The sequence below is a fragment of the Isoptericola croceus genome (assembly GCF_029382255.1).
Taxonomy (GTDB): domain Bacteria; phylum Actinomycetota; class Actinomycetes; order Actinomycetales; family Cellulomonadaceae; genus Isoptericola; species Isoptericola croceus.
Genome location: NZ_JARLLG010000008.1, coordinates 111,124 through 168,794, shown reverse-complemented (window position 1 = coordinate 168,794; position 57,671 = coordinate 111,124). Strand labels below are relative to the sequence as shown.

General features: G+C 67.3%; 50 protein-coding genes and 2 pseudogenes (1 of these 52 running past the window's edge). 33 read left to right on the top strand and 19 right to left on the bottom strand.

The annotated features are described in order from the left end of the window. Positions 1-147 carry the 3' end of a 50S ribosomal protein L9 gene (gene rplI, locus PZC42_RS16635; RefSeq protein WP_277212715.1) on the top strand. 303 nt of this gene lie to the left of the window's left edge, so only the last 147 of its 450 coding nucleotides appear in the window; its start codon lies off the left edge, out of view; its stop codon occupies positions 145-147. Positions 148-354: 207 nt separating this feature from the next. Further along, positions 355-1,305, top strand: coding sequence for a hypothetical protein (locus PZC42_RS16630; RefSeq protein WP_277212714.1), 951 nt, complete (start codon positions 355-357; stop codon positions 1,303-1,305). An 89-nt stretch (positions 1,306-1,394) separates the two neighbouring features. Here the strand turns inward: PZC42_RS16630 and PZC42_RS16625 are convergent, their stop codons facing one another. After that, positions 1,395-2,708, bottom strand: a complete 1,314-nt coding sequence (locus PZC42_RS16625; RefSeq protein ID WP_306575375.1) for an MATE family efflux transporter — start codon at positions 2,706-2,708, stop codon at positions 1,395-1,397. 308 nt (positions 2,709-3,016) lie between these two features. Here PZC42_RS16625 and dnaB point away from each other — a divergent pair, with 308 nt between their 5' ends. The 10 genes and pseudogenes from dnaB (at position 3,017) to PZC42_RS16580 (ending at position 14,467) form a co-directional block, all read left to right on the top strand. Further along, positions 3,017-4,804 carry a replicative DNA helicase gene (dnaB, locus tag PZC42_RS16620; protein ID WP_277212713.1) on the top strand — a complete coding sequence of 596 codons (1,788 nt, stop codon included), beginning with the start codon at positions 3,017-3,019 and terminating at the stop codon, positions 4,802-4,804. Between the two features lie 425 nt (positions 4,805-5,229). Then, positions 5,230-6,288, top strand: a complete 1,059-nt coding sequence (locus PZC42_RS16615; protein ID WP_306575372.1) for a TnsA-like heteromeric transposase endonuclease subunit — start codon at positions 5,230-5,232, stop codon at positions 6,286-6,288. After that, entirely contained in the window at positions 6,285-8,495 is a 2,211-nt protein-coding gene (locus PZC42_RS16610; protein ID WP_277212711.1) for a Mu transposase C-terminal domain-containing protein, read from the top strand. Before PZC42_RS16615 ends, PZC42_RS16610 begins: the two co-directional genes overlap by 4 nt. Further along, a complete protein-coding gene (locus PZC42_RS16605; RefSeq protein ID WP_277212710.1) occupies positions 8,447-9,571 on the top strand; it encodes a TniB family NTP-binding protein in 1,125 nt (374 codons plus the stop codon). The genes PZC42_RS16610 and PZC42_RS16605 overlap by 49 nt, the downstream gene beginning before the upstream one ends. Then, positions 9,568-9,909, top strand: a pseudogene (locus tag PZC42_RS22695) (TniQ family protein); the annotation flags it as partial. The gene PZC42_RS16605 and the pseudogene PZC42_RS22695, both read left to right, overlap by 4 nt. A gap of 33 nt (positions 9,910-9,942) precedes the next feature. Then, positions 9,943-11,052 (top strand): hypothetical protein, encoded by a 1,110-nt coding sequence (locus PZC42_RS16600; RefSeq protein ID WP_277212709.1) that lies wholly within the window; start codon positions 9,943-9,945, stop codon positions 11,050-11,052. Continuing rightward, on the top strand, positions 11,052-12,716 hold the full coding sequence (locus tag PZC42_RS16595; protein WP_277212725.1) for a TniQ family protein: 1,665 nt from the start codon (positions 11,052-11,054) through the stop codon (positions 12,714-12,716). Before PZC42_RS16600 ends, PZC42_RS16595 begins: the two co-directional genes overlap by 1 nt. Continuing rightward, positions 12,605-13,588, top strand: coding sequence for a replication protein RepA (locus PZC42_RS16590; RefSeq protein WP_306575369.1), 984 nt, complete (start codon positions 12,605-12,607; stop codon positions 13,586-13,588). The genes PZC42_RS16595 and PZC42_RS16590 overlap by 112 nt, the downstream gene beginning before the upstream one ends. Further along, positions 13,585-14,091 carry an HAD domain-containing protein gene (locus PZC42_RS16585; RefSeq protein WP_277212707.1) on the top strand — a complete coding sequence of 169 codons (507 nt, stop codon included), beginning with the start codon at positions 13,585-13,587 and terminating at the stop codon, positions 14,089-14,091. Before PZC42_RS16590 ends, PZC42_RS16585 begins: the two co-directional genes overlap by 4 nt. Positions 14,092-14,344: 253 nt before the next feature. Next, positions 14,345-14,467, top strand: coding sequence for a hypothetical protein (locus PZC42_RS16580; RefSeq protein ID WP_277212706.1), 123 nt, complete (start codon positions 14,345-14,347; stop codon positions 14,465-14,467). Between the two features lie 197 nt (positions 14,468-14,664). Here PZC42_RS16580 and PZC42_RS16575 read toward each other — a convergent pair whose 3' ends face one another. Beyond that, on the bottom strand, positions 14,665-15,003 hold the full coding sequence (locus tag PZC42_RS16575; protein WP_277212705.1) for a helix-turn-helix transcriptional regulator: 339 nt from the start codon (positions 15,001-15,003) through the stop codon (positions 14,665-14,667). A gap of 3 nt (positions 15,004-15,006) precedes the next feature. Here PZC42_RS16575 and PZC42_RS16570 point away from each other — a divergent pair, with 3 nt between their 5' ends. Further along, positions 15,007-17,124: an SIR2 family protein gene (locus tag PZC42_RS16570; RefSeq protein WP_277212704.1), complete on the top strand. Its 2,118-nt coding sequence runs from the start codon at positions 15,007-15,009 to the stop codon at positions 17,122-17,124. A 115-nt stretch (positions 17,125-17,239) separates the two neighbouring features. On the opposite strand, the gene PZC42_RS16565 is transcribed toward PZC42_RS16570, so the two are convergent. After that, positions 17,240-19,447 carry a KAP family P-loop NTPase fold protein gene (locus PZC42_RS16565; RefSeq protein WP_277212703.1) on the bottom strand — a complete coding sequence of 736 codons (2,208 nt, stop codon included), beginning with the start codon at positions 19,445-19,447 and terminating at the stop codon, positions 17,240-17,242. 474 nt (positions 19,448-19,921) lie between these two features. On the opposite strand from PZC42_RS16565, the gene PZC42_RS16560 reads away from it, so the two are divergent. From PZC42_RS16560 to PZC42_RS16525, 8 genes are all read left to right on the top strand, one after another. Continuing rightward, a complete protein-coding gene (locus tag PZC42_RS16560) occupies positions 19,922-21,886 on the top strand; it encodes a DUF262 domain-containing protein (protein WP_277212702.1) in 1,965 nt (654 codons plus the stop codon). A 562-nt stretch (positions 21,887-22,448) separates the two neighbouring features. Further along, the gene (locus PZC42_RS16555; protein ID WP_277212701.1) at positions 22,449-22,850 is read left to right on the top strand and encodes an NUDIX domain-containing protein; all 402 of its coding nucleotides are present in this window, start codon (positions 22,449-22,451) and stop codon (positions 22,848-22,850) included. 798 nt (positions 22,851-23,648) lie between these two features. Beyond that, complete coding sequence (locus tag PZC42_RS16550; RefSeq protein WP_277212700.1) at positions 23,649-24,578, top strand: CPBP family intramembrane glutamic endopeptidase; 930 nt, start codon at positions 23,649-23,651, stop codon at positions 24,576-24,578. Positions 24,579-24,780: 202 nt separating this feature from the next. Further along, complete coding sequence (locus PZC42_RS16545) at positions 24,781-25,107, top strand: hypothetical protein (RefSeq protein WP_277212699.1); 327 nt, start codon at positions 24,781-24,783, stop codon at positions 25,105-25,107. A 453-nt stretch (positions 25,108-25,560) separates the two neighbouring features. After that, positions 25,561-26,112, top strand: a complete 552-nt coding sequence (locus PZC42_RS16540) for an RNA polymerase sigma factor (RefSeq protein ID WP_277212698.1) — start codon at positions 25,561-25,563, stop codon at positions 26,110-26,112. After that, a complete protein-coding gene (locus tag PZC42_RS16535; RefSeq protein ID WP_277212697.1) occupies positions 26,109-27,095 on the top strand; it encodes a CU044_5270 family protein in 987 nt (328 codons plus the stop codon). The genes PZC42_RS16540 and PZC42_RS16535 overlap by 4 nt, the downstream gene beginning before the upstream one ends. An 821-nt stretch (positions 27,096-27,916) precedes the next feature. After that, the gene (locus PZC42_RS16530) at positions 27,917-29,434 is read left to right on the top strand and encodes an ATP-binding protein (RefSeq protein ID WP_277212696.1); all 1,518 of its coding nucleotides are present in this window, start codon (positions 27,917-27,919) and stop codon (positions 29,432-29,434) included. Then, the gene (locus PZC42_RS16525; protein ID WP_277212695.1) at positions 29,431-30,315 is read left to right on the top strand and encodes an HNH endonuclease signature motif containing protein; all 885 of its coding nucleotides are present in this window, start codon (positions 29,431-29,433) and stop codon (positions 30,313-30,315) included. The genes PZC42_RS16530 and PZC42_RS16525 overlap by 4 nt, the downstream gene beginning before the upstream one ends. Here the strand turns inward: PZC42_RS16525 and PZC42_RS16520 are convergent. The 7 genes from PZC42_RS16520 to PZC42_RS16490 form a co-directional block, all read right to left on the bottom strand. Next, positions 30,283-30,654 carry a hypothetical protein gene (locus PZC42_RS16520; RefSeq protein WP_277212694.1) on the bottom strand — a complete coding sequence of 124 codons (372 nt, stop codon included), beginning with the start codon at positions 30,652-30,654 and terminating at the stop codon, positions 30,283-30,285. The genes PZC42_RS16525 and PZC42_RS16520 overlap by 33 nt on opposite strands. Positions 30,655-30,864: 210 nt before the next feature. Beyond that, positions 30,865-31,746, bottom strand: a complete 882-nt coding sequence (locus PZC42_RS16515) for a phosphotransferase family protein (RefSeq protein WP_277212693.1) — start codon at positions 31,744-31,746, stop codon at positions 30,865-30,867. 479 nt (positions 31,747-32,225) lie between these two features. Continuing rightward, positions 32,226-32,849, bottom strand: coding sequence for a hypothetical protein (locus tag PZC42_RS16510; RefSeq protein WP_277212692.1), 624 nt, complete (start codon positions 32,847-32,849; stop codon positions 32,226-32,228). Between the two features lie 176 nt (positions 32,850-33,025). Then, complete coding sequence (locus tag PZC42_RS16505) at positions 33,026-33,577, bottom strand: GNAT family N-acetyltransferase (RefSeq protein ID WP_277212691.1); 552 nt, start codon at positions 33,575-33,577, stop codon at positions 33,026-33,028. Positions 33,578-33,698: 121 nt separating this feature from the next. After that, entirely contained in the window at positions 33,699-34,301 is a 603-nt protein-coding gene (locus PZC42_RS16500) for a TetR/AcrR family transcriptional regulator (protein WP_277212724.1), read from the bottom strand. 596 nt (positions 34,302-34,897) lie between these two features. Continuing rightward, complete coding sequence (locus tag PZC42_RS16495) at positions 34,898-35,764, bottom strand: alpha/beta fold hydrolase (protein ID WP_277212690.1); 867 nt, start codon at positions 35,762-35,764, stop codon at positions 34,898-34,900. Between the two features lie 42 nt (positions 35,765-35,806). After that, positions 35,807-36,811, bottom strand: coding sequence for an NADP-dependent oxidoreductase (locus tag PZC42_RS16490; RefSeq protein WP_277212689.1), 1,005 nt, complete (start codon positions 36,809-36,811; stop codon positions 35,807-35,809). 448 nt (positions 36,812-37,259) lie between these two features. Here PZC42_RS16490 and PZC42_RS16485 point away from each other — a divergent pair, with 448 nt between their 5' ends. Beyond that, complete coding sequence (locus PZC42_RS16485) at positions 37,260-37,538, top strand: DMT family transporter (RefSeq protein WP_277212688.1); 279 nt, start codon at positions 37,260-37,262, stop codon at positions 37,536-37,538. Between the two features lie 148 nt (positions 37,539-37,686). On the opposite strand, the gene PZC42_RS16480 is transcribed toward PZC42_RS16485, so the two are convergent. After that, entirely contained in the window at positions 37,687-37,965 is a 279-nt protein-coding gene (locus PZC42_RS16480) for a hypothetical protein (protein ID WP_277212687.1), read from the bottom strand. A gap of 164 nt (positions 37,966-38,129) precedes the next feature. On the opposite strand from PZC42_RS16480, the gene PZC42_RS16475 reads away from it, so the two are divergent. Continuing rightward, entirely contained in the window at positions 38,130-38,531 is a 402-nt protein-coding gene (locus tag PZC42_RS16475) for an NUDIX domain-containing protein (RefSeq protein WP_277212686.1), read from the top strand. 405 nt (positions 38,532-38,936) lie between these two features. On the opposite strand, the gene PZC42_RS16470 is transcribed toward PZC42_RS16475, so the two are convergent. Next, positions 38,937-39,278, bottom strand: a complete 342-nt coding sequence (locus PZC42_RS16470; RefSeq protein ID WP_277212685.1) for a GNAT family N-acetyltransferase — start codon at positions 39,276-39,278, stop codon at positions 38,937-38,939. A 490-nt stretch (positions 39,279-39,768) separates the two neighbouring features. Continuing rightward, positions 39,769-39,975, bottom strand: a complete 207-nt coding sequence (locus PZC42_RS16465; protein ID WP_368860277.1) for a GNAT family N-acetyltransferase — start codon at positions 39,973-39,975, stop codon at positions 39,769-39,771. A gap of 188 nt (positions 39,976-40,163) precedes the next feature. Here PZC42_RS16465 and PZC42_RS16460 point away from each other — a divergent pair, with 188 nt between their 5' ends. Beyond that, positions 40,164-40,763 carry an HIT family protein gene (locus PZC42_RS16460; RefSeq protein WP_277212683.1) on the top strand — a complete coding sequence of 200 codons (600 nt, stop codon included), beginning with the start codon at positions 40,164-40,166 and terminating at the stop codon, positions 40,761-40,763. Positions 40,764-40,824: 61 nt separating this feature from the next. Here PZC42_RS16460 and PZC42_RS16455 read toward each other — a convergent pair whose 3' ends face one another. Next, positions 40,825-41,868, bottom strand: coding sequence for a S66 family peptidase (locus tag PZC42_RS16455; protein WP_277212682.1), 1,044 nt, complete (start codon positions 41,866-41,868; stop codon positions 40,825-40,827). A gap of 192 nt (positions 41,869-42,060) precedes the next feature. Between PZC42_RS16455 and PZC42_RS16450 the strand changes: the two genes are divergently transcribed. The 9 genes and pseudogenes from PZC42_RS16450 (at position 42,061) to PZC42_RS16405 (ending at position 53,540) form a co-directional block, all read left to right on the top strand. Further along, positions 42,061-43,896, top strand: a complete 1,836-nt coding sequence (locus PZC42_RS16450; protein ID WP_277212681.1) for a cellulase family glycosylhydrolase — start codon at positions 42,061-42,063, stop codon at positions 43,894-43,896. A 419-nt stretch (positions 43,897-44,315) separates the two neighbouring features. Further along, a complete protein-coding gene (locus PZC42_RS16440; RefSeq protein WP_277212680.1) occupies positions 44,316-45,338 on the top strand; it encodes a LacI family DNA-binding transcriptional regulator in 1,023 nt (340 codons plus the stop codon). A gap of 67 nt (positions 45,339-45,405) precedes the next feature. Continuing rightward, positions 45,406-47,079, top strand: a complete 1,674-nt coding sequence (locus PZC42_RS16435; RefSeq protein ID WP_277212679.1) for an ABC transporter substrate-binding protein — start codon at positions 45,406-45,408, stop codon at positions 47,077-47,079. A gap of 108 nt (positions 47,080-47,187) precedes the next feature. Next, positions 47,188-48,165 carry an ABC transporter permease gene (locus PZC42_RS16430; protein ID WP_277212678.1) on the top strand — a complete coding sequence of 326 codons (978 nt, stop codon included), beginning with the start codon at positions 47,188-47,190 and terminating at the stop codon, positions 48,163-48,165. Between the two features lie 20 nt (positions 48,166-48,185). Continuing rightward, positions 48,186-49,082 (top strand): annotated as a pseudogene (locus PZC42_RS16425) (ABC transporter permease); the annotation flags it as partial. Between the two features lie 117 nt (positions 49,083-49,199). Then, complete coding sequence (locus PZC42_RS16420) at positions 49,200-50,135, top strand: ABC transporter ATP-binding protein (RefSeq protein ID WP_277212723.1); 936 nt, start codon at positions 49,200-49,202, stop codon at positions 50,133-50,135. Then, positions 50,132-51,181, top strand: a complete 1,050-nt coding sequence (locus PZC42_RS16415; protein WP_277212677.1) for an ATP-binding cassette domain-containing protein — start codon at positions 50,132-50,134, stop codon at positions 51,179-51,181. The genes PZC42_RS16420 and PZC42_RS16415 overlap by 4 nt, the downstream gene beginning before the upstream one ends. Further along, positions 51,178-52,731: a glycoside hydrolase family 32 protein gene (locus PZC42_RS16410; RefSeq protein ID WP_277212676.1), complete on the top strand. Its 1,554-nt coding sequence runs from the start codon at positions 51,178-51,180 to the stop codon at positions 52,729-52,731. Before PZC42_RS16415 ends, PZC42_RS16410 begins: the two co-directional genes overlap by 4 nt. 83 nt (positions 52,732-52,814) lie before the next feature. Then, positions 52,815-53,540: a DUF4184 family protein gene (locus tag PZC42_RS16405; RefSeq protein ID WP_277212675.1), complete on the top strand. Its 726-nt coding sequence runs from the start codon at positions 52,815-52,817 to the stop codon at positions 53,538-53,540. 103 nt (positions 53,541-53,643) lie between these two features. Here PZC42_RS16405 and PZC42_RS16400 read toward each other — a convergent pair whose 3' ends face one another. The 5 genes from PZC42_RS16400 to PZC42_RS16380 all read right to left on the bottom strand — a co-directional run bounded on the left by PZC42_RS16400 (position 53,644) and on the right by PZC42_RS16380 (position 57,639). Then, positions 53,644-53,964: a cupin domain-containing protein gene (locus PZC42_RS16400; RefSeq protein WP_277212674.1), complete on the bottom strand. Its 321-nt coding sequence runs from the start codon at positions 53,962-53,964 to the stop codon at positions 53,644-53,646. Between the two features lie 46 nt (positions 53,965-54,010). Continuing rightward, on the bottom strand, positions 54,011-55,420 hold the full coding sequence (locus tag PZC42_RS16395; RefSeq protein ID WP_277212673.1) for a polysaccharide deacetylase family protein: 1,410 nt from the start codon (positions 55,418-55,420) through the stop codon (positions 54,011-54,013). A gap of 74 nt (positions 55,421-55,494) precedes the next feature. Continuing rightward, entirely contained in the window at positions 55,495-56,727 is a 1,233-nt protein-coding gene (locus tag PZC42_RS16390) for an alpha/beta fold hydrolase (protein WP_277212672.1), read from the bottom strand. Further along, a complete protein-coding gene (locus PZC42_RS16385; protein ID WP_277212671.1) occupies positions 56,724-57,311 on the bottom strand; it encodes a TetR/AcrR family transcriptional regulator in 588 nt (195 codons plus the stop codon). Before PZC42_RS16385 ends, PZC42_RS16390 begins: the two co-directional genes overlap by 4 nt. 100 nt (positions 57,312-57,411) lie before the next feature. Beyond that, complete coding sequence (locus PZC42_RS16380) at positions 57,412-57,639, bottom strand: hypothetical protein (protein WP_277212670.1); 228 nt, start codon at positions 57,637-57,639, stop codon at positions 57,412-57,414. Between the last annotated feature and the right edge of the window lie 32 nt (positions 57,640-57,671).

The window sequence follows — 57,671 nt, the reverse complement described above, 5'->3', positions numbered from 1 at the left end:
GCGGTGGCGTCTGCCGGTGGCCCGTCGGTCGACAAGCGCAAGATCGAGATCGGTCAGCCGATCAAGTCGACCGGTGTGCACACCGTGTCGATCCGTCTGCACCCTGAGGTGTCGGCGAAGATCGAGCTGGAGGTCGTCGCCGGCTGACGCCGGTTCGATCACCTGAAGGCCCTGGTCCCCTCGCTCTGCGAGCGGGACCAGGGCCTTCTGCATCGCGGTGCGTGCCGCTCCGGTCGGCAGTTCCAGCTCCGGTCGGTCGCTTGAGGTGCCGACCGGAGCTGGACATACCGATCGGACTGGTGGCCTGTGGATGGCGTCGGTGGGTGATGGCGGTGGCGCGGCATGCTGGCCTGCATGAGCGTTTCCGAGATCCTCGTCGCCCGCGACCACGACGCGGCACGGCTGCGGGCGGCGCGCCGTCAGGGAGAGATCGAACGGATCCGCCGCGGCGCATGCCGCGCAGTGCCCGACGGCGGCACACCGGACCGCTCGGGATGGTCGGCCGCGCGGGAGCTCGCCCTCGACCGGGCGCGTGCCGTGAGCGCCCAGCTGCGTACGGACCACTGGTGCAGCCATGCGACGGCGGCCGTGCTCCACGGTCTGCCGCTGTGGCGGCTGCCCACGGTCGTGCACCTGGCGCAGCACTACCGTGCGTCGTCACGCGCCGCGGTGGACGTCCGGCGGCACCTCCTCGAGGTTCCCGCTGAGCACCGCACCGAGCGGTTCGGGGTGCCGGTGACGTCGCTGGGACGGACCGTCGCGGACTGCGTGACGACGCTGCCGCCGCTCGAAGGGCTCGTCGTGGCCGATGCCGCCCTGGCTCGCGGCCTTGACGTGGAGGAGGCCTCCGCCATCGTCCGATGCCGGCGGCAAGGGCGCCGCCGAGGTCTTCTGGTGCTCGATCTCGCCGACGCAGGAGCGGAAAGCCCATGGGAGTCCTGGCTGCGCTACGTGGGGCACTGGGTGGGACTGCCCCGTCCGCAGACCCAGGTGCCGGTGACGTCCCGCCTCGGCCGTCACCGGGTGGATCTCGGCTGGCCCGACCATGAGGTCCTGGCCGAGTTCGACGGGCTGGTGAAGTACCGGACCGGCGCGTTCGGGGACGGCTATGACGCTGACGAGGCCAGTATCGCCGAGAAGCGCCGGGAAGAGGCGATCACGGAGCAGACCGGCATCCCGCTGCTCCGGGTGACGTCGAAGGACGCCGCTCACCCGGAGGCCGTGGCGAAGAGACTCCTGGCGCGCTTCCCTCCATCGGTTCGTCGCGCAGCACGCCGCAACCCGCTACTCACCCGGCCGCAGTGACGCCGTCCGGCTCCGGTCGGTCCGTTCGGCTCCGATCGGTCGCTCGAGGTGCCGATCGGAGCTGAACCTGCCGAGCGGAGGCCGCCGGGTCAGAGGCCGGTGACCATCCAGCGCTCGCCGCGGGCGCGCAGCCCGGTGGTCAGCGCCCGCGCCAGCATGAAGACTCCCGCGAAGGCCGCCCACAGCCACGCGAGCCCGACGGCGCCGTCGGGCGCCCACGCGCGGACCGCCAACGCGCAGGGCACGTACAGCACCAGCGTCAGCATGCCCGCCCAGGCGAGGTACCGGCCGTCTCCGGCGCCGATGAGCACGCCGTCGAGGACGAACACCCAGCCGGCCATCGGCATCAACGCCCCGCACACGACCAGTCCGAGGGTGATGGCCACGCGCACGTCCGGGTCGGAGGAGAACAACGGGGCGATCCACCAGCCGGAGGCCGCGAGCACGACGCCGATCACCGCCCCGGCGCCGACGCCCCACCGCAGGCAACGCCGCAGCACGGTGCGGACACGCTCGAGGTCCCCGGAGCCCAGCCCGTGCCCCACGAGCGCCTGCGCGGCGATGGCCAGCGCGTCGAGCGCGAACGCCGCGAGGCCCCACAGGCTGTTGATGACCTGGTGCCCGGCGAGGGCCACCGCGCCCAGGGAGGTCGCGGTCCACACGGTCAGCAGGATCGCGAGCCGCAACGACACGGTGCGGACGAGCAGGGGCGCACCGGCGACGGCGTTGGCCCAGATGCCCGCATGGTGCGGACGCAGGGAGGCGCCGCGCCGTCGGGCTCCGGCGACCACGACGGCGGCGAGCACGACCGCCATCAGCAGCTGCGCCGTCGTCGTCGCCAGGGCCGAGCCCGCGATGCCCATCCCCACGCCGTACACGAGCGTGACCGACCCGATCGCGTTGAGGACGGCACCGCCCGAGGCGACCCACAGGGGAGTGCGGGTGTCCTGCAGGCCGCGCAGCACGCCGGTCGTGGCGAGGACGAGCAGCATGCCCGGCAGGCCGGGCGCGGACCACCGCAGGTAGGTGACCGCGTGCGTGGCGACGGGGTCGGACGCGCCCATCGCGGAGACGGCCCACGGGGCGGCGAGGAAGAGCGCCGCGGCGAGGACGACACCGATCCCGAGGGCGAGCCACATGCCGTCGACGCCGGACTGGAGCGCCGCGCGGTCGGCCCCGGCGCCGAGCCGGCGCGCCACGGCGGCAGTGGTCGCGTAGGCGAGGAACACGCACAGGCCGACCAGGGTGATCAGCAGGGTCGAGGCGAGCGCCAGCCCGGCGAGCTGGGCGGTGCCGAGGTGCCCGACGACGGCGCTGTCGACGAGCACGAACAGCGGCTCCGCGACGAGCGCCCCGAGGGCCGGCAGCGCGAGAGCGAGGATCTCGCGGTCGATGCGGCGCAACTCACCACACCTTTCTTTTCTCCACAGCCTGGGAACAACATCTGCCCAGGTCAGCGTGCCTGTCCAGAGTTGTACACAGGAGATGTCCCCAGTTGTGCACGCGGTTGTCCACCGGCGGTGCACAGGTCTGGGCAGTCTTCCACAACCCTGTCCACAGCTGTGTCCACAGTGCCTTTTGCGCGTGGTCGCGGGCGCGCCTAGCGTCGTCCCGGGTGTCAGAGGTGGACTGTAGAACAGGAGCCTGAGGACTGGTCGATCTGCCCGGGTCGGGGTCGTGGTACCGGTGGGAGCCGGGGGAGGTGGGGATCATGTCGATCGACGAGCTGGAGGCGAACTACTCGTCGTCTCGTGGCGGCTTCGACCGTACCCCGCCGCAGGACGTCGACGCCGAGATGAGCGTGCTGGGCGGCATGCTGCTGTCCAAGGACGCGATCGCCGACGTCGTCGAGCAGATCCGCGGCCTCGACTTCTACCGGCCCGCGCACGAGGCGATCTACGACGCGATCATCGACCTCTACGGACGCGGGGAGCCCGCCGACGCGATCACCGTGGTCGCCGAGCTGACCAAGCGTGGCGAGATCGGGCGGATCGGCGGCGCCTCCTACATCCACGACCTCATGGCCGGCGTGCCCACCGCGGCCAACGCCGGCTACTACGCGCGCATCGTGCAGGAGCGGGCCGTGCTCCGACGGCTCGTCGAGGCCGGGACCAAGATCGTCCAGCTCGGGTACGCGACCGACGGCGGCGACGTCGATGCTGTCGTCAACAACGCCCAGGCCGAGATCTACGCCGTCACCGAGCGCAAGACGTCCGAGGACTACGCGCCGCTCGCCGACATCATCGGCGGCGCGATGGACGAGATCGAGGCCGCGGGGAACCGTGGCGAGGGCATGGTCGGGGTGCCCACCGGGTTCGCCGACCTCGACCGGCTGACCAACGGTCTGCACCCCGGGCAGATGATCGTGGTCGCGGCGCGGCCGGCCATGGGCAAGGCGCTCGCCCTCGACACTCCGCTGGCGACGCCGTCCGGCTGGACAACGATGGGCGACGTCGCTGTCGGGGACGAGCTCATCGCCGCGGACGGCACACCGACGCGCGTGGTCCGGGCGACCGAGGTCATGACCGGTCGGCCCTGCTACGAGGTCGTGTTCGACGACGGCACGACGATCGTCGCGGACGCCTGGCACGAGTGGGCGACGAGCACCTCAGGTGATCCTGCCGACACTACGGTGCGAACCACAGAGGACATCCTGGCGTCCATGCTTCGGGGTGTGGCGCACTCGGTGGCGCGGCCCGGAGCCACTTGGAAGATCGTCGACATCGCGGCGGTCGGTTCGGTCCCCGTGCGCTGCGTGGAGATCGACCACCCGGAGCATCTCTACCTCGCGTCGCGGGCGAAGATCCCCACCCACAACTCGACTCTGGCGATCGACATCGCACGGTCGGCGTCGATCAAGCACCAGAAGACGTCCGTCGTGTTCTCGCTCGAGATGAGTCGCAACGAGATCACGATGCGACTGCTCTCCGCCGAGGCCCGGGTGCACCTGCAGAAGCTGCGCAACGGCTCGCTCGGCGACGACGACTGGCAGAAGCTCGCCAAGGTGATGGGCAAGGTGTCCGAGGCGCCGCTGTTCATCGACGACTCGCCCAACATGTCGCTCACCGAGATCCGCGCCAAGTGCCGGCGGCTCAAGCAGAAGCACGACCTGCAGCTCGTGGTGATCGACTACCTGCAGCTCATGACGTCCGGCAAGAAGGTCGAGTCCCGACAGCAAGAGGTCTCCGAGTTCTCGCGTGCGCTGAAGCTGTTGGCGAAGGAGATCGAGGTTCCTGTGATTGCGCTGTCGCAGCTGAACCGTGGTCCGGAGCAGCGTCAGGACAAGAAGCCGGCGATGTCGGATCTTCGCGAGTCGGGCTCTATTGAACAGGATGCAGACATGGTTATCCTTCTTCATCGCGAGGATGCCTATGAGAAGGAATCTCCTCGAGCTGGTGAAGCGGACCTGATTGTGGCCAAGCATCGTAATGGTCCGACGGATACCATTACCGTGGCGTTCCAGGGGCACTATTCGCGGTTCGTGGACATGCAGGTGTGAGATGCGTGTGTGTCGACGTGCAGCCGACCCTTCAGAATCTTACAGATATGATTCGTAAGCGTTGCTAAACCGCGGGGTTCAGGGAGGCTGAAACTCGGGGCCTCGTCCTCCGCCTTGATCCGCTCGGCTTGAGCAGTTCGATGGCGGAACCGGCCGGGACCTCTTGAACTGCCGTGGACTGGTTGCGATACTTGTTTCGGATACTCGTGCTCAGCACGCGGGTGTCTACGCGCTGCTCGCATCGCGTGGCCTTGGATTGACCGACCGGGGCCGGGCTCGGGCCCAACCACGACCGGACCGCTGGGTTCAGTTGTCGGCGCGTTCGGGAAGGTGAGCAGCGATGTCTCAGCAGACGAGGGATCCGGTCGTGATCCCGTCCGCGCGTACAGGTCGCCCCCCAACGCGCTTGCGCGAGCACTGGCCAGATGACGTGGTGCGCATCGACACGCGTATCCCGGCGAGCCTGGCAGAACGCGTCTATCGAACCTCACGGGAGACCGGGCGTCCCGTCCGAGTCGTCATCGCTGACGTACTCCGATGTGGGTTCGCCGCCGAAGACGGTGGCTCGATGGACTGATGCCGATCGGCGCAGGGCGCCGAGAACGCGAAACGGGCCCGCGAGTTGCAGCTCACGGACCCGGTCGCCTCGCCACAGCGGACTTGACCCCGCTGTAAAGAACACCCACCTCACATTTGGGGGTATTCCTATGCCTTCAGCACGTCCAGAATGCGCCTCCGACACGACGTCCGTCAACCAGAAGGGCTCGGGTGCCGCAGAAGCCCCGAGCATCTCGTGGCGAATACGAACCACCGCCACCGGCGATGTCGACTGGGACTGGAGCTACGGTCCTCCCGCGCTCCGTAGCCTGGCGCCGGTCCGTCGGCCCAAGGCCGACTCCATGTCGCGCCATGCACCTGTACAGATGAGCTGTCAGACGACGGGCTCGACACTGATCCTGGAGTCGGGACTGGAGTATGAGCTGGCGCGCGAGCTCGACCGTGATCGGAGTGTGGTGTGGATCGTCGCCCAGCCCGCGATGATCACCTTCGCCGACGGGAGCCGCCACGTTCCAGACCTTGCCTGCGAGCATGCCGACGGCCGGGTGGTGGTCTGGGACGCCAGACCGACCGAGCGCCGGGACGAGAAGTTCCTGCGCACCGCCAAGCTGACGGAACAGGCCTGCGCGGAGGTCTCCTGGGAGTACGCCCTGTACGACACGGCACACGACGCCCGACGTCTGAACGTCCTGTGGTTGGCGTCCTTTCGGCACGAGCCCCAGTGGCCGCACCACGCCGCACACATGCAGCTGGCCACGACGTGCGCGAACGACGTCACGGTGGGCGAGTTGATGGAGCTCGACGACGGAGACGGACACACGATCGCCCTGATGTGGCATCTGCTGTGGACCGGCGAGCTCGTCGTGGACCTGGATGAGCGGATCACCGCGGGAACCGTGGTGCGGTATCGAGGAGACGCCCGATGAAGGCGAATCGGATCGCCGTCGAGCAGGGTGCGATGGTTCTGACCTACGACGGTACCGCTGTCGTGGTCCACGTTGACGTGCAGGGCGTCGAGCTACGTGACGTTCGCGGTCAGGTCGAGTGGGTGCCCTGGCCCGATGTCACGATGATGCAGTCCCTTGACCCTGCTGTCGGCGAGGTCCCGGCGCTGCACAGCTTCGCCGCCGAATGGGAACGTCTCGACGACGGCGCACGCGAGGAAGCGCTGTTCCGACTGGGCATCGTCCAGGAGATCGTCACCGGATTCCGGCACGGTCACGCCGACCTCGCCCTGCCAGGCGAACCGAACGCCACGTTTGACCCGGCTTCGGGATTCAGTCTGACCGCCAGGTGCGAGCGCATGGCCAAATTACTGCGTCATGAGGCCTTGACAGGCCGTGCTGGTGGCTTCGACGTCACTCAAGTCTCCGGGCGCACACTCTATAAGTGGGTGAAGGCAGCGGAGGAAGGTGGCCTGCTCGGCCTGGTGGATCAACGTCGGGCGCGCACGACCGAAGTGTTCTCCACGATCCCGCTCGCCTGGCGTCAGGCGGCACATGAGGTCGTGGCTGATTTTGACGGAGACGTCTCCACGGTAAACCTGCGCGAGGTGCATCGGCGCATCAAGGTCCGTCTGCACGAAGCAGGTCACAGCATCGTGGCACCGCAGCGGGCTTCGGGCCGGTTCGTCGCGCACTTGATGAGGACTCGCGGCGCCACGACTCGCGCCCAGCGGTCCAACAAATTGCGCGGGGTGGCGGGGACTCAGTCGTATGCGGCGATGGTTCCCGGGCAGATCGTGGCGATCGACGTCACGCGCTTTGATGCGATGGTCTGGTGCCCCGTGCGTGGCGGTGCTTGCTCGGTGGAAGTCATCTCGGCGATGGACGTCGCCACGCGGGTGATACTGGCGTTGCGGGTGGTGCCGCTGAGCGCGAATTCGCACGATGCATCGCTGCTCATGTACGACGCGATGCGCCCGTTCTCACAGGTCGTCGAGGGCACGTCAGTCTCGGACTGGGCCTGGGCCGGAGTTCCGGAGCGCATTGAGTTCTACTCAGACGCGTCGGGCGCCGAGCCGGACTGCTCCGGCGTGGAGGTGACATGCCCGCGGACGTGCCGGTCGCTGCGCATCGCTCCAGGAATGCAGGGCGAGCATCTCGTACCGGGTGTCAGGCCGGCAGCCGTCCGTTCCGACCACGGATCGATCTTTCTTTCGCCGGTCTTCCGGCACCTGCTGGACCGGTGCGGGATCGACCACCCCCGATCACGCCGCAGCCACCCCATCGACAACGGCATTTTGGAGCGGTACCACGAGACATTGCAACGTGCGGCGCAGCAATTGCCCGGGTACAAAGGCCGCAATGTTTCTGAACGCGGCCGGACCGTGGGACTCGGTGGCGCTGACGACGCAATCACGCTCTTGACGGCGCCGGAGCTTGAGAAGTTTCTGCGCAGATGGATCGTCTTCGACTACCACCGACAACCCCACGACGGCCTCCAGCTGCCGGGTACGCACCGCACCGGTGTGCGCCCAATCGACATGTTCGATGCACTGCTGAAAGTCACGGGCCGCCTTCACGTGCCTCAGCGCCCAGACCTGCTGTACGACTTCCTGCCTACCCGGTGGGCCACAGTCGGGCATTCAGGGGTCGAGCTGTCGGGCCTGACCTACGACAGCCCAGAACTGGAAGGCCTGCGCTCGGCCCCCAAGGGCACTTTCCGTGCGGAAGACCGGGCCATGCCGTTCCACTACGACCCGCATGACGTCAACCGCATCTGGTTTCGCCACCCAGACACCGGGCGCATCGTCGAGGTGCCATGGCGCAAGGCCCACCTGATTGACGCCCCTATGACTGAGACGCTCGTTCAGCATGTCCGAGCCGCAGTCCAGCAGCGCGGATCCGGGCCCCGCCCATCACGGACGGCCGTCGAGGACGAGATCATCACCGAGCTCGGCAACCTGTTGAAGAGCGTCCCCAAGGAGTGGAAGAAGCGGATTTCAACCGCGACCATGCGCCACGAGGCGGCTCAGCGCGACCACGCCGAGGCTGACGTCGCGCGCACGGTAGCCGAGATCGCGACACCCGAGGCTGCGGTCAACCCAGCCCCCGGCGACCGCAACCCAGAGTCGCACCCGATGTGGGCAGACTCGTGGTCGTACACGCCGCCAGAAGCCGAGGCCGGCTGATGGATGCACGGCTGTGGCACGAACAAGCCCGCACCGAGACCTTGGCGGCGCCGACGCCCAAGACCATCGCGCAGCTGCGGGCGATGAGCACGAGCTCTCGAACCAGGTACCTGAGTCACCGCCGCCGGTGGATGCGCAGCCTCCACTTCGATACCCCAGCAACCCGGCAGGCACGGCAGGCACTGACAGACCTGGTGGAGGACAACCTCACCAGCATGCCGGGCGCCAAGGACGTGATCGCCGTGACCGCTCCCTTCGCGGTCGGTAAGTCGACGCTCGTGCGCACCTGGGCACAAGAGCAGTATCGGCAGATCATCGAAGACCGCGTTCACCACAGCCAGGTGCCGACCTGGAACAGCAACGTCGGCGTCGTCGCCGACGAGGTCCCGGTTGTTTGGCTCGACCTCGGCGCTGCTTCCAAGATCCGGGCTTTCAACATCCAGTTCCTGCAGTACTTCGGGTACCCGATCGGGGGTGCCATCCACGACCTGACAGCGCGGATCCATCGCATCGTCGACGCCCACCGGGTCCGCCTGCTCATTGTCGATGACACCAACCTGCTGAACTTGCGGCACAAGGATGCCCGCGACGTCCTCGATCACCTCAAGCATGTCAACACCGTGCTGGGTCAGCGTGGAGCGTCCATGGTGCTGGTCGGTGCCGACCTCGAGGACGGCGCGATCTTCCAGGACCCTCAGATGGCCGGCCGGCTACGCGCCATCCGGCTAGGACCGTGCTCGATCGACACGCCCACCGGCGTCGCTGCCTGGCAAGAGACTCTCGCCAGCATCGAGAACCTCGTCCTGCCCTACCTCCCCGCCGCCCGTCCAGGCATCCTTGCCGGGCACCATGCCCCCAGGCTCTGGCGCTTGACCCAGGGCTACCTCGGTGACCTGGCTCGGCTGATCGCCGAGGCTGCCTACATCGCCGCACGGGAGGACACCTGGACGATCCGGATCGCCGACCTGGAACGTCCGCAGCTGTCGAGGCGCGCGCAGCACGCCACCCCCCGCCTGCGCGAGACCAGAGCCGTCAAGACGACGAAGCCGGCAACCGCTGAGGCTCACGCCCCATGACACCGCTACCCGTGCGCCCTGCGCCACTACCCGATGAGACAGTCGCCTCCCTTGCCGCCCGGACCGCCGTCAGCAACCACCTGCACCCCAATCAACTCGGCTTGCCTCGTACCGGGGGCCTGCGTGGAGAGCAACGAGCGGCCGCACACCTTGCCCAACTGCTGGACCTGCCGCACGAGCAGCTGAGCGCCTCCATGCTGTCCGCGTACCCGCCGGTACTGCGCGGCACGGGCCCACGACAGCAGCGCACCTGGCTCCATCCGCGCTCGGAATGGGCGTGCCCGAGATGCACCCAGAGCAGCGGGGTGATCCGGCGCCGATGGCAGCTCTCACTGCATCCCTTGTGCCTGGCGTGCCCATCGCTGCTCACTATGACCGGCGCCGGCCCTCGCGCGGAGCCGGTCACCGAGCCGCCCGACACAGCAGCCACGCACGCTCAACGCCTGATCGCCCAGGGCCTCGATCCTGAGCGCCTCCACGCAGCCGGCGCGCACCGCCGCTTCGCGGACCTCTACCGGCTCTGCGAGCTCGTCGCGGCCTCAGCCGACAACGAGTGGCCGCATCTACCCGGATGGGAGCATGACCTGCGCGCAGGCCTGACGCACGCCCGTACCGACTGGAGCCATCGACCACCAGCGACGCCCGGACAAGCAGCAATCATCGTCCTCGAGTGCGGTAGAGCACTCGCTGACACTGCCCACCGACGCCGGCTCACCGGCGAAGCGATCGAGCGCCTCGACGACCGCAACGATGATCTGGCCCGAGCCTTGGTGCGCCGGCACGGACACGGCACCAGCCCGCCTTCCGAACGAACCCAACCGAGTACTCCAAGCTCGCGCACGCAGCCCGTCCTGGCCACGCTGACCCGCAGCATCCAGCGCCTGCATCGCTCGCGCGGGATCCAGCCCCGGCACATCCCGGCCTGGCCAGTCGATCCGGCGGACCCCCTCGTACCGACCCGCGAAAGACGCCAGGAACTGGAACGACGCGCCGTGCTGCTGCACATCCTGCTGTCCGGACGATGGCACGACCCGGGTGCCGAGGCGCACGCCCGCGACGAGCTGGGGATCCCCTCGCGAGTCCGCCGGCGCGGATCGTTGACCGACGGGGCCATCGACGCCATGCGAGCAGCGCACGTCCTGCGCACGGCCGAACAACTGGTCGCCCACGGGTTGATCGACCACCACGGTCTGCGGCAACGTCTCAACAGCCCCAGAGGCCTGCTCGCCGCCGTGCGTCGCCGGGTCCCTGCTCTGCCGGCCACCAGCGACGACGTGCTCGCCACGTGGTGCCGGCTGCACCAGAGCCCAGGACCAGCCCAGGAGGCGACTCTCGCCGCCGTGCGCACGTTCGACCAGGCCCTCGACCCCGAGCAGCGACTCCACCTTCTTGAGGCTGCCGGTAGCTACCTGGACGACGTTGATCCTCCTGCGCCGTTGGCCGTGCAGCACGCGCACGGCACAGAACACCGGACTGCGTGATGCTTCCCGTGCGGATCGACCCGCGGCCAGGACAGTGCATCGAGGACTGGCTCGAGCACGTGGCCGAACACAACTCGATGCCCACGGGACAGCTGACCGCCCTGATCGGGCACGGCGAAGGACCGGTCCGGTTCCTCAGCGTCAAGCCCACCGACCGTGTGGTGGCACGGATCGTCGAGATGACGGGCCTGTCCAGCGCCGTCGTGCGGTCCACGACCCTGCAGCGCTTCGACGGCTCCGGCATCGTCGAGCTGGACGGTCTCGATCCCGACCACTGGTCGACATGGCGGCGAGTCGCCGGCCGCGGATGGATACATGCCACCGGGTCGGCCGCCTGCCCCCACTGCCTGTCCAGCAACGGCATGTGGCAGCTGCGGTGGCGGCTACCCAGCAGCACCGTCTGCACCCGCCACCGCTGCTACCTCATCGAACAGTGCCCGGGCTGCGGGCGCCGGTTCCTCGACCATCCGCACACGCCGCTGCGCCCCGCACCCGGGTCTCGCTGCCTCAACCCGCTACCGGGACGCGGCTACTGCGACGTCGACGTCAGCAGCCTGCACACCACCCCGGCGCCAGATGACTGCCTAGCCCGCCAGTCCCGCCATGACCACGCCCTGAACGGCACCGCGCCAACCGTGCTCGGCACTGCGAGCAACCCGCCGGGATACCTGCTCGACGTGTGGGCATTGACCATCCTGCTGCTCCACCTTGCCACGACATCGGCCGCCACCGGCCTGGCCGCCTGGACCAACGAACTCCTCGCCGAGACCGCAAGCCGACGGGAGGAGAACCGCGAGCAGAATCTCGAGGGACCGAGCTCAGCCGCACGCGGCGGGCCCGTGCGATGGAGCCTGCACCCCCCAACGTCGCCCGCGACGAGGTCACGGGCTCTGGCAACCGCCGACGCCATCATCACCGCGCCCGACCTCGACGCCGCGGGCGCCGCTCTGCACCCGTGGATCGCGGCGGCACCTGGGACCACCGACTCCCGGCTGGGATGGCTCGCCGACCGCACACGGATGACGCCGACCCTGACACGCATCTGTATCGCTGCCCTGGCACCCCACCAACGCATCAGCCACGCCCTGCACGCCAGCCCCCTCGCGGTCGAGATCGACCAGATACCCCAAGCCATCCCCGAGCCGACCTACCACCGGAACGCCGCCCACCTGTTCCGCGCCGGCGGCGAGACACCACGCCACTTCCTCGCACTGTGCCTCGCCCGCCACTACGACCCCACCCTGACCTGGGCAGGAGCAGCCGACATCCTCGGGGTGCCCCCACAGCACGGCACGAAGACCGCCCGAGCCATCAGCGCCCGACACCACCTCGACCTCCGCGACCTCGACCGCGCCTTACGAGCCATCGTCGACGATCTGCAGGACGACCGCTGTCACCTCGAAGGCCTCGTGCGAGCCAGCGCTGAAGAATCCGACTGGTTCCACGACTGGTCGAAGCAGTACCGGCCAGGAACTCGCCGATCGTCGCTGCCCTACGCCGTGACCTGGCTGTGGTGCCACGTCGCGGGTGGCCTGCTACGCACCAGTCCCGCATGGCCGGAACCGCCCGAGCAGACAGTACGCGCAGCCTTCCGGCAGTTCGAGGCGACGCTCACACCCTGGGCCACGGCTGCACTCGCCGCCCTCGTCAGACCACTCCGATGACAGGAACTATCGTGCGACTCCACACCGAGCCGGCAGGCAGTGGGACTTCGCGGGCGCCGGGTCACTACCCAGCCGTCTTCGCCGAGTTCATGCTGCCCTACCGCGACCCCGGACCTTTCGCCCGCTGGCAACAGCAGCACGACGGCCGTACCGCGACCCTTCACCCCACGCCCTCAGGAAGCCCCATGGGTGGAGACCTGTACCCCTTCGGAGTCCTGCCCCGCCGCTTGCTGGCCTGGATGGCCACCACCGCGGTAGCGACCGGATCACGCCACCTCAACGCCGGCAAGTCCCTTGCGGATCTGGCCCGAACCCTCGGCCTCACCACCGACGGACCCAGCCTGCACCGACTCCGCGACCAACTCGACCGACTCACCGGCGCGACCGTTCAGATCCAAGACGCCACACCTGGACCGGGCGGCGTCCATGTGCGCGGAACCACGCTTCGCGTCGCCGAGCACTACACCACCTGGAACAACGAGCACCGACACTGGGGACTCGACGGACAAGACACCGGACTGGCCATCACGCTGTCCAGCGAGTTCTTCACCTCCATCGTCACCGCGCCCGTTCCCATCGACCTGCACCTGCTGTACCTGCTGGGCAGCTCACCGCTGCGCACTGACCTCTACCTGTGGACCTGCCACCAGCTCCAGCAACGGGAGCAGACTCACTGGCACACCACCTACCGGACCTTCGCCGACACCTTCGGCAGCCGAACCCTTCGGCCGCGACGTTTCCACGAGGCACTGCGAAGCGCGGCACGAGACGTCACGAGCCTGCACCCCGACATAGAGATCACCGCTGATCGTGGCGGCCTGAACTTCATCGTCGCAGGCCGCGGAAACCAGCCCGGCGGTGAGAGAGCATGAGCAGCGAACTGCCCACCGAGTGCGACCCAAACCCGCTGCTCATCATCGACCTCGACGGTGTCATCAGCCCTTACGGCACCACCGCCCATGACGACCTCCGCCTCGTCCGAGCAGGTGGGCACCGGCTGCTCTACCGACCGGCCGTCATCGACGAACTCAACCGCATCCACCGTGAAGGCCGCATCAGCCTGCGATGGCTCACCACCTGGGGAACCGACGCTCGCACCCACGTCGCCCCGGCGGTCGGACTCGACGACTTCCCGCTGCTTGAAGCCCTTGACCTGAGTCTCTCCGCACGCCAGTGGCCCAAGATCGAGGCCGTCCAACGTCAAGTACGGATCGGACGACGCTTCGCCTGGATCGACGACGATCTGACCCCAGCGAAGCAGCTCCAGTTGCGGCAACGCTACGGAGCGGACGGACTGCCACTTCGACCCCGAGCGACCGTAGGCCTGACCCTGGACGAACTCGCCGCCGTCCGCCTCCACTTGGGGAACCGATAGGGCCGCCCTTCCGGGCAGCACTCCCACTCCATCGCATACGGCCCCTTCGAACATGTGGACGACACGCATAGTGCCTGTGGACGCCCCTGTGGATTACCAGCGGTCGCTGGCCCCGAAACCCAATATCTAGGGGTTTCCCAGCCTGTGGACAACTGCATGTAGTAGTTACACAACTGTTATTCGACCCGCTTGGAGCCTAGACTTGGGACCAGGTCATCAACCCGATGGCCCAGCGACAACGAGTTCAGAGGAGGTGAGCATCGTGACGAAGGGCAGCAGCTCGAAGAGCCACCGCAGCGCCATCACCGGTCGGTACGTGAAGGCCGGAACGGCAAAGCGCCACCCCAAGACCACGGTCTCGGAGCGGCGCAAGTGAGGTTGCCATCTCACGTGGGTGGCTGACTTGAGCCACCGAGGGGCGGGTCGTGTTCGCAGCACGGCCCGCCCCGCCATCTTGGCACAGCAACCCGGGTGGAGGCCGGACCAGCTGCCGGGGCGCCAGACTGATCTTGCGGCGCCCTGACGGGGCACCGATGGGGTGCGGGCAGTAGCACTGGCCCACCTACCGTTGCATCAACCCCGGGTTGCCTCGGCCTCTGCCGTGTTCGCTGGCACGAGTGCCAGCCGCAAGCCCAGTACCGCGGCGAGTCGGAGGAGCGTGTCACGAGTCGGGTTGCCCAGTCCTCGCTCGATCCGGGAGACCTCCGCCTGCTGCACGGCAGTCAACTCGGCCAGTCGCACCTGCGTCAGGCCCGCGGCTTCGCGGGCCGCGCGCAGCTCGGCTCCAAGCGCGACCTGTGCCGCGAGTTCGGCATCGATCTGCTCACCTAGGTTCGCTGCGATCTGGGCGGCGTCAGGGTTCCATGCCTGGCGCGAGCGGGACGCCAACTGCTCGTACGGGCGGGTGGACATGCCTTGCCTCCTCGGGCGCAACGCGTTCGCGCCGACTTCCCGATTATGTCGTATAACACATGCTTGATCGAGTCCGAGACCCCGGCGCGTGCCATCGCCGGCGTGACCTGCTATCGATGGGCCATGACGACTCCTGCGGCCGCTACCGATCCGGCCCTCGCGCATGGCACGAGCTTCGATCCGATCCTGACGCTGGCGAGCATCCTGGACGCCACCCCGGGTTCTCACGCAGTGCTGCTCGGTGCCGGGATCTCGGTCTCAGCCGGCGTGCGGTCGGCCTGGGGTGTGCAGCAGGACCTGATCCGGCGCATCGCCCGCGCCGAAGGAGTCGTGGAGCCTCTAGACGAGCCACACGAGTGGTACGAGAAGCGGTTCGGCGTCGAGGCGGAGTACGGGCCGCTGCTGGAAGCCCTGGCGCCCACCCGGGTCGAGCGTCAAGCGCTCATGCGAGAGTTCTTCGAGCCCGAGACCCTCGACCCCAACAAGTCGGCACCCAAGCCGAGCCTGGCCCACCGGTCCCTGGCCCGGCTGGCCAAGGCCGGCAAGCTGCGCATCTTCCTGACCCTGAACTTCGACCACCTGATGGAAAAGGCGCTGCGCGCCGAGGGGATTGAGCCGGTCGTCGTGCGCACCGTCGCGGACATCGCCGGCCTAGCACCCCTGCACACGCTGCCCCCTGTCGTGGTGCACCTGCACGGCGACTACCTCTCACCGGAGGCCATGCGGAACACCACCCGCGAGCTGGCTGCGTACGGGAAAAAGCTCAAGGACTTCATCGCGCGCGTCCTACGCGACCACGCCCTGCTCGCCGTCGGGTGGTCCGCCGAGTACGACACCGCGCTGCGGAAACTGGTCGACGCCCACTTGCTCGAGCGGTACACGTCCTACTGGATCGACCTCGGAGAGCTCCAGCCGCAGGCGTCAGCCCTGGCCGACCGCAAGAGGTTCGTCCAGATCCAGGGGGCGGCCGACGATAGGATCGGCCGCCTGGCCGACGCCGTCGACGCGGTCGCGGACCGGCAGTCGCGGCACCCGCTGAGCCTGGCCGAGGCCGTCAGGGTCACGAAGCGCGACCTTGACGGCAGCAGGGTCGCGATCAGCACCCACGATCGCCTGCGCGAGGAACTCACCCGTCTGCGCGAGCATCCCGACCTGCATAGGCCGATCAGCGAGCTGGCGCAAGAGAGCCATCCTCAGCTCGTCGACCGACTGATCGAGGCGAGCTTGATCCCGGCGGGTCTGGTTGCGGCGGCGGCGTACTGGGGAGATGAGCGGACCGACCGGTGGTGGTTCGACGACCTGCGCCGATTCTCAGCGAACCGGTCAGAGAGCGGCCTCGTGCGGGTTCTGGAGTTGCCCCGGCTGTGCGGCACGATGCTGTACCAGGCAGCTCTCGTTGGATCGGTCGCTGCTGGCCGCTTCGCCCTGACGCGGCGGCTGCTGCAGGCCACCGCTGACCGCAACGCTGCTCAGGACAAGACGCTGAGCCAGCAACTCTTGGCAGCGAGGAACCACGCCGGAAGCAACGCACCCTCTGCGCGGGCGCTCAAGGCGCTGTCTCCGGCCTTCATCGAGCACCTTGCCCTGGGAGCGCGCGCCTACGAAGAAGCGTGGGAACAGGCAGAGGTTCTCGCCATGGTCGAAGAACTCGGTGCCGACCACTTGCTGGAGGCCCGACGAACTCAACTGGAGACGGGACGGCGCAAGGCGGTCGACGCCCAACGGGAAGTCGAGGAAGCCAACAACGATCAGGCGCGAGACCACGCGCGACAGCGACTCCGGGAGGCCCAAGAAGACGAAGGGGGCGCCCTCGGGGCGCTCACCGACCGCGTGAACGCGATCGGTGTCCATGTGCGGTACACCTCGCACCTCAAGGACCACCACGCGGCTCCGGCCGTGGAGTGGCTGCTGTCCGAGGTGCGCCGCGAAGGTCCGCAGCACCCCCTGGTGCGAGCCGGGTTCGGCGGCGGCGCCGCAGCAGGCCTGGAGGTCATGTTGGAGGCCGTCTCGGTGGCGGTCGGGCGGCTCGGCAACGACCGGGCATGGGCAGCCCTACCGCCGGGAGGAGGCGTGCTTCCCGGCTACATCTGGGTCGACACACAACAGGTGCCAGACTTCTGAGTTTCATCGTGAACACGTCCAACGCTCGCGGAGCATGGCTCCCGTGCGACGGCACCCAACTTGTGCGCCCGCCCCGGCACGCCGGGACTGCGATTATCGCCGGCGTGTGGCGCGACTACGGACTGGCTCCTGACGCCGCATCAGCCTGCTGTTCACCCGTGTCGCGCGCATCGCGCTCCTGCTTCAGGCGCAGTAGCGCGTGCTGGACGCGGTTCTCTGGAGTAGCTGGTATCCGAAAGTTGTCGCCGCTGAACGGGGTGACGGTTTCGAGGTCCGGGTCGAGTTCGGCGAAGACACGGTCGAGGCCGAAGCTCTCGTCGACGACGTGCAACTCGAGGTCGTCAATGCTTGGGGTTGGGTTCGGTACGCCGATGGGGACCATGGTGGTGGTGAGTGAGCCCATCGTCTCGGCCATGGCCCATCGCCCGCTTTCGACCTGAGCGACGAGCCACGACCGGGCTGCCTCAGGGTCGAGGCGTAGCCATGTCCAGAAACTGGTCATCGCACCGTCCTCGAGCGGACTGGGCGCAGCACGGGTGTCGAGGGAGGCCCTGATGATCGCAGACGCCGCACTGGTCAGGCGAGGGAAGTCGTACTCGGTCGGCAGGAGGTCGCTCGCCGAGTCTGTCTCCTGCGACTGCAGAAACCCGACGACTTTGACGACGTACTCCTCGAAGTCCTTGACGCTTCCGAGCCGAGTGACAGCTTCAGCTGCGCGGTCGCTTCCCATGTTTATGAGACACACGGCCCCGCCCTGCACGGCGGACAGCCACGGGTTGTCGAAGAGGTCGTTCCGCTGGCGGTCAATCTTGGGCGACTCTTGCGCGAAGAGATCGAAGAGCGCGGTCTCGGGGAGTGGCACCTGTGCAGCTCGAAGCATCTCGAGCTTCCGCATGGCGCGCGCTGGCTCGTTGGCGATCTCCTCGCCCAGACGCGCAACCGCGGGGCCATCTGCTGACCTCGCCAGGTCATCGATCGCCGCCGTGACAACTGCATCGGAAACGTCTTCCTGCGGGACGCCGAAGCTGACGTAGCGATCGAAGTAGTCCTCATGGCTGATCGTCTTCGGCGTCGATCTCTGCCTCTTCTGCGCGAAGTGCTGCGCGTCGGTGAATGCGGCGTCGAGTTCCGGGAACAGAGCGGAGAGGACCTTGATCACCCCAGGCAGGTCGGCTTGCTGTACGTGAGCCGCGCGGAGGCGCTCGTCCCAACGTGCGCGCCTGGCTGCCTGGGCGGCTGCGTCACGGCTGATCGTGAGGTGCACGAGGTCTCGACCCAGAAGATCATCACGATTGGTCTGGAGCATCCGATACACGCCAGGCTCCTGGGTGCGCAGCCAGTTCACGAGGAAGTAGTCCACGAAGTCGACCTCGCCGTGTAGCAGCGGGTAGAAGGCCTGGATCTGGCCGAGGAAGCGGGTGATGGCGCGCGGAGTCGATAGGCGACGGTCGAGGACGCTGAAGTAGATCTGACCTAGTCGCCGCTCATCCTCAGGCGTCAGAAGCAGACCGACGGTAGCGCCAATCTTGTCCAACCCGGCGTTCAGCAGTCTTGCTCGCTGAGTTGCGCGCAGTGCGGGCATGTCTAGGCGAACCTGAACGATCTTCTCAAGGTATGCGCGAGCGCGTGCCTCGTCGTCACCGGTGACTGGGGTACGCAGAAGCACGTCGAGCAGGGTTCGCTCGTCGTACGACAACAGGTAGTACACGTGCGGGAGGCGCCCGACGAGGCGAACGAGTTTCAGAACCTCCAGCAGTTCGTCGGGGGTCAGGCGGTCGAGGTCATCGACGACCATCAGGACTGGTACGCCAGCGGCCCGCAGCGCAGTTTCGGCGGACCTCTTGGCCGCGGACGCGCTGGTGTCGCCGGCGATGAGATCCCCTGCCGTCTTGATCAGATCCTTTGCGTCGAGGCCGGCGAGGCTACCGAGCTTGCCAAGAGGGCTGATCGCCCGCGCGAACTCTCCGACCTTCGCGCGAGCCTGACCAGGGCGGTCCCCCTCGGGGAGAGCAGAAGTGAGCTCACTGAAGAACCCACGATGCAAGCTCGGGGTGTCCGGGTAGGCCCATGGGTTGAAGACCGCGACGCGCCACGGATCCTGCAGCTGACACTGCAGCATCTTGAGGACTGAACTTTTGCCAGACCCCCAGTCACCGATCAGCGCGAGGACCGTTGACTCGCTTTGAACGCGAACGTTGTCCAGGAGCCTTGCGAGGTGGTCCGCATAACCCTGACGGTCCAACTCGTCGGGCCAGGCGTCACTGCCGTCACGGGCGTCATCGCTCAGGAGACCCGGCCCTGCTGGTGCGTGCATGTCCGACATGCCAGCGACCGTAGCTGCAGTTGCCGACACGAGCATCCTTCAGGACCGGGGCGCAACAGACTCCGCTCAACCCGAGGCGCAACAAAGAAGATGCGCCCGGCTCCGTTGGAGCCGGGTGGTGCCCGGCCCGGGCTTCGCGTGCAGCTCCGGGTGACTGATCGTGTTGCGTCCCGGGCCGTGGTGTGAAGGCTCTCGACTCAACAGGGCTGCGGTAGCCGAGTCCAAAGTAGCGTCGGACGGGGTTCTCGAATCCCCCGATGTGTTCGAAGATCGCCGGGGCCAGCCGGGAGCTCGAGCGCCCCGACGAGAGCCGCGCCTACATCAGCCGCGCGGCAGTTCACGGCGCGCGCCGGGGTGCGGATGTTGTTGCACACCGCGCGCCGCGAACGACCAGGGATGAACCAAGCCGCCAGAGATGGCTGGCTCGCGGTATGTTCGCGTGCAACGCGGTGATCGTCTTGGGAGGCAACGGAAGTGGATTTCGACCAGGGGCCGATCGGCACCCACCTGGCACTGCAGGCTCAGCAGTACATCATCCCTGACTTCCAGCGTTCGTACTCGTGGAAGCGGGCGGAATGGCGCACTCTATGGGTCGACATAATGCGTCAGTACAAGGAAGCGCACCCGGGATGGTCCGCGGCATCTGCGGATGCTGACATTGTGGAGAAGGTAGCTTCTATCGGACACGTGCCGACGCACTATCTCGGTACCATAGTTACCGCGAACCCGGTGACAGTAACGCCGCCGCGGTCCTCGGTCATTGACGGTCAGCAGCGACTCGTGTCGAGTTGGCTGCTGCTGCTCGCGTGCCGCGACTTGGCAGTCGCGCGTCTCGGAAAGTCGGATTACGCAGCGGAGTCGCGGACTGAAGTCGACGAACGCTTCAAGTCCTACCTCTTCAACAGCGGCCACACCGGCAAAAACCGGTGGCGCATTATACCCCAACGCCTCGACGAGGCCGCATTTAGACACCTGATGCTTGAAACGCGCGAGCCGGGCAAGGTGAAGGTGGAGAACATCGGCCTTGGGGAGTCTGACAGCACAAGCGTAATAGAAGCATTCAACTACTTTTTGGCCGAGATGAGACGCCAGTCGCTACCGGCATCCGCGCCATTTGAGATGGCTGACTTCGCGCCGCTGTACCCGTTGGACGTCGACCTTCTCGAGTACGTGATAATGAATCGTCTTTTCGCGATTAAGCTGATCGCGGGACCCACGGACGACCCGAACATGATCTTCGAGAGCCTCAATACAAAGGGCCGTGATCTTCAGCAGGTAGATCTGATCAAGAACTTCCTTTACCTCTCGCTCGGCTCTGATGCTGATGAGGTCTACAGTAGCTACTGGCAGCCAATGGAAAATTCGCTTAGGCCGGAAGAGCTAGAGCGGTTTGCATGGGCTTCCTTGGTAAGCCGGGGATCGAACGTGCTCCAGAAGCGAACATACGAGGAAGTGCAGCGTTCGCTTCGCAAGAAGGGCGTTGCTGGAACCAGGGCTTATGTAGTCGAGCTCAGCACCGAAGCTGTTTGGTTCGAACGGCTTCTCAGGATCGAGAAGGAGCCCAACCCCGTTGTCCGTAGAGCCTTGGACGACGTGTACGCCGCAGGCGGCGTGACCGCCCTGCCTCTTATACTCTATTGCTACCGCCGGTACATGCAAGAGAACGACGCTGCGGCCTTCCGTGATGCGCTTTTCGAGATCGAGTCATTCCTCGTGCGCCGCATGGTTGCGGGCGACGGCACAAATAACCTCAACTCGATGTTCGGCCTCATGTGCAGCCGAATCAACGGGAATCTCGAGTTCGACAGCCAGGGCTCGCTCGTGGAGGACATCCGTGCAGTTATGTCCTACAAGCCTGCGGACTGGTCCGACGACAAGGCGGTGCGGCAGGGAGTTCTGGACGTTGACTTCTATCATTCACAAAAGCCTCGTCAACGAATCCATGTCCTTCGGAGGATTGATCAGTACGCCGGCAGTTCCGGAGTAGCACTGCAGTATGAGGAAAGCGATAAGTCGATCGAGCATATCGCTCCGCAGAGCATCGATTCGCCAGAGTGGATTGAGGTGCTGTCGCCTGATGGCTGGGAAGCGGTGCGCGAACGGCTTCACACCCTTCCGAACCTTACGCTCCTGACCCCATCGGAGAATTCAAGAGCGGGCCGTCGTTCCTGGGTGACGAAGCGCGAGATCTACTCGGCATGTGATTATCCGGTGACCAAGGCGGTTGCGGCAATGTTCGAATCGGCACCACTGTTTGGCGAGGCTGAGCTTGATGAACGCGCAGCCTCCCTCACCGATGTAATCTGTGCGATCTGGCCGCGCAATGTACTGGCTGTCGGAGCGAGCAGCAGTCCTGGTGCTGTCGAGATCGAAGAATTCAGTGATGATGACTCGCTTGATCAGTCTCTGCTCGACACAGAGATCCGGGGAGGAGACTAGGCTGCGTCGCTCAACTCGGATCTGAAGCTCTCGGCATACTTGTATGCGTGAGTCGGTTGCAGGTCCTCACGCGCGTGGGTGGCAGGCATTGCACGCCTGTGGTGCAGCAGCTTCCTGGGATTTTGCTGTGACTCTCGCTTGGCAACTTTGGAGCGAGCAGGGAGCATGGGCGGCAATCCTGCCTCGAGCTAGAACTTAACGTTGTTCCACCGTCCGAAATCTGCACGCAGGGAGCTCTCCCGCGTGACCGGCCGGTTGGCGCGGAGCTGTGGAGCGACGGCGCCCCGTGATGGCCACTGCTTCGCGCCTTACGTCCACCTGCGCGGCGTGCAACCTAGTTTGGGCACCTCCTCCGACACGCCCGAGATCGAGCAAGGTAGGCAGGCATGTCCGCGCAATCTGCGTTGCACGTCGACACGTTCTTTGTCGACGTGCAACCTAGTTTGATCGATCCTCCGCCTACTTAAAGTGGACGATCGCTGACCAGGTTTAGGTAGCGCCTTGACCGTGCTGCCGCCCTGGGCTGAATGAGGGCCCCGGACGGGCGGGCTAGCGTGTGCACGTGGGCTCCGAACATCGGGTTGTCGCAGGCGTGCTCTACCGAGGCAGGGCGGTGTTGCTGGGGCTTCGCTCCGCGTCGCGGAGCTGGTACCCGGGCGTGTGGGATCTTCCGGGTGGTCACATCGAACCAGGCGAAAGCACGGTGGTTGCCCTGACTCGCGAGTTGCGCGAGGAACTTGGCATCGAGGCCCTCGTCGAGCCGACGGTGCTGTTCAGGATTGAGTCAGACGACATGGCGCTCGACGCTCACCTCGTCACTAAGTGGGCCGGCCGCATCACCAACGGCGCCCCCGACGAACACGACGACCTGCGATTCGTTGGCGTCCGAGAGTTCCCACGCCTCGCATTCGCTCACCCGCTGTACCCGAGTCTTCTGGCGGACCTCATCGCGGCGCAGCGGTGACCTGGCGCGTGCCTCCGGCCTGTCGTAGCGAGTAGTTGGCCTACCCTTCACAACCTCGTCGACACTCCCGGGATTGCGCAAGGTACAGCGGCGTGTCCGCGCAATCTGCAGTGCACGTCGACAGTGTGTGTCGACGTGCAGCCTAGATTTCACAAACCCTCACCTATGTAACATGGTTCAGGCTTGAATCTTGCTTGACCTTCGCCTGACGATAGCCGAGGTTCGCTGGCGGCTTGCCTGCCATTTGATCAGCGGTCGCGGGTGGCTCGCGATCAGCGGATGGTTGTCTGGGGCCGCACCTGCCGTGCGGGGCCAGCGCGTGCATGGGGCGAGATCTGGCATCCTCAGCGCATGCCAGAGACGAGGCCGTGCAGTGGCGTGGTGACTTCCTTGAGCGGCCAGAGCGTTCTGTGCACCGGAACGATCTATGTCGACGGTGAGCACATGACCCGGGTGGCACTCCGGAAGGTGATAGTCGCCCGTGGTGGGAGTGTCCTCGCCGGCACACGCAATGCTGGCGTCACCCTACTTGTTGTAGGCGATCTTCCTGCCGGGGTGACAGATCCCGTGACCAACATCACCGCGGGACCACGCCACCACGCCCGACACGATCAAGCAGCCAGCGACCTCGTGCTGACCGCATGACCAGCGACTTTGCCGGAGCCCTGGGGCTACTCCCCACCGGATCGGCGAAGAGCCGCTTGACCCTGTGCCAGCCACAGGGATCACACTGAGGTCGCTAGCTTACATCGAAAGATGAAGGTCAAGGCGCATCACAGCAGATACGAAGGGAAATTGATGGACGCGATCGAGAGCGAAAAGCCACAATTCTTTGCGACTCACACCACGCCCGTCGAGTACCACCGCGGGCTCGTCAGTGACAAGCGGCGTATCGGCCGCGGCATCCTCGCCATCGCCCTGCTCCTCGGGGGCATGCAGGTCTTCATCTTCGGGCTCGTCATCGTCGCCGCTCTGATCGATGCGGCGCTCGGGACCGAGGCCCGGGCCGGGTACACCCCCCTCGTCAACGCCGCCGGCGCATTCGCGGTCGCGCTGCTGATCCCGTGGAGCATGCTGATCCAGCGCTGGCTCTACGGGGTGCGCGGCGGTTCGCTGTCGTCGGTGCTGGGCCACTTCCGCTTCGACCTCTTCGGTCGCGCCCTCATGATCCTCGTTCCGGTGATCGTCGTGGTCCAGGTCGTCTACTACTGGGCGCCGTTCCCGCAGACGACCTGGGCGTGGCACGACCTCCTCCTTCTCGTCGCGACGGCTCTCGTCCTGACACCGTTCCAGGCCGCGGGCGAGGAGTACGGCTTCCGCGGACTCATCCTCCGCGTCGTCGGCAGTTGGACGCGCAACGCCCGGCTCGGACTCGTGCTCGCGATCACCGTCTCGAGTGTGCTCTTCGCGCTGGTCCACTTCTCCACGAGCGGGCTGCTGAACGTCTGGTACCTCGTCTTCGCGGTCGGCACCGCATGGATCACCTGGCGCACCGGCGGGCTCGAGATCGCCATCGTGCTGCACGCCGTGTTCAACGCGACCCAGTTCGTCATCGACGCGGCGCTCCAGATCGATCCGACCGTCGCGACCGACCGCTCCGCCGGCGCGATCGACCTCAGCGTGCTCATCCCCGTGCCGCTCATCATCGGCGCCGTCATCGTCGTGGCGATCCGCACACGACGCACGGGGACGGTGCTGACGCCCAGGGCGCGCATGGCAAGAGGATGAAGCCTCGGAGCATCGATGGTCTCAGGCGTCGGGCCTTCCGGCTCGAGACCTCACGTCGTAGTCCGGGGACTGCTGCACGAGTAGGTGACGTCTAATCTGGCTTGCTCGGTGGGTGTCCTGGAAGGCTGTTGCTGTGTCCGAGCCTTGCCCGTCCGAGTTCGTCGACGATGGCGTGAGTGTGGCGCGAGAGTGTGGCGACGGCGTGACGATCGCAGCGATCCTTCGTTCCGGTCTTGACGACTGGATCCTGCTCGACGAGGTCGCCTGGGAGGCGATGCTCGGCGATGCCTCCGAGACGAACAGGGCCGCGACGATCCGTGTACTTGATCGGATGTTCCGTGACGGTCTCGTGGTGCCCGGCGCTCTGGGCGAGTCAGGGTTTGAAGACTGGCCGGGTTCACCAGACCAGTGGCTGGCTCAGGCGCACGCGGAACTGGAGCGATTGGGCTGGCGTCCGATGGGAGCCGGATCTTGGTTGCGCCTGACAGATCTCGGCGAGCGCGTCGCCCGCGCCGACCAGGACGAGTAGTTGTCTACCCGTCCTCGTCGGTCCTGAAGTCCCGCCGCAGTTTCACGGTGACAGACTTGGGGCCCGCGAGCTCCACCGCGGCCGTGCAGCCTACTTTGGCTGGCCAGCTCGACACGCCCGAGGTCGAGCAAGGTAGGCAGGCGTGTTCGCGCGATCTGCGTTGCACGTCGACAGTTGTGTTGTTTGTTTGTCGACGTGCAACCTAGATTTCACAAACCCTCACCTATGTAACATGGTTGGCGCTTGACCGTCGCTTGACCTGTCCGTGGTCGTTCGATCCTGTGACGCTTCAGGCACAGGGCAGTGCCATGCCAGGGTCGCTCGGCGCAGGTTCGCCGTCTCTTGCTGACGGTCGCCCGTCTTCGGGGCGTGCGCGCAGCCTCCCGGTGGAAGTGCGGTGTTGCACTTGGCGTGCTGGGAACGATGTAGGGGTGTGAGACGAAGGATGAGGCCATGACGGCCGGCCCGGACCAGGTGTTCGATGAGGTCTTCCGCGCCCTGTATCCCGAAGTGCTGCGCTTTGTGCAGCGTCGCGCCGACAGCGACGTGGCCGAGGACTTGGCCTCGGAGGTATTCACGATCGCGTGGGATCGGTGGTCGAGAGTGCCCCGCGAGGTCCGTCCGTGGCTCTTCGGTGTAGCGCGCAACGTGCTGGCCGAGGATCGCAGGGTCCAGGGCCGGCGCTACCGGCTCGAGCTGCGCATCGGCGCTGAGCGTGAACCAGTTGGTGACGAGTACGCCTTGTCCACCACGGCGCTGGACTTGCGTTTGGCGTGGGCCCGCCTGAGCGATGCCGATAGGGAGACTCTGGCGCTGGTCGCGTGGGACGGGCTCACCGGTCGTGAGGCAGCCAAGGTGCTGGGCTGCACCCGTGCAGCGTTCTCCGTGCGACTCAGTCGGGCGCGTCGTCGCCTTCAACGCCTGCTGGGTGAGGTCGACGTCCTTCCTGAACCCTCGCCCACCTCAAGCTCGCCCCGCTTCGTCATCGAAGGAACACAGCCGTGAAGAACCTCCTGGACGACCACGCCCTGCGGCGCCTGACCGACGCCAATCCCGCCCCCGACACGCCCCTGACGACAGACGAAGCCGCTCGCGCCGACGTGATGCTGGGGCACATCACTGCGCGCGAAATGCGGATGCCAAAGGCCACGTCGCAGCGCCGGAAACTGTGGACCCGGGCGACTGCCGTGATCGGCGCGATCACTGCCACCGTCACCGCGGGTGTCCTCGCGACCGCGCCGGCATCAGCCGAGCACGTCCTGCTGGAGGCCGCGACCAACGCGGCTGCACAGCCGGTCGAAACGGGGGAGTACTGGTACGTGCACTCGCAGATCGACGACCCGCAGTCAGCCCCGTACGAGCGTGAGGTCTGGCGGTCGCCGGACGAGTTCTTGATCCGCAGTGAGGAATCGGCAGCTCTTCGCGCACGGGAAGAGGGACACGATTCGCTGGACCCTGACCTCGTGCGAGTCAGGGACGTGACCGGCGCCGGCGCTGGCGGCGCTGCGACGAGCTTCGGCGACGTCGCGCAGTTGACCTGGGACGAGCTCGCCGCAATGCCTACCGAGCCAGAAGCGCTTCGCCAGCAGCTCATCGACCAGATAGCGGCCTCGGGCCACGGTGAAGACTGGGACCTGTGGAAGCAGACCGTGGCCCTGCTCCAGGAGAGCCCCGCCAGCCCGGAACTGCGCCGAGGCCTGTGGCAGGTCTTGGCGGGCGTTCCGGGGGTCGTGCTACTCGGTCGCGATCAGGATGCCGCCGGGCGCGATGCCACGGCCATCCAAGCCGACTTCACCGACCGAGACCTGCCCCGATACGTCCTCCTCCTCGATCCGGAGGACGGGACCCTACTCGAGGAGCGCACCTTCGACCTGGACGGCGGCCTGCTGTTCCGTTCCACGGTCCTGGACCAGGGAGCACGCAGGGACGCACCCGCACCGGAAGCCCCACTGTGCGGACCGGGCTCCGTGCCGGAGGTTTCCTGCTAGGACGGATGAGCGCTCGCCAGAGCAACCGACCCGACCGTCGACCGCGAGGACCATTCGGATCGCGCCTCTCGGCTACTCGGCGACGGCGGTAGGGATCTCCGGGTATCGGAAGAGCTGAAAGCGTAGGGTGCCCGCAGGTGTGCGTCGGCGACCTTCTGCGGGGAGGAGAAAGCCAGAAGGGAGGAAGAAGCGGGCGCCGCAGCGGTCCCCGGCGCCGGCATCAAGGCGGCGGCGAGTACGTGCGGGGTCGTGTACATGCCACCTGGGTGAAACCGAGCCAGCAGCGCCGTCCGGTCGACTCGGGGCGAGGGCTACGTGCTGCGGACGAGGTCCACGCGCCCATCGAATTCGTGGCTCGCTCGACAACGACATTCTCTCTCGCGACCTGTCTGAGCGGAATGCGGCGCAGCGGGCGACAGCTATGACATCGTCGCGGAGCTGGTGGATATGGGGTCTGGCCACGGCACATATCCTTCCAGCAGTGCGTCACGGCACAACAACGCGGGCGTCACTTATCGTGATGCACCCCCGACACGATGTGTGTTCCGATAAACGCGAGCGTGGTCGCGCTCCGTGAAACATTAATGTAGGACGATCACGCATCATTCAGGACCTGTATGTCTTGCTCGGAGCAGAGCAGGCGGTAACGCAGTACTGGCCCGAGCTGCTCCCAGACCAGCACGAACCAGGCGGCGACCTCAACCCGCTAGCCCGACGCGAGCTCACGGTGTCGGGGGCGCCCAAAGCAGCCGCGGTGAGTCGCCCGCCAAGGTACTCTGGGCGAGAGCGGTCAAGCCATTCCGATGTGGTTAGGGGTAGGTATGGAGAAGATAATCGATCTCAGTAGTGGTCCCGGAGACCGGACTCGTGCCAGGCTGACGTATGACAATTGGGATGACTACGGCTTTAAGACCCTGATGGGCGTCGAGATCGAAACAAATGACGGAACGACAACCGAAATCGGGGCAGCAAAGTTCGCACTTCTCGGCCAGGAGTCGGGCACCAAAAGTTGGGATTACCTTCCGGATCGAACCAGGGAACTCGATGAGCGTTGGGCAAGCCTCGGAGTCGATCCCGAATACTACTCGAAACTGAATGAACTCGGCGAAGCACTGAGCTCACGATACTTGGCAGCAGTTCGAGACGCCGCGTGGGACAGTTCGATCGAGGACAACTTCTTGCATGAGGACGTTTGGCTGACATCACTCATGAGATTCAGTCAGTCGACCGAATCGTTGAGGGCAGGGCGTCTTCTTCGAATGCCGGAACGCGTAATCGACCCTTGGGGCGACTTCCGTCGCTCAATAAGGGTGAAATTGCCAATGATCGAGAATCAAGGATTCATTGAGTATGATTTCGTATACGCCCCCCCGGACGGGCTCGCCTCTCCAATTTCTGCATTGATTGGATACAACGGCACAGGCAAGACAACCGCGTTGGCACGCATCGCAAAACTAGCGCATGCGGACTCCCATGAGCGGGAACGAGGTGATCTTGCAGAGGGTTTCTTCGTCGGCCAAGACCCACCGGTTTCGTCAGTGATTATGGTATCTTACTCAGCGTTTGACACATTTGAACTGCCGTCGGAGCGCGCGAAAGATAACAATGGTGCCAACGAGGTTGACGAACTTGACGACTATTTTGGCTACTCATATTGCGGCTTGCGCGCCATCGAATCCCCGGGAAAGTATAGGCTGAAGAACGCCGATGAACTAGAGAACGAGCTTCGGCGAAATGTGGAACGTGCATCGGCGACCAATCGTGCAAGGCTGCTAGATATTGCCCTAGCAGAGATTACGAGAGAGCCGTCGATGATCGACGCACGCTTGAGTGGAGGCGTTCAGGAGATATTGACCTCGTACACTCAGATGTCGTCCGGTCATAAGATAGTCACCTCGATCATTTTGCACTTGTGCGCATGGCTCAACAAGCGCTCTCTCGTGCTGGTTGATGAACCGGAGACTCACCTGCATCCTTCACTGTTGTCCGCTCTCATGCGGACGATTCGTTTACTAGTAAGTGATGCGGATGCACGCGTCATCATCGCCACTCACTCGCCTGTCGTGCTCCAGGAGCTTCCCTCGAGTTCGGTACAAGTTGTCTCGAGGCAGCTCGGGGTTGGCTCGGTGCGTGCGCCGGAGATTGAGACATTCGCGGAAAGTCTTGAATCAATCAGTTCTTATGTCTTTAGGCTGGACGCCTCGCAGAGTGACTACAGGGCGACCTTGAACGATCTCGCGGGTCGTCTCACCGCGGAAGAGATCGCGCAGATGTTTCCTAGAGGCCTTCCAGGCAGGGCGCTAAGTTACGTGCTAGAACGACAAAGGTGGGCGCCTTGAACGGCCTCCCACTGCCGGCCCTTGAACCCGGGCATGTTGGCCGTGCTGTTGTCGACTACCTGGTTCAATCGGGGCTCGTCGAGGATTGCGATCCGATAGCAAATATGATCCTTGAGGCGTATCGACAGTATCACGCCAACCTCGGCGGTGTCGGCGGCTACGTTCACCCAACGTTCGATCGTGGAACGGCAGATGCGTTACGTGCTGGATATGATGCATTAAGGGACTTAGTAAAGTTCTCAGAGTTCAAATCCGCGATCAGGGCAACCGTCCACGGAATAGGTGATTGGTGCCCGGTTTGCGGCCTGTCGGTTGCCTCGACCATCGATCATTTCGCGCCGAAGCGCGGAGCGGTCAATTATCCTGAATTGGCGTTCTATGCGCTGAACTTGGTTCCGATGTGCGATGTTTGCAACCGCAAGAAAGGCAGTCTTACGGCCGAGAGCCCTCGCAGGATTGCCTTTCCCCACCTGTACTTTGACTACGCCCACCTTTCAAGGATCGAACTGGTAGCTGAAGTTCGATTTTCCGGTGGGCACCCGTATGTGGTTTTCGATGTCGAGTTGGATAGCGATCTTCCAGAGGAGTTCCGAAAGGCGGTCTTGGGGTCGGTTGATCGCCTTGATCTAGTCAATAGATGGTCTATATCGGGCCAGGCTGAACTGCTGGTTTTACTGCATGAGTATGCCGGTCTAGTGGAATTCATAGGTGGTCCAGGAGTCCTTCGTGTGCTGCGGAATCGCGCGACTGGGTTGCGTCAAGTGCTTGGAAAGGTGTCGTACCGTGCAGCGGTCGCAGACGCGGCGGCAGAGTCTAATGCACTCTGGGATCCGACAAGGAATGCCCTGCTAGTCACTGATGTCGCTGAGGGCCTCACTTGATTGGATTATTCTGCGCGTGAGAGCCCTCGCGTCTTCCGTGTCGCCGCGGTAGTACGCCAGCGACCACGGTGGTACCCGGGTCCGCGCCAGCTGCACGCCGGTCGGTTCGGCAGGCGCGGGCACCGGACTGGCGGATGCTTCGCGGGCGAGCTCGAGCTCGCTCTCCATCACCTCGAGCTGACGCCCCACGTACACAGTTTGGGCCTCGGAGGTCGTCGCCTGACGGATGGCGGCGTCACGCTGCCCGCGGCCGTCGCCGAGCGAGATGCCGGAGAAGACGGCGGCCAGGATCGCCACGAGAAGCGCGCCACCGGAAATCAGCATCGAAGCCAGGTCCATGACGCGAGGCTAACGGGCCGGCGCCCGGCCGCTGCTGCTCTCGCACAGCACCTTGTGCGAGTGGCGTACCAGGCGAGGCGAGCGTGCAACCTACATTGCGCGACCAGCTCGACACGCCCGAGATCGCGCAAGGTAGGCAGGCGTGTCCGCGCAAACCGCGCTGCACGTCGACAGTTGTCGACGTGCAACCTAGTTTTCACGAACCCGCGTCTATGTAGCATGGTTCGCGCTTGAATTTTTCTCGACCTTTGCTTGACGATAGCCGGGATTCGCTGGCGGCTCGGACCCGGCGATCCCGTTGGTACGTCTGGCCCGCGTCGTCGCGCCGGTACCCGTAAGCCGAGCCTGTTGTTCCCGCATCCGGGATCTGAGCACGTCGAATTCGCACCCCGGCGCGTCCGGATCGAAGCCGTGCTCGATCAGCCAGCGCGACGCCACCAGGCTGCGCAGCGACCACCAGGCGCGAATCACGGCCCGATCCGCGCCGGCGCCGTAGCCGGCAAGCACCTCGTCCAGGCGTTCCTCGTGCCCGAGCGTCAAGGTGGCGAGGTCGAACATGGCGTCGCCGGGGGCGGCCTCCGACCAGTCGATGACGCCGGTGACCTCGTCGCCATCGACGAACACGTGGGTGATCTGCAGGTCGCCGTGGATGAACACCGGTCTCCACGGCCGGAGCGCGGCCTCGGCGATCTCGCGGTTGTGCCGGATCACCTCGGCGGGCAGAGCGGCGTTGGCGAGCAGCCACGCGCACTCGCGGTCGAGCTCCGCCGCCAGGTCGTCGAGCCTGGGCCCCGGCCACGGCGGCAACGGCGCATCGTGCAGCCTCCGTATGGCGGCACCCGCCGCAGCCCATGCCGCTGGCGACGCGGCCGAGGATTCGCCCAGTACGCCGAGCGCCTTGCCGGGCACAGCCGCGATCGCGAGCACGGGCGGCTCGCGCCAGAGAATCTCCGGGGTCGGTATCGGCGCCATGGCCATCGCCCGGACCTCGACTTCGACGTGCGCCGGGTCGCCGTCGACCTTCAGGAACACGTCGCCGACGCGCAGCGTCGCGCGCTGGCTGTGGGCCACGACGACTTCAACATCATCCATGCCGGCCATTCTGGCGAGAATTGCCGCGATGTCACCGGATTTTGCGTCCCTCTGAGTACCGAACGTTCCCCGCCCAGCTTGTCCAAGTACGACGTGTGGCTTGCGCCGCGGAATCCTCCATCGTCGTGAGCACGCTGGACGCCTGCCGAACCAGGTTCTGCCGGCCCGTGCTCGGCTTGGCGAGCACACCTGCATCGGTCAGCACGTCCCAGATTGAGTCGCCCCGGCGTGTCCGGAGACCGTGTTCGTAGGGTCACGCGACACGTGCGAGCTCGCGCAATGTGCCGGGGCGTGTCCGCGCCACCTGCGCTGCACGTCGACATGTGTTGTCGACGTGCAACCTAGATTTCACAAACCCTCACCTATGTAACATGGTTCGGGCTCGAATCTTGCTTGACCTTTACATGACGTCATTCGGGGTCCGCGGGCAGCCCGGACCTGGCGATCCCGCTGGTACGCCTTGCTCTGACGGACGGCCCTCAACAGTGAGTGTTGAGCCTTCCGATGGCGGTATCTGCGCGCTGTAGAGCAGTGTCGAGGTCGTGCTCCGTCACGGCGGAGATCAGTTCGGGGAAGTCGCGGGCTCGCTTGAGGTCTTCGGCTATTCGGGCAGCGTCGTTTAGGGCCCAGGCCACGCTTGAGGCTTCGCTTCGGACCGTGGTGAGTCGGATGTTCGTCGTCGGCCAGTTGCCCCCGGCGCTGACTGCCATCTGGAAGGACGAGGCGAGAGCACGCAGGCCCCTGGCGTCGGCAGTCGGGGGCGCCCTGAGCGCGTTGCTTGCCTGGCGGCAGATTTCATCAGCTTCGGCGTCAGGGTCCAGGTTCGGTCCGGAGTCATCGTCGGGCTCATCGAGTTCCGGTGAAGGCTCGGCCGTTGGTCGGTCGGCGCCCGCGTCCGCTGTCGGCAAGGGTTCGTCGACGTGCTGGTCCAGAGAGTTCTCGGGGAGGAGCACACCGCTCCCCGGGCTCATCCGGGTAGGTCCAGCCTCCGTCGATGTGGATATCGGTTCGGGCGTCGCAGCCGACGTCGGCGGTTCCGAGTCGCAGCCAGCGAGCGCGAGGCCGATGGCCACGATGGAGGTTCCGGCTACGCCAGCCCTCATCGGATCCTCCGATCGCTTGGCATGCGGAGTGCGGCGGACTCCCGACTCACGCTATCGGCGTGAACGGGCCCCCGCCCTGGGGAGAGCGGGCAAACTCTCGACCCCGCTCGGATACAGGACAAGGGAGTCTCCGGCGTGTCATCAGGCACCCCCCTCCTCCGCGAAGAGCCGCCTTCTCAGAACTTCCGCAGCATGGTGTCCGAGTTCCCAGTCCTGCCGACCGTCACGAAGCCGCACCGCTCGTACAGGGTGCAGGCGGCCGTATTGCCGTCCTCGACACTCAGGCTCAAGCCCTTCCACCCCAGTGTCCGCGCTTGGTTGATGCATCGGGTCAGCAGGGCCGTTCCCACGCCGCGCCCTCGCGCTTCGCTGGTGACAGCCATGCCGATCTCGGGGATGTCGTCGTCGACGTACCCGTACCCGGGTGCTGCAGCCGGGAGTGCTCGTGCCCACACGGCTCCGACCGGCCTGCCTTCGTCCACTGCGACGACTCCGAAGTCGCCCGGTCTGATCCATCCTCCGAGGTAGCGCGCGGTGTGAGTGTCCGCAACGACCTCGCTCCGCGTGAACCGACGAGTGCCGTCCCAGTTGAACGCCTCGAGCATCAGGTCGTAGAGCAGATCGAGATCGTCGTCAGTGGCTGCACGGAACTCCATGACCCGGATCGTTCCATGTCCGAGTTGCCGCAGGCCAGGCTCCCCTTCCTCGTTCCCGGTCCGGGAGCCCATCGTTACCCAGTGCGGTCCAGTACGCCGGCCCTTCGTCCTGAGCAGGCGAGGGCGACTGAACTTTCATTGACGGACCGCCGACCAAGTCGTTCGCCCTGACGATGTGCCGTCAGAGGTGGTCTCACGTCGGCAGGAGAACCTGCACCTGGTCCCGGATCTCCTGCACGAGGTCGTCGACCGGGTCGGCGGCGTTGATCGTCGCGGCCATGCTGACGAACATGATCGCGGACACGATGTGGGCCCGCGTCGCGGCCTGCTGGGCGCTGGCGCGCCCGTCACGCAGCAGGACGGCGGCGATCGCCGCCTCGGTCTGCACGGTCAGGGCGAGTGCTTCGCGGTGGTGTGGCTCCTCGGGATCGCCGAAGATGATCTCTCGCAGGTAGGTCCGCCCGTTGTCGACCTGCTTGCGGTTGCACTGCACGACAGGGCGGACGATCGCCATCACCGCGTCGAGCGGGTCGGTGATGGCTGTGGCCGCTGCCTTGCCCTGTTCGAGCGCTTCAGCGTAGGTCGAGTTCTGCACGAGCAGGAGCAGCTCGCCCTTGTTCTTGGCGTAGAGGAACAGCGTGCCCGCACCGATGTCGGCCCTGTCGGCGATCTCCTGGGTGGTGACGTCATCGACGCCCCGCTCGGCGAACAGCTCGCTCGCGGCGGCCACGATCCGTTCAAGCTTCTGCTGCTTGTTCCGCTCGCGCCGTCCGACCGGCTGGGAGGTGTGTGGCATGGCTGCCCTCCTTCGTTGCTGAGCGGGCTCGATGCTGCCGGCGCTCATTCTTCCATGGTGACCATGGGCGCCCCGGCGCCCCGGCGCCCCGGCGCCGCGGCGCTCCGGGTAGAGGGCCTCGACCGGAGCGCTCAGCGCAGCCTTGACCTGGGTGGTCAGCTCGTCGCCGATGACCTCGTACTCGTCGGCCTCGACGGTGTCGTAGACCTTCGTCACCAGGTCGGCCGGCGCCATCGTGGGCCCGTCCGCATGCGCGGCCATGCGGGTCTCGATGTAGCCCATGTGCACCCAGCCTGCTGGCGACGGAGTGCACGTCCACGAGGAGGGACTCCGCCTTCGCGGCGAGCGCTCGGGCAGCTCGTCGACGTGCTTGCGGAAGGCATCGGTGCGGAATCCGTCACGTTGCCGGAGGTAGACCAGTGCTCGTGCGCCGACCGTCACGCCGATCGCCGAGACGTCGTACCAGCGCGACGTCTCGGCGACCCCGTCTGCCGTGGTTGGTCCGGGCGGACCCACGGCAAGATCATTGAGGCGAACGGCTTCTTCGTCGCGCGATGTGCCGTCGCCATGTCCTGCCTCCGGTCGGTGCGGTGCGGTCAGCGGCCGAGGAACTCGACGGCGACGGCGGCGAACTTCTCGTGGAACTGGAAGATGCCGCCGTGCCCCGAGTCGGGGTAGATGACCAGCTCGGAGCCCTTGATGCGGCGGTGCAGGTCCTCGGAGAGGACCGTGGGCACCATCCGGTCGTTGTCGCCGTTGGCGATCAGGGTGGGCTGTGTGAGCGTCGACAGGTCGGACGGGGCCGAGCGCCCGTACCTCTGGATCGCCTTGAGCTGGGTCCGGAACCCCTTCATCGAGATGTCCTTGTCGCGGTCGACCGTGCGCTCCTTGAGGCGGTTGACGAACGCGCGGGCAGCGGGCTTGCCGGTGGCGTTCCGGTTGAAGAACAGGAACTCCTTCGGGTCCTTCCGGGTCAGGGTCGCGCGCAGGACGTCGTAGTAGGTGGTGGCGACGATCTTGTCGATGTCCTTGCCGCCCCGGGGACCGGTGCCGGTCAGGACGAGCTTGCGGACCAGGTCAGGGTGCTCGGCCGCGAGGTCCTGCGCGATCATGCCACCCAGGGAGAAGGAGAAGATGTCGATCGTGTCGAAGCCGAGGGCCTTGATGAACGTGTAGGCGTCGTCGGCCATGGCCTCGATGCTGTCGGGAACGTTGCCGGTGGAGGCGCCGACGCCTCGGTTGTCGAAGGTGATGACGTGGCGGTTCTTCGCGATGGGGTCCACGATCCGGGGGTCCCAGTTGTCCAGCGTCGCGGCGAGGTGCACGAAGAACACCACGGGGATCCCGCCCTTCGGTCCGAGCTCACGGTAGGCGTAGGTGACGTCGCCGGCGGTGATGGTGCGGGTCGGGGCGTGCGCGTACGAGGTGACGACGGTTTCGTTCGACGTGTTGTCGGTGCTCATGATGTTCTCCTGCTTCCTGGTCTCGACGGCTGAGAAGGGCCTTCAGACCCCGGTGATGACGGACTTGCCGCGGACGCCGCCCTTGCCGAGCGACTGCACGGCCTGCACCGTCTCGTCGAAGTCGAAGACCCGTCCGACGACGGGGCGCAGCACGCCGTCATCGACGAGGGCTGTGATCTGGCGGAGCTGGTCGCCGCTGGCGTGCATGAAGAGGAACTCGTAGGTCACCCCGAGCTTGCGCGCCTGCCGGCGGATCTTCCTGCTGAGCGCTGCCATCGCGAGGCGCAGCACCGGGTTCAGGCCCTTCTCGCGGGCGAACGCGGGGTCGGGCGGCCCGACGATCCCGATCGCCTTGCCACCGGGGCGCAGCACCCGCAGGGACTTCTCGAGGGTCTCCCCGCCGACGCTGTCCAGCACCAGGTCGTACCCGTCCAGGAGCTGCTCGAAGTCCTGGTTGCGGTAGTCGATGACGCTGTCGGCACCCAGCTCCCGGACGAAGTCGGCGTTGCCGGCGCTGGCCGTGGTGGCGACCGTGGCGCCGAGGTGCTTGGCCAGCTGGATCGCGATGGTCCCGACGCCACCGGCGCCGGCGTGGATCAGGACTCGCTGCCCCGGCTGCACGTTGCCCCTCTCGACGAGCGCCTGCCACGCGGTCAGGGCCACCAGCGGCAGCGAGCCCGCCTCTTCCAGGCTGACCGACGCGGGCTTGAGGGCCACCTCGGCCTCGGGTACGGCGATGCGCTCGGCGAAGGTTCCGACGCGGTCGATGCGGTCGAGGCGGGGCTGGGCGTACACCTGGTCGCCGGGCGCGAACCCCCGCACCTTGGCGCCGACGTCGATCACCGTTCCGGCGACGTCGCTGCCCATGACCTGCGGCAGCTCGTACCGGAGCAACGTCTTGTACGACCCCTGCCGGATCTTCTCGTCCACGACGTTGAGCCCGGCGGCCTGGACCTGGACAAGCACGTCGTGCTCACCGACCACGGGCTCGGGGACGTCCGCTTCCTGCAGCGGCTCCTTGTACTCATTGATGACAAACGCGCGCATGATGGCCGTCCTTCTTGGTCTGGTGGTGTGGTGCTGGCTTGTGTCGATGACGGATGAGTGCCGCGACGGGAACTAGCGGTGGAGGACGTCGCGCGCGGCGTCGACGAACTCGCGGTGGTACTGGAAGACGGCGCCTTGGCCGGAATCCGTCACCCTCGCGCCGGGAAGGAGCCGGGCAAGCTCTGCGCCGCTCCTTGCTGCGACATTTCGCTCTCCTGGGGACCTCGCCCCGCCCGATGAGGCCGAGTAGGCTCAATCATGAGCCGCCTCAGAAATATTGTCAAGAGGGGGCCGCTTGGAACACGGACGCAGGCCGACCGGGCGCCGCGAGCGGGCCAAGCAGGACAAGCGCGAGCGGATCTTGCTCGCGGCCCCGAGAGCTGCTTGCGCAGCGCGGCGCTCGACCTGCTGATCGCGGGTAGTCGCGGCCGTCGGCGCCGACGTCCTGGTGCTGTCTGGCCTCGCCAGCAACCTGCTGGGACTCGCATTCGGCCTCGTGGCCGGCGCCTGCTGGGCGGCGTACATCGTCCTGAACCGGGTGGTCGGGGCGCGGCTGCCCGGGTTGCAGGTATCGGCCGTGGCTAGCGCGCTGTACGCGCTGGGCGACCTCCCCGTCCTCGTAAAGGTCGGCGTCCACGGCGGCTGGGACGTCAGTATCGCCTGGCAGGTCCTTGCTGCCGGCCTGTTGTGCTCCGTCGTGCCGTTCGCCGCCGACGTCACGGCCTGACGTACCGTCCCGCCGCGGCTGTTCGGCGTCCTGTCCAGCGCCCAACCCGCACTGGCGGCCCTGTCCGGCCTGCTCCTGCTGGAGCAGCACCTGACGCTGCACCAGCTGATCGGCATCGGCATCGTGATCACGGCCAACGTCCTCGCCGTCACCACCCTTCGACGCGGACGAGGATCACGGCGCTTGTGCTCGCGCTGTGCACGAGCGCGGCGTCGTATCGGATTTCGTCAGCGCTGACGGTGCCGTCGAGCAGATCGATCCGGGCCATGGCGTCGGCCGTCTGACGGACGGAGGTCAGCGGGGGCAGCGCCAACGCGGCCTCTGGTGTCGTGACGACCGTCCTGGTCGGCCCTGCACCCACCTTGGTCGCCGCCGGCCGGTGCAACGTACTTTGCGCACCGAGCGTGACACGCCCGAGGTCGCGCAAGGTAGGAAGGCGAGTCCGCGCAATCTTCGTTGCACCTCGACACTGTTTGTGTCGACGTGCAGCCTAGATTGATCGATCCTGCACATGCGCTTCCTAAGCGTCTGCGCCTGACTCGTTCAACACAGGTGAACGAGTACTCCGGGCGGGAGAGATAGCGTGCGCACGTGGGCTACGAACATCGGGTTGTCGCAGGTGTGCTCTATCGAGGTGGTGCTGTGTTGCTGGGGCTTCGGTCCGCGTCGCGTCGCTGGTGCCCGGGCGTGTGGGATCTTCCGGGTGGTCACATCGAACCAGGCGAAAGTACGGTTGTTGCCCTGGCTCGCGAGTTGCGCGAGGAACTCGGTATCGAGGCCCTCGTCGAGCCGACGGTGCTGTTCAGGATTGAGTCAGACGACATGGCGCTCGACGCTCACCTCGTCGCCGAGTGGGCCGGCCGCATCACCAACAGGGCGCCCGACGAACACGACGACCTGCGGTTCTTTAGTGCCCAGGACTTCCCTTGCCTAGCATTCGCTCACCCGCTGTACCCGAGTCTTCTGGTGGACCTCATCGCGGCGCAGCGGTGACATGGCGCGTGCCTCCGGCTTGTCGTCGCGAGTAGTTGGCCTACCCTTCGCAACCTCGGCGACACTCCCGAGACCGCGCAAGGTACCGCGGCCGTCGACGGTCTGTGGTCGCCGGTCGCGGGCGCACGCCGGTGCAGCCTACTCTGCGCGACCGGCTCAACACGCCCGAGATCGCGCGAGGTCTGCAGGGTTGTCCGCGCAGTGTGCGTTGCACGTCGACACCCTTGTCGGCGGCGGTGTCGGTTCCGGCATGCCGAGCTGCAGAACGCGGCAGGTCGTCCGACTCGAGCCCCCAGCAGTTCGACAGCAGCGCCCCTACAGGATGGAGCGCTTGAAGAATACGGCCGAGTCCTCGTAGCCCAGGCGTTGGTAGAAGCCGCCGGCGCGTCGGCTGGCCAGGGAGACTTAGGCGCACCCCTGTCCGTACGCCCAGTCCTCGGCGTACGCCACGAGCGCGGCCCCGATGCCCGACCTGCGTCGGACCGGGTCGACCATGACCTCCTCGATCCAGCAAACAGGTCCGTTCGCGAGGAACGTCAGGTGCGTGGACGCCAGCAGGTAGCCGACGACGGCGTCGGGCTCGTCCTGCGGCGTGGCGATGGCGACGAGTGTGTCTGAACGGGCAATGAGCGCCGCGAAGCTGCCGTCGAACGCAGGGCGCTCCGGCGTGAAGCTGGTGGCGAAGTCCCGTGCCAGGGGCCAAACCCGGTGGCCGTCGTCGGGGCGGGCTGGGCCGATGGCGATCATGGGGCAAGCCTAGGTACACCCGGATGATCGCTGATCCTCCGGTGCCTGGCGGACGCATCGGCGATGAGGCCGCCTCATCCTCCCGGTTCGGAGTGGAACTCGCGGCTGTAGCACCCGCCGAACGGGGGAGGGGGTGACTGCTGTCGGCGCGCCGTCCCTCGCCTTCGCGTGCGTACCGGTCGTCAACGCGGGCGAGGCGCGTGTGCATCGGTTACAGGCGGGTGGCATCGCGCCGGTACACCGCCGCGGTCTCGGGCGGGTGTGGTGCAAGCGGTGCGGGCGTGTTCCTTGGTCCAGCTGGCGGGGTCGTGGAGCCTCCGTTGCATGGGTGACTGCTGCACGGGGAGGAGGCAGCCGTCGTCAGGCGGCGGAATGGCCTGCGGAGCCATGCGCAGCCGACGGCCTGGCGTTGGTGCGCCAGTTGCCGACACCAACAGAAGGCAGATTTTCCGGCCGCCATCTCTCGCTAGGTGCCTGCGAAGCCGCCATCTCAGAGCTCCCGCAGCATGGTGTCCGAGTTCCCTGTCCTGCCGACTGTCACGAAGCCGCACCGCTCGTACAGGGTGCGGGCGGCCGTGTTGCCGTCCTCGACACTCAGGCTCAAGCCCTTCCACCCCAGTGTCCGGGCTTGGTTGATGCACCGGGTCAGCAGGGCCGTTCCCACGCCGCGCCCTCGAGCTTCGCTGGTGACAGCCATGCCGATCTCGGGGGTGTCGTCGTCGACGTAGTCCCGCTTCCGCAACCTGACCCACTACATCGCCCGATCACTCCTCGAGGTCGACGGCTTCAGACGAGACTTCACACTTCAGACCCGACTACACCCTCAGATCGGATGAGCCATTAAACGAGTAGCGCCTGTCTGGACGCACTGGGACTATTGCGCGCATGACAAAGAACGGGACATCGGCCGCGCAAAGGTGCATCTTCTGCGCCATTGCGGCCCGACAGGCCGAGGCCAGCGTGGTGTACGAGGACGAGACCGTTGTGGCCTTCATGGATCTGAACCCCGTCACCCCCGGCCACCTTCTTGTCGTGCCACGCGAGCACGCGGTGGGCCTCGAAGACCTCGACGGAGCCACCAGCGCTCGTGTGTGGTCCGTCGGCCACCAGATGGCACGGGCCCTGCGGCGCTCAGGCCTACGCTGCGACGGGATCAACATCTTCCTCGCTGACGGCGAGGTCGCGTTCCAGGAGGTGTTCCACTTCCACTTGCACGTCTTCCCTCGCTACGCAGGTGATGGCTTCTCGATAGATGCCGAGTGGAAGGAACGTGAGCGGTCGCTCCTGGACGCCGAGGCCGAAGCGATCAAAGACGCCATCGCGTCGACGCACCGACTGGTGGGGTTCGACGGGCTCGAGCACGCTGATGCCGTGAGCGCGACGCCGAGACCGCAGATCCCGGCGGACCCAGCGAGCAGCGCGCACACTCGACGCCTAACCGATCTTCCTCACACCGCGGGGAGCGGACCAGCCGGACCGTCATAGTCGGCCGTTGCTGGTGCTTCGAGGGAAAGACGTCAGGCACGAAGGTCGCACGGCGCTCCTCCTAGGCGAAGTCCGCCCAGATGCGCTGCTGCGCACCGTCGACGGTCATCGAGCCGCCGTAGGGGACGATCCACTGGGGGCGTGTATGGCCGAACGGCACGCCGACGACGATGACGGCGTCAGGGTTGTAGCGCTGCACCGTCTCGATGGCGGCATCGCGCTGCTCGGCACGCTTAGCGGCTCGCTCCGCCGATGTGCGGTGGACCTCGAAGGACGAGGTCGGCGGTCGGGCCACGACGACGGCGTCGAGTGCGTCGAGGAGGCCACGCTCGCCGAGCGAACGCAGGATCCAGCCGAACTCCCGTACGGGAGTGAGGAGCTCGGAACCTTCGAGCAGCAGGACGCCGCCCTGCAGGACGGCAGGGTCCACCGGGAACCGGCCAGCGGTCAGGATCCACTCGATCACCTCGATGCAGCCTCCCCAGGTCCGGCCGGTGACGGACCGCTCGGGTCCGGCCCACGTCCACGGCTCGGTGGGTTCGCGGTCGCCATACTCGGTGAGCGCTGCCGGGTCCAGCCAGTCCTTGCCGATGTCCTCGGACTCGCCGGGTTCGGTGATCTCCAGGCGCTCACCCGTGAGCAGGGCGGCGCGCAGCGAGGCGGTGTGGACCGGGTCGACGGCGGGTCCGGGGCCGAGGTGGACCTGGGTGGATCCGCCGTAGAAGCCCGCGATGCCGTGGGTCCACAGCCAGTTGAGGAGGTTGGTGTTGTCGCTGTAGCCGAGGAACGGCTTCGGGTCGGCCCGCACCCGGTCGGCGTCGAGGTGAGGGATCACGGTGATCTGGTCCTCGCCGCCGATGGTGGCCAGGACCGCCCGGATGCCGGGGTCGGCGAACGCCGCGTTGAGGTCGGCGGCGCGGTCCTGCGGTGTCGCGCCCAGCTGGCGAGTGGTCGGGTACTCGACGGGGATCAGGCCGGTGATCTCCTGCAGCCGCGCCATGGCCTGTTCGTGCACGGCGGGCGCGAAGCCCGGCGCGGCGAACGACGGTGAGACGACGGCGACCTTGTCCCCGGGGGCGGCCTTGCGGGGCGATGCGAGCTCCATGACGGACAAGGTGCCACACAGGAGGACGGGTGGGAGACGGCTTTTCATCTGACCTGGGTAGCAGTGCCGAATCGACCTCGATCTCTCGAAGCCTCCGGATCTTGCCATGACCGTTCGAAACGCTTCGACGCAGTCTGGAACGCTTGGTGTCACCCAGGTCACCACATCGAGGCGCTGCGCAGAGTCTGGGGGTTGCGCGCCTCCGAATCCAAGCCCTATCGTGTTGAAACGCTTCGAATGGGGACCCATCGAAGTGATTGCTGGGCTGGACACGACGCGGCGAGCGATCGCCGCTCATCAACCACAGCGTGCTCGACGGCGAGCCACGACTGCCTGTCGAGCGCCACCGTGCGCAAAGAAGGGCACACCGTGAAGAGTTCCCAACGCAAGAAGTTCGCCGACCTGGCGGCGGGCCGGGTAAGCCGAACGGCATTTCTCAGACGCCTGACCACGGGGATCGCCGCCGCGACGCTGGCGGTCGGCGTATCGACTACCAGCTCGACGCCCCACGCGTCAGCCGACACGATGACGCAGCTGAACGCATCGCAGGTTGTCGCAGACATGGGCGCCGGCTGGAACCTCGGGAACAGCCTGGAGGCCACCGTCGACGGGCTCCCGAGTGAGACCGCCTGGAACAACCCGACCGTGACCCAGGCTCTGATCGACAGGGTTCAGGCGGCGGGATTCAAGACGATCCGGATTCCCGTGTCCTATCTGAACCACATCGGGTCCGGGCCGAGCTACACGATCAGCCCTTCCTGGCTGAACCGAGTCCAAGAGGTCGTCGACTACGCCCACAGCCGGGGCATGTACGTGGTGATCAACATGCACGGCGACGGTTACAAGAGCGTCGCCGGTTCCTGGTTGATCTGTGACGCGTCCGACCAGACGACGATCAAGGCCAAGTACCAGAGCGCGTGGCAGCAGATCGCCACCAAATTCAAGGACTACGACGATCGTCTGATCCTCGAGTCCATGAACGAAGAGTTCGACGGGCAGTACGGCGATCCCACTGAGCCGTGCTACTCGAACATCAACAGCTACAACCAGATCTTCGTCGACACCGTGCGGCAATCTGGCGGGAACAACAGCTCGAGGTGGCTGCTCGTGCCCGGCTGGAACACGAACATCGAGTACACCGCAGGGGACTACGGCTTCGTGATCCCGAACGACAGCCACCGATCACCCTCGATTCCCAGCAGCGAGCAGCGGATCATGATCTCCGTCCACTACTACTCTCCGTGGGACTTCGCTGGGGAGGAGAACGGCAACATCACCCAGTGGGGTACCGGTGCGACCAATCCGTCCAGGACGTCCACCTGGGGGCAGGCGGACTACATGGATGCGCAGCTGAAGATGACCTACGACGCGTTCGTCACGCGTGGGTACCCAGTCGTCGTCGGCGAGTACGGCTCGATCGACAAGTCGTCGCACGACTCGACGAACAATCGGTACCGTCAGGACTTCGCGCGCGCACTCGTGGCCACCGCGAAGAAGTACGGAGCCGCCACCATCTACTGGGACAACGGCGTCAACGGGCAGTACGGGTTCGGGCTGTTCAACCGCTCCACCAACGCGGTGACCCAGCCGGGCATCGTCGACGCCATCATGAGCGGCCTCGGGGAAAGCCAGGGCCAACCGTCCGGTTCGACCGCGATCGTGGGCGCGGCGTCGAACCGCTGCCTGGACATCCCGAACTCCTCGACGACGAACGGGACGCAGGCGCAGCTGTGGGACTGTTGGCAGAGCTCCGGGCAGGCGTTCGCCCGCACGTCCGCCGGTGAGCTGAAGGTCAACGGCAAGTGCCTCGAGGCGGCGGGCTGGGGCTCGGCCGACGGCACCAGGGCGGCGATCTGGGACTGCACGGGCGGCGCGAACCAGCGCTGGACCGTGAACTCGAACGGCACCATCACCAACGTCCACAACGGACGTTGCCTCGACGCCAACGGCGCCGCTACCGCCAACGGCACCCAGATCATCCTCTGGACCTGCCACGGTGGCAGCAACCAGCGCTGGACCTTCCTGTAGACCTGGCCGTCTGAGCAGCGTCGTCCGGAGCGTTGGAACGGCGTCGGCCCGCGGGGCCGACGCCGTTCGGTGTCTCAGGTCATGCGCTCGCCCGCAGCCACAGCTGGTTGTCGCCGCCGTGGCAGGGATAGACCTTCAGGATCGTTCCGTTCAACGTCGATCGCCCATCACGGGTGGGAGGGCGCCTTCAGCCGCGCGTGGCGGACGTGGCCGCCCCCGTGGGAATTCGTGGCTCGGGGAACCACAGATCGCACTGGACCGTGTCACCGGGGTCATAGGTCACCCCATCGGCAGGATCCACACCCCGGTACTCCGGACGGATCTGACGCAGACGCGGTGGGCGTTGACTTCGACCGCTAACGCGCGTAAGTTGCACTGCACCTAACGCGCGTTAGGAGTCGACGGAGACGGAGAGATCAGTGAGTGCGACCGGGAGAAGCGGGCGCGGCGCCACGATGGGCGACGTCGCGGAGCGGGCCAGCGTCTCGCGCACCACGGTGTCGTTCGTCCTCAACGACCGGCCTGGCGCGGGAATCCCCGCGGAGACGCGCCGTCGGGTGCTCGACGCAGCGGCCGCCCTCGGCTACCGGCCGAACGCTGGTGCTCGTGCGCTGGCTGCCCGCCGGAGCGACTGGTACGGCATCGTCACCGAGATCGTCACGGCTCCTTTCGCCGTCGAGGTCATCAAGGGCGCCCACGACCGCGCCGCGGAGCGGGGCAAGTTCTTGCTGATCGCGTCCAGCGAGTCAGGGGGGGCCGACGAGGCCACCGAGATCGAGAAGTTGCTCGAGCAGCGGGCCGAAGGGCTGATCTACGCCGCCACGTGGCATCGCGCGGTCCGCGTGCCCGACGTCGTGCGCGAGGTGCCCGCCGTCCTCGTCAACTGCTTCGACGCGGACGGCACGCTCCCGTCCGTGGTGCCCGACGAGGTGGGCGGCGGTAGGCGCGCGACGCAGCGGCTGTTGGATGCCGGGCACCAGCGCATCGGCATCATCACGCTCGACCCGGGCATGCCCGCGAGCGTCGGACGCCTTCAGGGCTACGAAGCCGCGCTCTCCGCCGCGCAGGTGGCGATCGACTCCCGACTGGTCGTGGCGGCCGACGCAACCGCCGACGGCGGGTACAGCGCCGCGAACCAGCTCCTCGACCTCGACGTTCCTCCGACCGCCATCTTCTGCGGCAACGACCGTATGGCGATGGGCGCGTACGACGCGATCAAGGAACGCGGGTTGTCGATCCCGGGTGACGTCGCCGTCGTGGGGTTCGACAACCAGGAGGTCATCGCGGCGTACCTGCGCCCGCGGCTCACCACTGTCGCCCTCCCCTTCCAGGAGATGGGCGCACGCGGCGTGGACATGCTCGCCGCGATCGCAGCCGGGCAGCCGCCCGCCGTGTCGTCCACGACGGTCGACTGCCCGCTGCTCGAACGATCGTCGGTCTGACGCCAATCAACCCCGACGACCACACCCACCCTTCGCCTTCACTGTTGAAGAGAGGACTGCGACACCGATGATGACACGTACCACGAGGTCACGACGAGCTGCCCGTCTGGCAGGGCTCGCCCTCGCCGCCGCGCTCGCGCTCACCGCCTGCGGGCCAGGAGCGTCCGACGGCGGCGGGACCGTTGCGTCCGACGTCCCGCTGACCATTCCGCGCGAAGACATGGGGACGTTCGTGCGGAACTTCAACCCGTTCTCGCCCAACGTCGCGCCGATGACCCAACAGGCGGTCTACGAACCGATGATCATCTTCAACCCGGCGGACGGCAGCATGACTCCGTGGCTGGCGTCCGAGTGGACGACGTCGAAGGACGGCAAGGACATCGTCTTCACCCTGCGCGACGGCGTGCAGTGGTCGGACGGAGAGCCCCTGGTCGCGCAGGACGTCGTGACGACTTTTGACCTGCAGAAGGAGCTGCTCGGTGGGTACGAGTACCTCGACTCCGTCGAGGCGAAGGACGACCGCACCGTCGTCTTCCACCTCACCGAGACGTACTCTCCGGCGCTGTCCGAGCTGGGGCAGCAGATCGTGATCCCCGACCACGTCTGGTCCGACATGGAGGACCCGGGCAAGGCGACCAACGAGGCCCCGGTCGGTACGGGTCCGTACACCGAGGTCACAGCCTTCGCGAGCCAGTCGTTCGACCTGGGACCCAACCCGCACTACTGGCAGCCGGACAAGCAACAGATCCCCGGCATCCGGATGCTGGCGTTCGCAGGCAATGACGGGGCGAACCTTGCGGCCGCGAACGGCGAGGTGGACTGGGCCCCGCAGTTCATCCCCAACATCGAGCAGGCGTTCGTCGCACGCGACCCTGAGCACAACCACTACTGGTTCCCGCCCACGGGGGCGATGATCAGCTGGCAGCTCAACACGACGCGGGAGCCCTACGACGATGTCGACGTGCGCAAGGCGCTGAGCATGGCGATCGACCGTGAGCAGGTCATCGACGTCGCGATGCAGGGCTACACCAAGCCGGCGGACTGCACGGGCCTGTCCGGCGGTTACGACACCTGGCGCGACGAGGACCTCGCGGGCTCGTGCACCTGGACGACCCGGGACGTCGATGCGGCCAACGCGCTGCTCGACGAGGCGGGGTACGCCCGGGGCGCCGACGGCACTCGCACGCTCAAGGACGGCAAGCCGTTCACGCTGAAGATCTCAGTGGGCTCGACGTCGTCCGACTGGCTGTCGGTCGCCGACATCATCAGCCAGAACCTCGCCGACGTCGGGGTGAAGGCGTCGGTGGACGCGCCCGACTGGTCCGCCGTCACGGCGAGCTACGAGGACGGCACGTTCGACACCGGCATCGTGTGGAGCAACAACGCCCCGACGCCCTACCAGTTCTACCGCGGCGTCATGTCCACCCAGACCGTCAAGCCGGTCGGTGAGCAGACGTTCGAGAACTACCACCGGTTCGGTGACGAGAAGACGGACGACCTGCTCGACGAGTTCGCGGCATCGTCCGACGAAGCCGGTCAGCACGACGTCGTCGAACGCCTCCAGGCCGAGTTCGACGCGCAAGCGCCTGTCGTTCCTCTCTTTCCTTCGCCGGAGTGGGGTGCCTACACCGACGCCCGCTTCACGGGATGGCCCACCGAGGACAACCCGTACGCCACGCTGAGCACCCGTGCCCCGACCGCCGTGCTCGTGCTCACCTCGCTCAGGCCCGTCCAGGGCTGACAGCCGAACAGGTCCCGTCCGCGCGGCACTCCGCCGTGCCGGGCGGACGGGACCGACGCGCCTCAGGCACCGGCCCACCATTACCAGCAGCACCGAACGGAGACCGTCGTGCGCTTCGTCCTGCGGCGACTGGGGTTCTACCTCCTCGCCTTCTGGGTATCGATCACCCTGAACTTCCTCCTTCCACGCTTCATGCCCGGCGACCCCGTCTCGCGCATGTTCGCGCAGTCCCAGAGCCGGATGACGCCCGAGCAGATCACCCAGCTTCAGCAGCTCTTCGGGCTCGATGACCGGCCCGTGTGGCGGCAGTACGTCGACTACCTGGGCAACATCGCGACCGGGCAGATGGGCATCTCGATCTCCCACTTCCCGACCCCGGTCACCGAGGTGATCGCCGGCCAGATCGGGTGGACCCTGTTGCTCGGCGGCACGGCACTGCTCGTCGCCGTCGTCGTCGGAAACCTGCTGGGCATCCTCGCGGCATGGCGCCGCGGCGGCATGCTGGACTCAGTGTTCCCGCCAGTGCTCGTCTTTGTGGGGTCGTTCCCGTACTTCTGGCTCGCGATGGGCGCGCTGTACTTCTTCGGCGTCATGCTCGGCTGGTTCCCGCTGCGCCACGCGTTCACCGCCGGCAGCGCACCACAGTGGTCCGGGCAGTTCGTGGCCGACGTCGGCATGCACCTCGTGCTGCCCGCCCTGACGATCGTTGTCGTCTCGATCGGCGGCTGGATGCTGGCCATGCGCAACACGATGATCGCCACCAACGCCGAGGACTACATCGTCATGGCGGAGGCCAAGGGCCTGCGCCCGACGCGGATCATGTTCCGCTACGCGGCACGTAACGCGATGCTCCCCGCGGTGACGTCCTTCGGGATGTCGCTCGGCTTCGTCGTCGGCGGGGCGCTGCTCACGGAGGTCGTGTTCGCCTACCCCGGCGTCGGCTACCAGCTGCTCGCTGCGGTACAGGGCCTCGACTATCCCCTGATGCAGGGGATCTTCCTGACGATCACGGCTGCGGTGCTGTTCGTGAACTTCCTCGTCGACCTCGTCTACGTCCGGCTCGACCCGCGTGTGCGGGTCTCCTGACGGCCGGAAGGAGCACGACCATGTCCGTCACCGACTCCACCACTGCCACGCTGGCAGCGACCGAAGGGCCGGGCGGGCGCCCCGCCACGGCGGCGCTCCGGCCGAAGGCCGCAAGCCGCCCGCCCCGCCGCGGACTCGTGCGCAGCCTGCTGCGCAACCGCAAGGCCATGCTCGGCGCGTCGCTCCTCGTGGTCTTCGTCGCGCTCGCGCTGCTGGCACCTGTCCTCGCCCCTGGCGACCCCACGCTCATCACGAGCGGCGGCTCCCAGCCGCCGTCGTCGGCGCACCTGTGGGGAACGACGGCGAAGGGACAGGACGTCCTCGCCCTCACGCTGTGGGGAGCGCGCTCGTCGCTGTTCGTCGGGTTCCTCGTCGGTGTGGCGGCGACGATCGTCGGCGTCACCGTCGGCCTGGCTGCTGGCTACTTTGGCCGACTGACCGACGACGTCCTGTCGCTCGCGACGAACGTCTTCCTGCTCATGCCGGGCCTGCCGCTGCTGGTCATCCTCGCGGCGTTCCTGCCGCCGGGCACCGGCACAGTGATCGTGGTGCTTGTCATCACCGGATGGGCCGGGGCAGCCCGCGTCCTCCGCTCGATGGCCTTGTCGATCCGGGCCAAGGACTTCGTCGCCGCCGCGACGGTCACGGGCGAGCGAGCAGGCTGGATCATGTTCCGCGAGATCCTGCCGAACATGGCGTCGATCGTCATGAGCACGTTCCTCGGGTGCGTGATCTTCGGCATCGGGAGCCAGGCGGGCCTGGAGTTCCTCGGCCTCGGCGACGTGTCCGTGGTCTCGTGGGGCACCAATCTCTACTGGGCAAGCAACGACGGGGCGCTCATGGTGGGCGCCTGGTGGGCGTTTCTGCCCTCGGGTCTGTGCATCGCGCTCGTGGCCTTCGCTCTCGCGCTGCTCAACTACGCGGTCGACGAGGTGACGAACCCCCGGTTGCGCGCGCCGCGCCGGACCCGTGGGGACCGCCGGTCCGTCGGTGCGGGGACCGCCGTCGCTGCGAACGTCACCAGCGAGGAGACCATCGATCCCAGCGCCACGCCCGTTCTCGAGGTGCGGGACCTCACCGTGGAGTACCGCGGCGAGAACCGCACCGTCATCGGTGCCGACCGCATCTCGTTCACCATCGGCGAGGGCGAGGTCTTCGGCCTGGCGGGGGAGTCCGGCTGCGGCAAGTCGACCGTCGCGAACACGATCATGCGGCTGCTGCGCGAGCCGGCGGTGATCGCGGGCGGCAGCGTCCGCTTCTGCGGTCGCGATGTTCTCGCCATGCCTGACGAGGAGCTGCGTGCCTACCGGTGGCGGGACGTCGCGATGGTCTTCCAGTCCGCGATGAGCTCGCTCAACCCGGTGATGACGGTCGGCGATCAGATCGTCGACATCTACACCACCCACCTGCGCCTCTCGAGACGCGAGGCGCGGCGTCGGGCCGGCGATCTCCTCGAGCTGGTGAAGATCGACCGGTCGCGCCTGCGCTCCTACCCGCACCAGCTCTCCGGGGGCATGCGCCAGCGCGTGGTCATCGCGATGGCGGTCGCGCTGCGCCCGCGCCTGCTGATCATGGACGAGCCCACGACGGCGCTCGACGTCGTCGTGCAGCAGGAGATCATGGCGCAGATCGCCGACCTGCGCCGCGAGCTCGGGTTCGCCGTCCTGTTCATCACGCACGACATGTCGCTGATGATCGAGCTTTCCGACCGCATGGGCGTCATGTACGGCGGGCGGCTGGTGGAGCAGGCACCCGCCGCCCAGGTGCTGGCCGACCCGCAGCACCCTTACACGCGCGCGCTGATGAACGCGTTCCCGCCGTTGACCGGCCCCCGGACCGAGCTGACCGGACTGGCCGAGGGCGTGCGCTTCACCGACATCGACAACCTGGTCGAGGTGGCCCCGGGGCACTGGGTGGCGCCCGTGGCCGCGGGCTCCGCCGCGCCGACCTCCGAGGAGAGCTCCGCATGAGCGACACCATGAGCACCCAGGCCGTCGTCGAGATCCGCGGCCTGGTGAAGGACTTCACGGTGGGAGGCTTCGGCTCCCGCAACCATGTGCGCGCCCTCGGGGGCGTGGACCTGGACGTCCGCAGCGGCGAGATCGTGGCGCTCGTCGGAGAGTCCGGCAGTGGCAAGTCGACGATCGCGCGCTGTGTCGCCCGGCTGGAGCATCCCACCGCCGGCACGATCCACGTGGGCGGGGTCGACGTGCTGCGCCGCGAACCCCGCCGCGCATCCCGGGCGTACCGGTCCAAGGTGCAGATGGTGTTCCAGGACCCGTTCGGCTCTCTCAACCCCGTCCACCGGGTCGAGCACTTCCTCACCCGGGCGCTGCAGCTTCACGGCAAGGCCGGCGGGAACGGGCGCAGCGCGAGCCTGCACGCTCGGCTGGAGGAGCTCATGGCCACCGTCGACCTCGACCCCGCGCTGCTGGACTCGTACCCGCACGAGCTCTCCGGTGGCCAGCGCCAGCGGGTCGCCATAGCGCGGGCGCTCGCGGTCGAACCGGAGGTGATCCTGGCGGACGAGCCGACGTCGATGCTGGACGTCTCGGTCCGGATCGGGATCCTGAACCTCATGCGCCGGTTGCGCGACGAGCGCGGGATCGCGCTGCTGTTCATCACGCACGACCTGGCGTCCGCCCGGTACGTCGCGGACCGCACGGTCGTGATGTTCGCAGGTGAGGTCGTCGAGTCGGGGGAGTCGACGGCGCTCATGGCCGACCCGGCGCACCCCTACACGCGCTTGCTGTTGTCCGCGGTTCCGGATCCGCGGCGTGCGGGCACGTTTGACCCCGTGGAGCGTGCCGCGCTGCGCGCGGAAGTGCTCGGCGCCACGAGCTGTCCGTTCGAGGCGGAAGGCATCTGCCGCACCGACGTGCCGGTGTGGCACCGTCTGGGCCCCGACCGCGCGGTGCGCTGCCATGTGTACCGACCGCAGCGCGACGTCGCCCGCCGCGCGCTCGACGTCGCGGCGGCCACCACAACTACCGAGATCGAGGACCAGCCCGCATGACCGAGCAGCACACCCGACCCCAGCCCTTTGCGCCGTCCCGGGCGGACGACCGGATGCTCGAGCGTGCGGAGGCAGATCCGCACCGACCGCGATTCCACTTCGTGTCCCCGGCGGGCTGGCTCAACGACCCGAACGGCGTAGGCCAGTGGAACGGCACGTACCACCTCTTCTATCAGTACAACCCGTACTCGCCGGTACACGCGCGGATCCACTGGGGTCACGCCACCAGCACGGATCTCGTGCATTGGGACGACCAGCCCGTGGCGCTGGTGCCGTCGGACGACGGCGCGGACGCAGATGGCTGTTGGTCCGGTGTCCTCGTTGACGACGACGGGACGCCGACGATCGTCTATTCGGGCCGACGTGGCGGCCGGGAGCTCCCGTGCGTCGCCATCGGTTCCGACGACCTGCGCACGTGGGCGCCACTGGCAGAGAACCCGGTGATCCGGTCGGCACCAGCAGGCGTCGACATCACCGCTTACCGAGACCACTGCGTGTGGCGGGAGGGCGGCCGATGGCGCCAGCTCGTCGGCTCCGGCATCGCCGGTCGTGGCGGCACCGCGTTCCTCTACGACTCCGACGACCTGCGGAGCTGGACCTATGTCGGCCCGCTGCTGGTCGGGGACGCCGCCGTGGGTTCGCCGGAAGACCCTGACTGGACGGGCACGATGTGGGAGTGCGTGGACCTGTTCGACGTCGACGGCACCGACGCGCTCGTCTTCTCTGCCTGGGACGACGGCGTCACTCACCACTCGTTGTACTGGACGGGTTCCTACGTGGGTGACACGTTCTCCCCGGAGCGGCTCGGCCGGCTCGACTACGGTGGGCGCTACTTCTACGCGCCGCAGTCCTTCCGTGACGAGGCAGGTCGGCGCGTGATGTTCGGCTGGTTGCAGGAAGGGCGCCCGGACGAGGCGACCGTCCTCGCCGGGTGGTCGGGCGCGATGTCGCTGCCGCGTCAGGTGACCATGGCCGACGACAGGACCCTCGTCCAGGCACCCGTCGCCGAGGTCGCCACGCTACGGCGCGACGGCGTGCGCACCGAGCCCGGTCGGCTGACCGAAGGCTCGCGGCACGCTTTGACTGCCGGCGACCAGCTCGACGTCGAGATCGACCTCGTCCTGGCGCCGTCGTCAACCTTCGAGGTCGCGCTGCGCGTCGCGGGCGAACCGGGAGACGCGGACGGTGAGCGCACGCGCCTCGTGGTCGAGCGCGACGAGGCAGGCGACGCCGTCCTTCGCCTGGACCGGGAGAGAGCCAGCCGGGACCTCGCCGTCGACGCCACCGCCCGCGAGGGTGCAGTGCCCGTCGGCAGTGATGACCTCGTGCATTTGCGGGTACTCGTCGACCGATCGGTGCTCGAGGTCTTCGCCAACGGCCGTCCGTTGACCACGCGTGTCTACCCGACGCGTACCGACGCGCTCGGCGTCGAGATCGCCGCGCTTGCCGGTGACGTGACCGTGTACCGCGCCGAGACGTGGCGCATGGCCGACATCGGGCACGGCCAACGGGCACTCTGGCCCACCGCGTCCTCACCTTCCCGAGCCTGAATCACCGCGCTCGACAAGTCCGACCGCTTCCATGCGGTCGAGCAGCCGCGTCACGCCATCAGTGGGGCGGCTACGGTTCTGCCATGCCGTTCACGCCCGCGCACGCGGCCGCCGTCCTCCCGCTCGGGCATACCGCGCTCCCGATGAGCGCGCTGGTCGCAGGCTCCGTGGCGCCCGACCTCCCGATGTTCCTTCCCGGTCGCCCGGGCTACGAGCTCACCCACAGCGTGTGGGGCATCGTGACGGTCGACGTCCTTGTGGCGCTGGCGGCCGTGTGGCTGTGGTTCGCGGTCGTCCGCGACTCCTACGCCGACGTCGTGCCCTGGGTCCGCGACCGGGTCCCGGCGACGGCGTCCCTGACGCGGCGTCAGCTGGCGCTCGCCCCGCTCGCTGCCGGCGTCGGGGCGCTCACTCACGTGGTGTGGGACTCAGCGACGCACCCGGGGCGGTGGATCGTCATGCACGTCGAGTGGCTCCAGCAGGAGCACGCGGGCCTGCTCGGCCTGAAGTGGGCCCAGTACGTGTCGGGCATCCTCGGGGTCGCGATCGTCGTCGGCTACACCATCTGGTGGCTCAGCCGACGGTCCGCGAGCCGACGAGACTCCCGCGTGCGCCACCCGCTGGCGTGGTGCCTGACGGCGCCGGGCGTGGCGCTCGCCGTCGGCATCGGGGCGTTCGCCGCCGGCGAGGGTCTCCACGACCGGGCCTTCGACGCCGCTGTGGCGGGGATCCAGAGCCTGGTCCTCGCGATGATCGCGGTCTCGGTTGCGTGGCACGTCGTCTCCTCGCGAGAACCGGCTACGCGGTGAACCTGCGGAGATCGAAGGACTGGACCCACACTCCTGACTCGGGTCAGTCCCGCACGGATGAACTCCAGCGGCCCGCAACCGGCAGGTGTGACACCGCGACCGGTCAGGGTTGGCCGCGCTGCACGATGACCGCCGTGAGGTCGGTGGTCGCCCAGGTGGTGTGGCGCTCCCCGGCCTCCCACGTCACCAGGTCACCCGGTCCGACGTCGACGCGGACGTCGTCGTCGCCGGCGACCTGTCCGGTTCCCGCCACGACGTAGAACACTTGGAGGCGTCCCGCAGGATGCTTCGGCAGCTCGGACCCGGCCGTGAGCACCGCGACGTCGACGCGGACACGCTCCGGTTCCGTGCCCGGCGCGAGCATGCTCGTCGCCACCCCGGTGGCGCCGTCGAGTGGCGCGGGGGCCTGGTGCTGTACGTGCATGCGCTTCAACCTATCCCCGCCTCGAGCGAGCGCTCGGCCAGCACGGTCACGACCCGCCGGCCGCGACGAGCAGGTCGACCGTGACCAGCACGTAGTCCTCCTTGCGCAGGTCGTTGATGATCTTCGGCACGGCGTCGACGGTGGTCGGGTGGAGGTCGTGCAGGAGCACGTTGCTGCCGCGCTGCACCTCGGCGCGCACGTGGCGGCGGATCTTCTTCGGGTCGCGGGTCCCCCAGTCGTCGGAGTCGAGGTTCCACAGGACGATGTCGAGCCCGGTGCGGGTCGCGAGCGTCCGGACGTTGCCGTCGACGGCGCCGTACGGGGGCCGCAGGAGGAACGGGGTGAACCCGGTCGCGTCGGTGATCGCGTCCTGGGTGCGCCGGAGCTCGTCGCGCACCTCGCCGTCGTCGAGCGTGGTGAGCTGCGGGTGGTTCCAGGTGTGGTTGGCGACGAGGTGCCCACGCTCGACGACGGCACGCGCGATGCCTGGCCGTGCGGCGACGTTGTCGCCCACCATGAAGAACGTGGCGGGCGCGTTCTTCCGGTCGAGGATCCGCAACAGGCGTTCGGTGTCCGGGACGGGGCCGTCGTCGAACGTCAGCGCGACGCACTTGTCCTTGCGGCAGTCGACGCCGCGGGCGCGGGCGGCCTGGCGGCGCTCGGTGCGGATGTCTGCCAGCCGGTCGGCCCAGACGGACTCGGTGGTGTCGAGCAGGAGGTCCCGCAGCGCGACGGTCTCGTCGGGGTCGACGGCGTCCGTTCCCGCGTCGAGGATCGCTTCGGCGTCGGTGACCGCCTCCTCGAGCGGGCCGAGCGCGCGAGCACCGACCTGGTCGCTGAGGTCGGTCAGGGCGTCGCGGCCTTCGGCCGTGGCGGGCGCCAGCTCGTCGAGGGCCCATTGTCGGCGTGACTCGGCGACCGCTGCGGACGCCTCGGCGACGTCGTCCACTGCGGCGTCGAGGTCGGCGGGCGCCGGGTCCGACCCGCCGACGACGTCGTGTTCCACCTGCGGCAGCACGTCCGGACGGAAGGGGTTCGGTCGGACGACCTCGTCCACGGTGCGCGTCACGACCGGATAGGTGACCTCGGTGTCGCGCAGCTGTTCGGCGTCGTCGAGCGCTGCGGCGAGCGGCTTGCGGATGCCGCGGTCGGCGACCTGACCCTTGCTGGCGGCCCGGACCGATCGCCCGTCGTCGATCGTCTCGTCGAGGGCGTCGACGCTCGCGGCGTAGGCGTCCTCGGCCCGGTCACGTGCGTTCTTGGCCTCGTCGGTGACGCGGGCCACCTCGGCGTCGTACTCGGCGACGGTCCTGACCCAGGCGCGGTGCTCGAGCAGTCCGGCGACGACGACGGCGGCCCCGAGGAGGAGGACGACGATCGCGACGATCCACCACCATCGTGCGCGCCGGCGTGCCACCGGTGCGGGCGTGGAGGTCGATCCTGCGGGAGTGCTCACAGGGCGATCCTCCGCCGAACCGGGCATGGCGGCTACCTCGGCCGAGCGGCGTTCGTCCGACGTGCTGGTCCCGGTCACCCACGCGGCCGGCGGGGGATGAGCGACTCGACCGTGAGGCCGGCGCGGAGGATCGTCGCCATGTGACGTGATGCGCCGTCGCGGGGCAGGGCGGCGAGTCGGTCGGGTTCAGCACCGAGCTCGTGGTGGGCCTGCTCCCTGACCGCCGTGATCGCGGCCGTCGCTGCCTGGGCGTGGGTGTCGAGCGCGCTGTGACCGGCGCCGAGCAGCGGGACGAGCGCGCCGTCGGGGGCCGTGCGGACGACGCTCTCGGAGAGGAGACGGGGGGTGCGGAGGTCGCGTTCTCCGGACAGCACGGCCAGCGGCCAGTCGAAGCCCGCCCAGTGCGCGGGCAGGTCGAGGGGTTCACCCGCGAACGGTTCGTGGCGATCGGCGACAGCGCGGAACGCGGTGGCCGGGTCGAATGGGCCGCCGTCCGGCTCGGGTGCGTAGTTGAGCTCGCGGAAGGCGATGCGGGCGACGAGGTCGAACTCCATGACGAAGGGCATGACGTCGCTGATCTCTCGCCCGCCGAGGCGCGCGATCCAGCGCCAGGTGCGGGACGCCCGGCCCTGTGCCTTGGCGGCGAGGAGTCGGTGGAGCGTCTCGGGCCCGGCGAACTCGTAGACGATGCGGGCCACGTCGCCGGCCTCGTCGCGATCGACGGTGCCGGAGGCGACGAGGCCGCGCAGCAGTCGTGCGGCGGGCGCCGTCTGTGCGGTGCCTCCGTCCCAGAGGAGCTCGCGGGCATGAGCACGGACGGCGACGTGGTCGTGGGCGCTCGTCATCGTCGAGTCCAGGACCATGCCGGCCACCCGGTCCGGGTGCCAGGCTCCGAAGGCCTGGGCCAGGTAGCTCCCGTACGACGACCCGTAGACGACCGCGCGGTCGACGCCCTCGGCGTCCAGGACCGCTGCGACGTCGTCGACCGCGGAGCGGATCGTCATCGCTGATCCGGGGAGGTCCGCACCGGCCAGGTCTGCACGCGACAGCCCGACGCCGCGGTGCTCGACCATCAGGACGTCGAGCCCGTGCTTCGCGGCCCTGCGGCGGAACGCGCGATACGGCAGGACGGAGGCGAGCCCGGGGCCGCCGGGGATCACCACGGCGGGCACGGAAGACGGCGGGCCGGTGCGCACGTAGCCGAGGTCGAGCTCTGGTGACTCGTCCGTCGCGGGACGGCGCACGGCGCGCACGCCGGGCATCCGTGCGAGTCGCTCGGACATCTTCTGCCGTTGCGGTGCGCTCATGACCACGCTCCTCCCACGACGGCCCGCGCGGCGGCTTCGGCAAGACGGCGCGCGTCCGCGACCGTGACCGGTGAGCCCGGTGTCAACGCCTCCAACGCCAACCCGTTGACCAACGCGATCAGCGTCGACGACGTGTCTGCCACGGAGGCCACCTCGAGGACTCCTTCGTCGACGAGCATTCCCAGCCACCGCCGCATGTGCTCGTGCGACGTCGTCACCGATGCTTCGAGGACGCGACGTGCGTGTTCCGAGGGCTGCGTGGACAACGCCGAGACGTAGAACGCGAACCAGGCGTCGAGCTGCCCGTCGTCTGCGCCCGATGCCGGCAGGAACTGCAGCACGGCATGGGCCAACCGGTCTCCGGGGGCGACGCTTCGGTCGGAGACGACGGACTCGTCGAGCATCCCCTCGACCATGTCGGCGACCACCGCGTCGACGAGCTCCCGCTGGGAGGGGAAGTAGTGCCGCAACGTCCCCACCCCGATGCCCGCGGCGGCGCTCACGGCGCGCACGGTGAGCGACCCGATCCCCTCACGCGACGCCATCTCCCGGGCGACGCGCAGGATCGCGTCTCTGCGACTCACTTGGTGCGACATGCTACTCAATGTAGCACGCTGTACTAGTACGGCGTGCTACCAGGACGACGAGATCCATCCGTCCTGCCGTCCGCCGCGTGAGAGCGCCCTACTGACCGACGGCGACCAGGACGAGCGTGGCGTCGTCGGCGTCGAGGAACGCGCTGGTCGAGTACCCGGACTCGGCGAAGGCGGCGTCGAGCTCCGGGCCGGTCAGGAGCGGGCCGTCGGGCAGCGCCGCGTCGAGGTCCGGCACGGCGTGCGGGGAGTCCGCCGTCGCCTGCGGCGAGGTGTCGTCGACGAGCTGCTGCGCCACTGCCGGGTCGAGCTCGACCACCGCGTCGATCCAGTAGGTGCTGGCCCGGCACG

Excerpts from the sequence above, each read along its gene's own strand:
- PZC42_RS16630 (WP_277212714.1), top strand. The coding sequence starts at position 355 with ATGAGCGTTTCCGAGATCCTCGTCGCCCGCGACCACGACGCGGCACGG.
- dnaB (WP_277212713.1), top strand. The coding sequence starts at position 3,017 with ATGTCGATCGACGAGCTGGAGGCGAACTACTCGTCGTCTCGTGGCGGC.
- PZC42_RS16615 (WP_306575372.1), top strand. The coding sequence starts at position 5,230 with ATGACGTGGTGCGCATCGACACGCGTATCCCGGCGAGCCTGGCAGAAC.
- PZC42_RS16610 (WP_277212711.1), top strand. The coding sequence starts at position 6,285 with ATGAAGGCGAATCGGATCGCCGTCGAGCAGGGTGCGATGGTTCTGACC.
- PZC42_RS16600 (WP_277212709.1), top strand. The coding sequence starts at position 9,943 with ATGACCGGCGCCGGCCCTCGCGCGGAGCCGGTCACCGAGCCGCCCGAC.
- PZC42_RS16595 (WP_277212725.1), top strand. The coding sequence starts at position 11,052 with ATGCTTCCCGTGCGGATCGACCCGCGGCCAGGACAGTGCATCGAGGAC.
- PZC42_RS16590 (WP_306575369.1), top strand. The coding sequence starts at position 12,605 with ATGGCCGGAACCGCCCGAGCAGACAGTACGCGCAGCCTTCCGGCAGTT.
- PZC42_RS16585 (WP_277212707.1), top strand. The coding sequence starts at position 13,585 with ATGAGCAGCGAACTGCCCACCGAGTGCGACCCAAACCCGCTGCTCATC.
- PZC42_RS16575 (WP_277212705.1), bottom strand. The coding sequence starts at position 15,003 with ATGTCCACCCGCCCGTACGAGCAGTTGGCGTCCCGCTCGCGCCAGGCA.
- PZC42_RS16565 (WP_277212703.1), bottom strand. The coding sequence starts at position 19,447 with ATGTCGGACATGCACGCACCAGCAGGGCCGGGTCTCCTGAGCGATGAC.
- PZC42_RS16550 (WP_277212700.1), top strand. The coding sequence starts at position 23,649 with ATGGACGCGATCGAGAGCGAAAAGCCACAATTCTTTGCGACTCACACC.
- PZC42_RS16540 (WP_277212698.1), top strand. The coding sequence starts at position 25,561 with ATGACGGCCGGCCCGGACCAGGTGTTCGATGAGGTCTTCCGCGCCCTG.
- PZC42_RS16530 (WP_277212696.1), top strand. The coding sequence starts at position 27,917 with ATGGAGAAGATAATCGATCTCAGTAGTGGTCCCGGAGACCGGACTCGT.
- PZC42_RS16520 (WP_277212694.1), bottom strand. The coding sequence starts at position 30,654 with ATGGACCTGGCTTCGATGCTGATTTCCGGTGGCGCGCTTCTCGTGGCG.
- PZC42_RS16515 (WP_277212693.1), bottom strand. The coding sequence starts at position 31,746 with ATGGATGATGTTGAAGTCGTCGTGGCCCACAGCCAGCGCGCGACGCTG.
- PZC42_RS16510 (WP_277212692.1), bottom strand. The coding sequence starts at position 32,849 with ATGAGGGCTGGCGTAGCCGGAACCTCCATCGTGGCCATCGGCCTCGCG.
- PZC42_RS16505 (WP_277212691.1), bottom strand. The coding sequence starts at position 33,577 with ATGGGCTCCCGGACCGGGAACGAGGAAGGGGAGCCTGGCCTGCGGCAA.
- PZC42_RS16500 (WP_277212724.1), bottom strand. The coding sequence starts at position 34,301 with ATGCCACACACCTCCCAGCCGGTCGGACGGCGCGAGCGGAACAAGCAG.
- PZC42_RS16495 (WP_277212690.1), bottom strand. The coding sequence starts at position 35,764 with ATGAGCACCGACAACACGTCGAACGAAACCGTCGTCACCTCGTACGCG.
- PZC42_RS16490 (WP_277212689.1), bottom strand. The coding sequence starts at position 36,811 with ATGCGCGCGTTTGTCATCAATGAGTACAAGGAGCCGCTGCAGGAAGCG.
- PZC42_RS16470 (WP_277212685.1), bottom strand. The coding sequence starts at position 39,278 with ATGATCGCCATCGGCCCAGCCCGCCCCGACGACGGCCACCGGGTTTGG.
- PZC42_RS16465 (WP_368860277.1), bottom strand. The coding sequence starts at position 39,975 with ATGGCTGTCACCAGCGAAGCTCGAGGGCGCGGCGTGGGAACGGCCCTG.
- PZC42_RS16460 (WP_277212683.1), top strand. The coding sequence starts at position 40,164 with ATGACAAAGAACGGGACATCGGCCGCGCAAAGGTGCATCTTCTGCGCC.
- PZC42_RS16455 (WP_277212682.1), bottom strand. The coding sequence starts at position 41,868 with ATGGAGCTCGCATCGCCCCGCAAGGCCGCCCCCGGGGACAAGGTCGCC.
- PZC42_RS16435 (WP_277212679.1), top strand. The coding sequence starts at position 45,406 with ATGATGACACGTACCACGAGGTCACGACGAGCTGCCCGTCTGGCAGGG.
- PZC42_RS16415 (WP_277212677.1), top strand. The coding sequence starts at position 50,132 with ATGAGCGACACCATGAGCACCCAGGCCGTCGTCGAGATCCGCGGCCTG.
- PZC42_RS16410 (WP_277212676.1), top strand. The coding sequence starts at position 51,178 with ATGACCGAGCAGCACACCCGACCCCAGCCCTTTGCGCCGTCCCGGGCG.
- PZC42_RS16405 (WP_277212675.1), top strand. The coding sequence starts at position 52,815 with ATGCCGTTCACGCCCGCGCACGCGGCCGCCGTCCTCCCGCTCGGGCAT.
- PZC42_RS16400 (WP_277212674.1), bottom strand. The coding sequence starts at position 53,964 with ATGCACGTACAGCACCAGGCCCCCGCGCCACTCGACGGCGCCACCGGG.
- PZC42_RS16390 (WP_277212672.1), bottom strand. The coding sequence starts at position 56,727 with ATGAGCGCACCGCAACGGCAGAAGATGTCCGAGCGACTCGCACGGATG.